Raw genomic sequence first — 55,721 nt, forward strand, 5'->3', positions numbered from 1 at the left:
CGCGAGGGTCGTGGCGACCTTCTCGGCGCCTTCCTGGCCGCCGTTGAACTCGGGCGCCAGGCTCGCCTGGTCGACGGTCGGCACGACGCCGCCCGGTGTCGCGACGACGACCTCGTGTCCGGCGGCCTTGAACGCCTCGTACGGCGCGACGGCCTCCTCGGCCCAGAAGCCGGTCGGGTGCTGGGTGCCGTCGGCCAGCGTCCAGTGATCGGCGCCGGTCACGACGAACAGAATCTTGGCCATGGTGTCTCTCCGAGGGTGGAAGCTCTGACGTTCTGTGCTCAGAACGTCAGGTGGTGCTGTCCTCGAAGGTAGGTGGGCGAACCCAACGAAATCCAATAGGATGCTCCATGTGGAAGATAGGAATTCCGATGGGTCGGCGGGAATAGGCGCGGGGGCCGCGGCGGCCGGTCCGCTCGACCTGAATCTGCTGCGTACGTTCCTGGCCGTGTACCGGTCGGGTTCCTTCACGGCCGCGGCCCGTCTCCTCGGCCTCTCGCAGCCCACCGTCACCACGCAGATCCGGGCTCTGGAGCGGCAGGTCGACCGGGAGCTGTTCGAGCGGCTGCCGCGAGGCGTGGCCCCCGCGCCGTACGCGGACGCGCTCGCCGCCCGTGTCGTCGACCCGCTCGACGCCCTCGCCGCGGTCACCGGACACGGCGGCCCCCTCGACGGCGCCCCCGCGGAGCCCGTCCAGCTGGCGGGCCCGGCGGAGATGCTCTGCCACTGCGCGCTGCCCGCACTCGCACCGCTGGTCGAGAAGGGCGTCAGGCTACGCGTGACGACAGGCCTGACCGACCGGCTCCTCGACGGGCTGCGCGCCGGCCGGCACGACCTGGTGATCGCCACGGCCCGCCCCCGCGGGCGCTCCCTGAGCTCGGTGCCCCTCGCGGACGAGGAGTTCGTCCTGGTCGCGGCCCCCTCGTGGGCCGAGCGCATCGGCGGCGACGCGCGGATCGCCGCGGACGGCCCGGGGGTGCTGCTCGGCGTCCCGCTGGTGACCTACGCCGAGGATCTGCCGATCGCCCGCCGCTACTGGCGGCACGTCTTCGGCAAGCGGCTGACCTGCGAGGCCTCCGTCACGGTCCCCGACCTGCGGGGCGTGCTCTCCGCGGTCGTCGCGGGCGCCGGATTCTCCGTGCTGCCCCGCTACCTCTGCCGCGACGCCCTGGCAGCGGGCACCCTGACCCTCCTCCACGACCCGGAGGACGCCCCGATCAACACGGGTTTCCTGGTGCAGCGCCCCGGGTCCGCGGACAACCCGCACGTCGCCCTCGTGCGCGACCACCTGATCCGGTCGGCTCGCGCCTGGTAGCCGCGCCCTTTCTAGGCGCCCGCCGCCTCCCGCGTGATCTCGTCCCACTGGGCGCCCATGGCCGCCGCGAGTGCCTGCGCGGCAGAGAGGGGGCGGACCATCACCATGAGCTCGTCGATGAGTCCCTCCTCATCGACGTGGATGAAGTCGCAGCCGGTGATCTGCCGGTCGCCGACCCGTGCCTCGAAGACGAGCGCGGAATCCCGCCCGGCGGCATCGTTGATCTCGCGTACGTACCGGAAATCCTCGAAGACCCGCGTGACGCCGCGCAGGATCGCGGCGGTCGTCGCCTTGCCCGGGTACGGGCGGAACACGACCGGGCTGGAGAAGACGACGTCCTCCGCCAGGAGCGCCTCCATCGCCGCGTGATCGTTGGCCTCGACGGCCTTGCGGAAAGCCTGCATGCCCTCACCTCGCTTGATGTTGATAGTCAATTTATTGAGTAGGTGCGATGGAGAGTAATCACATCGGTGTACGGTGTCCAGATGTCTCTCAAGTACGCGGTGCTCGCGGCGCTCCTGGAGGGCGAGTCGTCCGGCTACGACCTGGCCAAGATCTTCGACGTCTCCGTGTCGAACTTCTGGTCCGCGACTCCCCAGCAGCTCTACCGCGAGCTGGAGCGACTGGCCGCCGACGGTCTGATCGAGGCACGCGTGGTGCAGCAGGAACGCAGGCCGAACAAGCGGATGTTCACGCTCACCGGCACGGGCCTGCGGGAGCTGCACGCCTTCGCCGCCGAGCCGCCCCGGCCCATCGCCATCCGGGACGAGCTGATGGTCAAGGTGCAGGCCATGGACGGCGGCGACCCGGCAGCCACCCGCGCCCTGATCGAGGAGCGCATGGCCTGGTCGCGCGGCAAGCTGGCCCGGTACGAACGGCTGCGCCGCCACCTCCTGGGTGACCGGGAGGAAGAGGCCTACCTGCGCGACGCCGAGCGCATCGGCCCCTACCTCACGCTGATGGCGGGCAGGTCCCTGGAGGAGTCGAACCTGCGCTGGGGCGAGCAGGTCCTCGAGATCCTCGACCGACGACTGAACTACGCCGGCAAGGGCGGGACATGAGGAGGCAGCAGTGGGCGACGCGCCTGAAGCGATCGAGGCACGGCCGGACGGGTCACCGCGTGCGGTGCTCACCGACTTCGGCGGGGTGCTGACCACCAGCGTGCTCGACTCGTTCCGCGCCTGGTCCACGGGGGCCGGCGATGACCCGCTGCTGCTGGAGCGGCTGTTCCGGGAGGACACGGAGGCATCGGCGCTCCTTGTGGAGCACGAGTGCGGGCGCCTGAGCGAGGCCGGCTTCGAGCGGGGCATCGCGGGGCGGCTGCGCGAGCAGGGCGTGGTCGTGGAACCCGCGGGCCTCGTCGCCGCGATCGGCGCGGGGATGCGCCCGGACGAGACGATGCTCGCGGCCCTGCGCGAGCTGCGCGCCCAGGGCATCCCGGTGGCCATCGTGTCGAACGCGCTCGGCGACGACTGCTACCAGGGATACGACCTGGACGCCCTCGCGGACACCGTCGTGATCTCCAGCCGGATCGGCTCCCGCAAGCCGGGCCGCCGCATCTACCGGACGGCCTGCGACCGCCTCGGCGTCGAACCGTCCGACTGCGTCATGATCGACGACCTGGAACACAATCTGCGCGGCGCGGCCCGGCTTGGCATCCGAGGCATGCACCACCTGCACAGTGGCGAAACGGTGCGCGCCCTTGGCCAGTTGTTCGGCGTCGGCTCGCTCGCCGGGCCCGGTGCGCCCGGCCCGGCGTGAGCCGCTCGCCTTCCTCACCCGGCCGCGTACACGTCCTCCACGTAACGCCCCTCGGCGGTCAGCCCGTCCAGCCACCGCTCGGATTCGGCGACCGTGGCCCCCGGCGTGCGGTCCTGGTGGAGCGTGCGCAGGGCGTCCCGTACGCCCGGTGCCATGCGTGAGCCGTCGCCGCACACGTACACTCTGGCCCCGGCGGCCAGCAGTTCCCACACCTCGTCGCCCTCCGCCGCGATGCGGTGCTGGACGAATGCCGCCCCGTCGACGGGGGCGGCGCTGAAGGCGGGGCGCAGCGAGACCGCTCCCGCGGACTCCGCGGCGCGCAGTTCCTCGGCGTGCAGGAAGTCGGCCTCCGGCGCATCGCAGCCGAAGTAGCAGAGAGCAGGCGGGAGTTGGGCTCCCGTGGCCACCAACGCCGCACGGTCCGCGATGGTGCCGCGGAACGGGGCGAGGCCGGTGCCCGCGGCGACCATGATGACGGGCGCGGTGTCCGCGTGGTCGATGCGGAACACCTCGCGGCACGGCTGGACCCGTGCCAGGACGGTGTCGCCCGGCCGTACCCCGTTGAGGTGCCCGGAGCCCGTCCCACGGTACAGCCGCCCGTTGCCCGAGCGGGCCGGGGCCTCCAGGAGGGACACCATCAGATCGGCGTGTCCGGGGTGCACGCCCGGCGAGGAGGACACCGAGTAGTGGCGGGGCCGCAGAGGCGCCAGCACGTCGAGCAGCCGCGGCCACTCCAGGGCCCCGCGCAGGGCAGGGCAGGCCTCGACCAGTTCGAGCAGCGTGCGCCCGTCGGCCGCGCGCGCCTCGGCATCGGACGCGAGGGCGTCGAGTTCGGCCCGCTCCGGCGGGCAGGGATTGGCCGCGGCGAGCACGGCAAGCTGACCCGCGGTGGGCCTGTCCTGCAACTCGACGTGATGAGTGAGCAGTTGGCGCACGCTCAGCGGGCGGTCCACGGCGAGAGTGTCGCGTCGGGGACGGCTCGCGCGGATGTCGAGCACGGCGTCCGGGTCCACGCCGAGCGCGGCGGCGGCCCGGTCGACGAGCGCCGGGTCGTTGACGGGCAGCACGGCGAGATGGTCGCCGGTGCGATAGGTCATGCCGTCGGGCAGGGCGAGCCGCACGAAACGCTTCGTGCGGGGATGGCCGGGCGCGGTGAGGTCGTACGCCTCGCTGACCTTCATCGGCACGAGGCCGTGCCGCGCGGCGAGTGCGTCCAGCGGGCCACCGGTCACCTCGCGGACCTCGTACGCGTCCGCGGGAGTGGCGGAGCCCGGCCCCTCCAGCGCGTCGGGATCGCCGTACCGCTCCAGAAGGGCCGTCCGCAGCCGGGCCGTGAACTCCCTTACGGTGCCGCCGAGATCGCCCGAGGCGTCGGCCGCCGTACGCGCCAGGAGCCGGGTGCCGCCGAGCTCCGCGAGCCGCTCGTCGAAGCGCGTCGGAACGTGCTGATAGGTGGCGGCCCAGTTGCGGTCGCCCACACCGAGGACCGCGTACGTGACGTTCTCGGCGGTGGCCGCCGGGGCTCCGTCCAGCCAGGTGGCGAACACGGTGGCGTCATCGGTGGGCCGGCCGTTGTAGGAGGCGGCGGTGATGACGACCGGGCGGTCGGCGGGCAGCGCCCCCGCGTACTCGTCCAGCGGCGCGACCTCGGTGTCGCAGCCCACCGACGCCGCCTCGTCCGCGAGTTGAGCGGCGAAGTCCCGGCAGGTTCCGTAGTTGCTGCCGTGCAGGAAGAGCGCGCGGGTGCCGGGCACGACACGCGCGGGCAGGGGAGTGGCGTCGGCTTCCGCCGCTGCCGGGGCCGCTGCCACGCCCGGCAGCGCGCCGTGCACGCGGTCGGCGGCGGTGCGCGGCGTCAGCGTGAGCGTGAAGCCGTCGGGCTTGAGGGTGAGCGTCTCCTTGACGGTGAGCCGGTAGTCGGCGTGGTCGTGCAGCCGGTAGCGGTGGACCAGCATCCCGAGCAGCATGGTCGCCTCGTGCAGCGCGAACTGCCGCCCGATACAGGCCCGTTCACCGGTCCCGAACGGCTTGAACGCGTGCGGGGAACGTGCGGCCTCCGCCTCGGCGGTGAACCGCTCCGGGTCGAAGAGCTCCGGATTGTCGCCCCACACGGGCTGCCGGTGCAGCATCGGCGCGATGACGGTGACGCCCTGCCCCGCACGCAGCGGGATACGGCCGCCGAGGAGCGTGTCCTCGCGGGCGTGCCTGCCGAACGCGGCGGCCGTCGGCCACAGCCGCAGCGCCTCGTTGAGGACCTGCCGGGTGTACGTGAGCCGCCCGACCTCGTCGAACGTCGGCTCGGGGTCGGCCGTGTCGCCCCACAGGGCATCGACCTCACGCCGTACGAGGTCGAGGACGGCGGGGTGCTTGGCCAGGTAGTACATCGCGAACGACATCGCGCCGGACGTCGTCTCGTGCCCCGCGATCAGGAAGGTGATGACCTGGTTGCGGATGTTCGCGGCGTCCAGCTTCGTGCCGTCGCCCGGGTGCGCTGCGCTGAGCATGAGCCCCAGCAGGTCCTCGGCGGGCCCCGCGCCGGGCGCGCCGCCCGACCGCGCGGCGATGACCTCGTCGACCACCTGCGCCAGATAATCGGCGTCGGCCCGGAAGGCCGCGTCCGCCGCCGAGTGGTCACTGCCCGGCGTACGGCTCAGCCGCGTCATGCTCCACTCCAGACAGCGGACCATGGAGCCGATGAAGGGATGCGGCTCGGCCCGCTCGAACGAACCGAAGTCGTAGCCGAACCCGGCGAGCCCGATCGTGTCCAGGGTCATCCGGGTCATGTCCCCCGGAACGTCCACGGGGCGCCCGTCCCGCGCGCCCCGGTCCCACGATTCGATGAGCCGGTGCGCGACGCGCAGCATCATCGGGTGGTACGTACGCATCGAACCCATCGCGAACGCGGGCATCAGGATGTCGTGGGCGCGGGCCCAGTTGGGCTCGTCGTTGTACGCGGTGAACAGCCCGTCGGCGGTGAACTCGCGCACGTTCTGCAGGGCGGGACCGACGTACTTGGCGAACCGGGTCTCGTCGGCGAGCTCGGTGACGAGATCGAGATCGCTCACGAACAGCGCCTCGCGGTCGTGCAGCCGCCGCCGCACCACGGGCCCGTGGCGGCGGAGCAGTTCCATGACCTGCTGCACGGGGGCGGGCCTGGGCCCGGTGGCGGAAATGTCGATCAGCGGTACGCCGTCGACGCCGGAGCCGGCGTCCTGGGGGAGCGGTGCGGTGGTGGTGGAGGGCATGGCGTGACAACTGCCTTTCGCCGTACGGAAGTCACTGCTCACCAGCTTGGTCCTCGGCCCCCACGGGTCCGTGCCGCACCACTACATGATTGTGTAGTGGCGAACGCCACCTCACCCTTGACTGCGGCGCTCTCGACTGCGCCGGCCGGAAGGAGTCACCCCGTGGAATTCGCCGACTCCACGGACACCGTGATCTGGCGCAACCGCGCCATGAACCTGTTCGCCCGCATTCCCATGCCGATCGCGGTGTGCGACGCGAGCGGGGCGATCATCCTCGCCAACCCGGCCATGACGGCGGAGTGGGGCGAGACCTCCGGCACCCTGCGGGGGCGCAACGTGCTGGAGCTGTTCCGGCCCGACGAGGAGACACAGGTCCTCCGGATCGCCGAGGCGGTGCGGCTGGGGCGCCGCTCGCGCTATCCGGTCGCCGTGCACTGGGAGGCGGCCGACGGGACGCGGCGGCACGGCGAGCTGACGGCGGAGCCGGTGAGCGACACGGCCGACGAGGTGCCCGGCCTGCTGGTGCTGCTGCGCGTCCTGGGCGAGGAACACGCCCTCGCCCCGGAACCCGTCGAGGCCGCCACGCCGGCCGAGACCCGCATCCTGGCGCTGCTGGCCGGTGGCGCCACCACGGCTCAGGCCGCCCGTGGGACGGGCCTCACCACGGACGGCGTCACCTACCATCTGCGCCGCCTGACCGAGCGGTGGGGCGCGGCGAACCGGACGGAACTGGTGGCGCGGGCGTACGCGCTGGGGGTTCTCACTCCGGGAGTATGGCCTCCGGTCGCGTGAACCGGGCCTGTCGGCGCACGGCCCCTCCCGGGAGGGGCGGGGCTCAGCTCGGGCGGTCGCTCGACTCCGCCGACGTGCGGCGGTACTCGGCGTTTATGCGCTGTGCCTCCTCGAGCTGATCCTCCAGGATGACGATGCGGCACGCCGCCTCGACCGGGGTTCCCTGGTCCACCAGTTCGCGGGCGCGAGCCGCGATCCGCAGCTGGTAGCGGGAGTACCGCCGGTGCCCGCCTTCCGAGCGGAGCGGTGTGATCAGTCGGGCCTCACCGATGGCCCGCAGGAAACCGGGAGTGGTGCCGAGCATCTCGGCGGCCCGCCCCATGGTGTAGGCGGGGTAGTCGTCATCGTCCAGACGACCACTGAGCGGGGTATCTGCTGTCATGTCACCTCGTTATGCGAACGCGTCGAGGGGCCCTGGTGCCGTACGGCACCAGGGCCCCGAAGGAAATTCAACACCATCTGCCGGCCTTATCGCTGCGCCGACCTCTTGTTTCCGCTGTCCGGCCCTGCGAGAGGGCGGGATCGCGGGGATCGCTGATGCGTGACCGAGGACCACCTTCCGTTCCGGGGTCTTGCGGTACCCGGGCCGAATCGATCTCGGGCCGGGCGATCCTGATGGCGTCTGCTCCCTCCGTTCTTCCTCTGAGTCTGCAGCTACGAGAGAAATCCTAATCATGCGGTCACCCAATGTCTACCCTGGCCAGCATAGATTTTGTGCGCTGCCGCATGAATCCATGGGCGCGGGCGAGCGGACAACGCAAAAAGAGGGCCCTGCCGGCGTGTGCCGGCAGGGCCCTCTTCGGTGTTCTGGTGTCGTCCCGCGTGTCCCGCGTGTCCCGCTATACGGGAGTGGGGGCGCCGAGCAGGGCCGACGCCGTCTGGAGCGGGGTGAGGTCGCTCGGGGCGGCGTCCTCGGACGGGGTGCGGCAGGTGAAGCCGAGAGCCCTCATGGCGCGGGTGACCTCCCCGGCGCTGAAGTCACGCCGGTCCTGCCGGGTGATCACCGCGCCCACCTGCTTGATGGGGTAGTGGCGGCGGCCGATGATGACGGAGTCACCCGAGATGGGCTCGGGCTTGACCCCCTTCATCGTGTCCAGCACCCCGGCCTTGGTGAGGTCGAACGGGAAACGGGCGATGACGCAGCGCATGATGCCTCACAGGTGAGGAGATGGGGCGGCTGGAAGAGGTGGGGCGTTCAGCGGGTGAGGGCGAGAACGTCCCGTAGACGGATCTGGTCCGTGTAGGCATGGCTTTCGCGGACCTCGATGAGCCGGGCCCGGGTGATCAGGCCCGTGCACTGGTCGTCCTCGTCGCACAGGAACAGATGGCCGGCGCCCGCGCCGGCCATGACCGACAGGGCCAGCTCGACGGTCATGTCGTCACGGACCTGCGGTCCCACGTCCAGACTACCGGCGCACTCGGCGGATCCGGCGCTGTCGGGCATGGAGACGATGGCGGAAGCCGCCGGGCGTGGCTGTGTCTGAACCGGTGTCAAAGGTGCCTCCTGCAGGGATGGGTGAGCCTGGCGGTCGCGAAGGCCCTGGTACTAGGCCGCCGAGCTCGAGGCCGACGACGGCCCCTGAGCGGAGCGGCGCGGAGCGCGGTCGGTGCGCCGGTCCTGGGCGCTGCGGCTGCGGCGGCCCCGGGAGGAGGCGGCACTGCCGCGCCGCGGGCGCTCCGACGCGGGCATGGTGATGGTGACCGGGATGCCCGAAGGAGCCTGGGCGCCGGTGATGCGGCTCAGCTCCTCGTCGCCGGAGCGGATCTGGGCGGTCTGCGGGGTGATGCCCGCGGCGGCCATCAGACGGCTCATGTCGCGGCGCTGGTTGGGCGTCACCAGGGTGACGACGCTGCCGGACTCACCTGCGCGGGCCGTACGGCCGCCGCGGTGGAGGTAGTCCTTGTGGTCGGTGGGCGGGTCGACGTTCACGACGAGGTCGAGGTTGTCGACGTGGATCCCGCGTGCGGCGACGTTGGTCGCCACGAGCACCGTCACATGGCCGGTCTTGAACTGGGACAGGGTCCGCGTGCGCTGCGGCTGGGACTTGCCGCCGTGCAGGGCCGCGGCGCGGACGCCGCTGTTCAGGAGGTGCTCGGTCAGCCGGTCGACGGCGTGCTTGGTGTCCAGGAACATGATCACCCGGCCGTCGCGCGCCGCGATCTCGGTGGTGGCCTGGTGCTTGTCCGCGCCGTGCACGTGCAGGACGTGGTGCTCCATCGTGGTGACCGCGCCCGCGGACGGGTCGACGGAGTGGACCACCGGGTCGGAGAGGTAGCGGCGGACGAGCAGGTCGACGTTGCGGTCCAGGGTGGCCGAGAACAGCATCCGCTGGCCCTCGGGGCGCACCTGGTCGAGCAGCGCGGTGACCTGGGGCATGAAGCCCATGTCGGCCATCTGGTCGGCCTCGTCGAGGACGGTGATGCCGACCTGGTTCAGCCGGCAGTCGCCGCGGTCGATGAGGTCCTTGAGCCGGCCGGGCGTGGCGACGACGACCTCGGCGCCGGCGCGCAGCGCACCGGCCTGCTTGCCGATCGACATGCCGCCGACCACCGTGGCGAGCTTCAGCCGCAGGGCGCGGGCGTACGGCGTGAGCGCGTCGGTGACCTGCTGGGCCAGCTCACGGGTGGGGACGAGGACCAGGGCGAGCGGCTGGCGCGGCTCGGCGCGCTGGCCGTCCGTACGGGCAAGCAGCGCGAGGCCGAAGGCGAGGGTCTTGCCCGAGCCGGTGCGGCCACGGCCCAGGACGTCACGGCCCGCGAGCGAGTTGGGGAGCGTCGCGCCCTGGATCGGGAACGGCACGCTCATGCCTTCACGGCCGAGCGCGGCGAGCAGCGGCGCCGGCATCGCGAGATCGGCGAAGGCCTCGACGGCCGGGAGCGCGGGGGTGACCGTGACCGGCAGGGCGAACTCGCCCTGGGGAGCGGAGGGTCGGCGGCCGTAGCCACCGGAACGGCCGGAACCACCCGAGCGGCCGGAGGACGGGGCGCCGTAGCGGCTGCCCCCGCTCCTGCTGGAGCCCGAGCCGGAGCCGTAGCCGCCGGAGCCCGAGCGGCTGCGGGAAGAGCGGTCGTTCGTGCGTGCGCGGTTCAATGGGGAACCTTCCTCGATGCGGCACGTACCAAGGAAATTCCGCAGCGAAGAGCGCAGCGCGGAGAATCGCGAGAACGGGCCGGATGAAATGCGTGAAGCGAATCCGGCCGGCGGCGATGTTCTGCGGGCGGCGGATGCGCGGGAACGAGTGACGTTCCGGACAGGGACACGGCGAGCGCTGGACCGACGAAAAGAAATTCGAAGGGATATGTGCGCAGGAATTCATGCCCCTGGATGATGCGGAAATGCACGAGCTGGGGCCCGCACCCCAAGGTGCGGGCCCCAGCTACGAAGTACGCGTGAGCGTCAGGCGGGAACGATGTTCTCGGCCGTCGGGCCCTTCTGGCCCTGGGCGATGTCGAAGTTCACCTTCTGGCCTTCCTGGAGCTCACGGAAACCCTGGGCGGCGATGTTCGAGTAGTGGGCGAAGACGTCGGGGCCGCCGCCGTCCTGCTCGATGAAGCCGAAGCCCTTTTCCGAGTTGAACCACTTCACGGTGCCAATAGCCATGTCATATCTCCTTCGGGTGCAGTGCCCGGAGCCGCATTGTGCAGACTCCGTGTCGCCGCGATGATTTCCCCGCCGGAAATGACCGGAAATACAAAAGTGCTCCCACCGGCCGAAAAGTCGGTGAGGGCACTTGAAGTTTCTTGGGAACCACAACTGCAACTGAGATCGACAGTAGCACGGTGTGGCCTGCTCCGGGTGGGGAAAAAGTCCCTTCCGGGCGTCGCACAAGAAACCCTCAGAGGGCCTGGAACTGATTTCTCTCACGGCCGACACACATATTGGTTCGCCCGAAACGCAGCGTTTCTGCGGCCGGGGGCGGGCCCCGGGGGTCACCCCCTGTTCTGCGGGGCGATATGGCCGTGAATCCGGAACCTGCCGACCGCTTCACCACCGGCCGACCGCAGGCTGACCGCCACCGGACCCGCGAACGTATATCCCTGCTCGGCGGCGTGGCGGTGCACCTGGGCGGCGAGATAGCGGCTCAGCTCGGTGCTGGTGGTGGTGAGCCGGCGGTGGCTCTCCGGCGGCAGGTCGATGACGAACGAATTGGGTACGAGGACGCGCTCGCGCCCGAGGATCAACGCGCTGTCATCGCACTGCCTGCGCAGTATGGCGACCACTTCCCCGCGCTGCTGTCTGGGCGGAAGCAGCAGGGTCCACACGGCGGTCGTCCAACGCTCCATGGTGTGTTCGATCAGGCTGATGACTCGCATGGAGCTCCCGCTGCCCGGCGCCCGCGGCCCCACACTCCCCCGAACGGGTGGCCGCTCCGGTGGGGCGGGGACGCGTCAGCCGGCGGGCATGGGATGCTGCCCCGCCCCGACGACCAGGGCGTACGCGCCGATGCCGATGAGGCGGCTGCCGGGGACCTGCTCGCGACCGATGTGCAGATCGCCCACGCTGCCGGTGTCCGGGTCGAAGGTGACCTCGGTGAGCGTGCCGATGTCCTCGCCGTACTCGGTGAGGACCCGCTTGCCCAGCAGCCTCTTGTGCGCGCGGGAGTGCGAGCCGCCGTGACCCGTCTCCGTCGCGTCCGCGCCGCCGGTGTCGATGATCACGGCGTCCGGCCCCATGCCGCGCACCCGCGCCCAAGGGACGCTGTCGCCGCCGGTCTTGGCATCCCGCAGGTACAGCTCAGTGATCCGGCGGGTCAGCGGATCGATGCCGAGTCCCGCGACCTCCCCGGCGGGGCGCGCGTCATCGGCGCTGATGACCGGATGGCCCAGGACCTGGCTGAGCAGCATCATCGGCCGTTCCCCTTCCGGAATCCCGTCTCACCCGCGGTCCGCGTCCGCTCCCGGGCCGCGGCCAGCGCGTCGAGGTCGTCCACCGCCTGCCCGGCCAGCTCCGCCGGGATCACCAACGTGTCCCCGGTCATGGCCAGTTGACCGTGCGCGGGCAGGAAAGCCCGGCGCTCGTGCCGGCCCATCGCCTCGGTGGTCGTGATCTCGAAGCCGACCACCCGGCCGCTCGTGCCGCCCTCGACCACCGCGTCCAGTACCGCGCCCAGTTCAAGACCCGCGTCGCTCAGTACCCGGGCGCCACGCACCTGTCCCGTATCGGCCTCGCCCCTGTCCACCACCGCGTCCCTGGCCTGCAGGACCTCGATGGACGGGATCATCACCGCGTCCGGCCCCAGCGCGTGGACCCCGGACCAGGGCAGGCTCTGCTTGAGCGGACCGGACAGCAGCCCGCGGCCCGCAAGCGTGAAACCGGTGATCCGTCCGCCCGCCGCGTCGAAGACGGTGTCCTTCACCTGGGCCACCGCTTCCCCGCCGAGTGTGACCACGGGCCGCTTGGTCAGTTCGGCGGCGAGCATCAGCGTGCTCACCGGATCCTCCCGCCGCCCGTGCGGCGCCCCCGCCGGACCACGATCGCGCCGCCGCCACGGCGCCGTGCCTGGGTCCCGAGGACCGCACCGGCCAGCAGGAGCAGTGCGACCAGTACCACGGCCAGCCACATCCACCAGATCACAGCCGTCCACCTCCCGTGTCATCCCGCGGTTGACCCGAGTTCCCCGGGAGGAGCTTTCTATACGGAGAGTCAAGTCACGGGAATGTAACGGGAGATGGTGGGTAAGAGCCCGTGCACAGCGCGCTCTCGCCCGGAGGGTGCCATGTGTTTCGGGAGTGACGACGGTGGCCACGACGACCAGCAGCCCAGCACCCACGATGTCGTGCGCCGAACGACATACCGCCGACCCCGACATCAGCCGCCGCACGGCCGACCTCCGGGCCCTCTCCAAGACGCTCTTCGCCCGGCTGGACGCCGTGGAGGAAGGAACGCCCGAGCACTCCTACGTACGCAACTCGCTGGTGGAGCTGAACCTCAACCTCGTGCGGTACGCGGCGCACCGGATGCGCCCGCGCGACGAATCGTACGAAGACGTCGTCCAGGTGGGCACGATCGGTCTGATCAAGGCGATCAACCGCTTCGAGCTCGAGCGGGGCGTGGAGTTCACCACGTTCGCGCTGCCGACGATCATGGGCGAGATCAAGCGCTTCTTCCGCGACACCACCTGGGCCGTGCGCGTTCCCCGCCGGCTGCAGGAGCTCCGCATCGACCTGGTGAAGGCCACCACCGATCTCGAGCAGACGAACGGGCACACCCCGACCACGGCCGAACTCGCCGAGCACCTGGACCTGGACGAGGCCGAGATCAGCGAAGGTCTCACCGCGGCCAACGGCTACACCACGGCCTCCCTGGACTTCCCCGCCGACGGCGTCGACTCCGACGACACGCTGGCCGACCACGTCGGCTACCGCGATCCTGAGCTGGACAAGGTCGAGGACCTGCACTCCCTGAAGCCGCTCATCGCCGCGCTGCCGGAACGCGAACGCCAGATCCTCGGGATGCGCTTCGCCGCCGACATGACGCAGAGTGAGATCGGTGCGGAGCTGGGCATTTCCCAGATGCACGTCTCGCGCATCCTCAGCAGGACGCTCGGACGGCTGCGGGTCAAGCTCCTCGACAAGAGGTAGCGGCAGCGGGGCGCACGCCGCGCGGAGCTGTTCCGGGAGAGGCCACTGGGTTGATCTCGGTACGATGGCTCATGGGGGTGTGATGTCCACTGAGACCCATCGCCTGACCATCACCGAGCTCGCGAGTTGCTCCGACTCCGCGGTGCTGCGGGTCAGCGGCGAGCTGGACCAGTCGTGCGAGGAGTTCTTCCTGCGTACCCTCGGCGCTTCCGTCGAGGCCGGGCACCGGCATCTGGTCCTGGACGTGACGGCGCTGATGTTCTGCGACTCGCGCGGCCTGAACTGCCTGCTCGCCGTGCGCTGGCTGCTCGCACGCCGTGAGGGAAAACTGCTGCTCGCGGGGGCGGGGCGCCGCCTCTCGGAGATGCTGACCCTGACCGGCAGCACGGAACTGCTCCCCGGATACCGCACGGTCGGCCAGGCCCTGCAGACCCTTCCGGACGACCAGCGCCCCCTGTGGCCGCCGACGGAGGCATAGGCCCCCGCCGGCCGCACCACACGGCACTACTCCGTGCGCAGTGCCGTGGCCGTACGGGCCCTGGCCGCCCAGCCCGCGGGGAGCAGCGCGCCGAGCAGCGCGATGACGACCCCGGCGAAGCCCAGCAGGACCAGCTGCGGCGCCCCGTACACGTCCATGACCGACGGCGGCAGGCCGGTGCCCGCCGCGTGCCCCATCACCGGCAGCACGAAGCCGTGCAGCGCGAACCCGGCCGGCACGCCCACGAGGCCCCCGACCACGCCGATCCCCGCCACCGAAGCCAGCACGAGCCCCACGATCTGCCGCGGTGACATGCCGATCGCCTTGCAGACGCCCAGGTCGTGGACGCGCTCCCGGGTGTCCAGGACGACGGAGTTGAGCACGCCGAGGCCCGCCACGGAGACCAGCATCAGGGTGAGCAGCGCCGCCATCGTGTTCAGGATGAGGATCATGCCCTCCTGGTCGGACGGGTCGTTCGCCATGGCGTCGCCGCCCAGCGGTTCGAGCGTCGCGGAGAGCTTCTCGGCGTACGCGGTGGGGGAGACGCCCGCCTTCACGTCGACGAGGAACGTCTGGGGCGCCGTCCCGGGGAAGGTGCCCATGTCCGCGTGCAGATGCAGGCCGTCGTCCGAGGTGTCGAAGGCCTCGCCGACGATCCGCAGGGTCCGCTTCTGCTGCTTGAGGGTCACCCGCACGGTGTCACCGATCTCGGAGCCGGTCCGCTCCAGGAAGCGCGTGGACACCACGAGCTGGCCCGCACCGTCGATCCAGTGCCCGGCGATCATCTCGTAGCCGCCCGACCCCGTGGCGCCCTGGTAGAGGCTGGCCCGGACCGTGCCGGAGATCCCGCCCACGGTGACCTCGCTCTGCGTCAGGCCGTAGGACGAGGCGGTGCCCGCCTGGGCCTCGACGGCGGCGCGCACCTTCGCCGTGTCGGCGGCCGTGCCGTCCGCAGAGCCGTCCGTCGCGGGGGGAGGCTGTCCCGGGCCCGCGGCCCGCCCGCCGGCGACCACGGTCACAGCGGCGCGCTCCTCGGGGTCCGAGGCGGCACCGACCGCGTCCAGCGAGGCGGTGAGACCCATCGCGAAGGTCGCCGCGACCGTGCCGAAGGCCACCGCGAGCAGCATCGCGACCGCGCGGACCGGGTGCGCGAAGGGACTCGCGAGACCGTAGGTCACCGCCCGCGGCAACGGCAGCCGCCCCGCGGCCCGGTGCGCCCACCGGCCGCGTCCCGTGCGCGGCGCCCGGCCCACCGCGATGGCCTCGACCGTACGCAGCCGCCCCGCCCGCAGTGCGGGGACCAGCGCCGCGACACCGACGACGAGCAGCGCGGCGAGGGGCACCACGACATCCACCCACCAGGCCACCGAGAGCGAGGCGGTGCCGTACGCCTGCTCGGTGTCGTCGAGGAGCGGCACAGCCAGCAGGTTTCCGAGCACGACCCCCAGCGCGATGCCGATGCCCGCCGGGATCAGCGCCTGGGCCACATAGGCGCGCACGACCTCGCGCGGCGTGAAGCCCACGGCCTTGAGGATGCCGATCCTGCGCAGGCTCGTGCCGACCGCGCCGCTGACCACGCTGCCGACGATGATCACCGACATCGCGATGCCGAGCACACCGAACGCGATCAGGAACGGGACGGTCGGTGCCGCGCCCTGATCGGCGGCGCGCTTGGCGTCCAGGTAGGACTCGGTGCCGAGCAGCGCGCCGGACGGCACCGCGGCGGCGAGCTTCTTGCGGCCCTCGGCGATCTGCTCTTTCGTGCCCGCCGGTTCCAGGCGGTAGAGCATCTGGCTCGTGACCGGGGTGTCCTTCGATGCCAGCGCCCTGACCTGCGCGGGCGTCGCCCAGGCGGCGGCCGTCTTGCTCGCCGACGTGGCGAGGCCGACGACCGTGAGGGTCGCGGCGTCCGCCGCGTCCGACGTCTTCAGGGTGGAGCCGAGCCTGAACGCCGGCCCGGTGAACGACGAGTCGAGGACGACCTCGCCCGGTTTCGCCGCCCACCGGCCGGACTTCAGGTTCAGGTCGTCCACGGCGGCGTCCGGGCCGGACCGCCCGGCCAGCGTCGTGGCGGGCACATGACCGCCGTCCCGGCCCACCGGGTGGATCGTCGTGAGCGGGTACGGTCCCGCGCTCGCCGTGACGCCGTCCAGCCGCCCGGTGGCCTTGATCCGCGCCGTGCTCGCACCGGCCGGGTCGAACTGGGCGGTGATGTGCGCCCCGTGCTGCTGCGTGAAGGCGTGGTCGAAGGGGGCGTTCGCTGCGACCATGAGGGACCCGGCGACCACGGCCGAGGCCACGGCCATCATCGTGGCCACGGCGATCACCAGGGTCTGCACCCGCCGCCTGCCCACTCCGGAGCGCACGACCCGGCCGAGCGCGCCGGCGCCGATGCGGCTCATCGGAGCACCTGCGCACGGCTGTCGAGGGCGACCTGGCCGTCGACCAGGTGAATGGTGCGGCTCGCGCAGGCCTCGGCGAGCGCCAGGTCATGCGTGACGAGCACGATCGTCTGCCCGCCGCGATGCAGGTCCACGAGCAGCTCCCGTACGTCGTGGCCCGACGCGGTGTCGAGCGCACCGGTCGGCTCGTCGGCGAGGAGCAGCGCGGGGCGGTTGACCAGCGCCCTGGCGACCGCGACGCGCTGGCGTTCGCCGCCGGAGAGACGGCCCGGGTAGGCGCGGGCGTGCTTCTGGATGCGGAGGATCTCCATGAGCTCGGCGGTGCGGGCAGCCGCCTTCTTCCGTGCCGTCCCGGTGAGCTGGGCAGGGAGTTGGATGTTGTCGGCGACGGTGAGGTCGTCGAGCAGATTGAAGAACTGGAAGACCATGCCCACCTGTTCGCGGCGGAAGCGGGCGAGCGCGTGCTCGCTCAGCCGGTCGATCCGACGCCCGGCCACCGTGACCGCGCCCTCCGTCGGCTTGTCAAGACCCGCGACGAGATTCAGGAGCGTGGACTTGCCGCTGCCGGACGGGCCCGTCACCGCCAGGGCCTCGCCCTGGGCGACGCCGAGGTCCAGCGGTCCCAGTGCTGGCGCGCCCGCACTGTCGTAGCGCTTGGCCACGCCCTCCAGCTCGATCACGTGAGTCATGAGAGGTTCCGTCCCGTCGGTCGATGGCTCCTGCGGTGCCTGGCCCTGCGAACCTAGGAGCGGGCGTGGTCGGGGCGCGTCGGCCGCGGCACCGACATCCGGCCCTCCCCGCGAAGGACCCCGCCACGGGGTCATCACCGCGGCGTACTCCTTCGGGACGGCACCCCGGCCGTTCAGGCTGATGCGGGACGCGGCGGGCGGGTCGCACAATGAGCCGGTGGACAAGGGAGAGCGGCGCGGACCGCGGCAGCAACTGCGTGACGCGTTCCGGCCGGAGCCGAGGCCCGCTCCGCTGTCGCGTCGCGCGGTGCGCGGCGACGTGGCCCTCGCGGTTCTGCTGACCGTCGTCGCCCTGATCGTGGCGGCGCGTTACCCCGACAGCGGGCCGGTCACGTACGGGCCGGAGCCCCCGGCCAGGCCCGCGCCGCCGCCTCCGGGGCCCGGGATACGGGACCCCGAGATCTACGCGGCGCCCTGGCCGCTCGTCGTGCTCTCGGCGCTGCCGCTGGCGGTCCGGCGGTGGTACCCGCTGGCCGCGTTCACCGTGGTGCTGTTCGCGGCGCTCGCCATCGGCGAGCACCGGACCTCCTGGATCAACGTGCTGACCTGCGTCATCGGCGCCTACACCGCCGTCATGTACAGCCGTTACCGGATGGGGGCGATGGTGGCGCTGCTGTGCGCCGCCGTTTTTGCGGGCATCGCGTTCCGGGGCACGGAACCCGTCCTTCCCGGCTGGTCGAGCCCGGCGGTCGTCCTCCTCGTCGCGGGGGTCCTCGCCGCTCTGGTCCGGTTCTGGCGACGGCAGTTGACGGTGAGCCGGGACCGGTACGCGGAGCTGCAGCAGACGCAGGGCGAGGCCATGCGCCGGGCGGTGGACGAGGAGAGATCCCGCATAGCCGCCGAACTGCACGACGTGGTGACCCACAATGTGAGCGTGATGGTGATCCAGGCGGGCGCGGCACGCAAAGTGATGGACGCGGCGCCGGAGCGGTCGAAGGAGGCACTCCTGGCGGTCGAGGCCGGGGGGCGGGCGGCGATGGCCGAACTCCGGCATGTGATGGGCCTGTTGGCGGCTCCGGACACCGGCAGGAACGACACCCCGGCGGACGGCCTGGAGCCGCAGCCGGGCCTCGGTCAGCTCGATGCCCTGATCGAACGGGTACGTGCCGCGGGGACACCGGTCGACATCATGGTGGACCTGCCGCCGGAGCCGCTGTCGCCCGGCGTGGACCTCGCGGCGTACCGCGTCGTCCAGGAAGCGCTGACCAACACGATCAAGCACGCGCCCGGCGCCGACGCCTCCGTCACCATCGGCTGCGCGGACGGCCACCTGGAGATAGAAGTCACCGACACCGGCGCCGCGCGGGACACACCGCCCGCGGACGGCAACGGCCGCGGCCTGATGGGACTGCGCGAGCGCCTCGCGGTCTACGGCGGCGAACTCACCGCCGGGCCCACGCTCGCGGGCGGCTTCCGGATCATGGCCCTCATCCCCTGGCGCACCGCATGACCTGGCCACCGCTCCGTATCGTCATCGCCGATGACCAGGCCCTCGTGCGCACCGGTTTCGGGATGATCCTGGCCGCCGACGGCATCGAGGTGACGGCCGAGGCGGCCGACGGTGCCGAGGCGGTGGCCGCCGTCCGGCGCACCCGGCCCGACGTCGTGCTCATGGACATCCGCATGCCGCAGATGGACGGCATCGAGGCCACCCGGCGCATCCTGGGCGGCGAGGGCCCGCACGAGACCCGGGTCATCATCCTCACGACGTACGACCTGGACCACTACGTTTACGCGGCGCTCACCGCGGGCGCCAGCGGTTTCCTGCTCAAGGACGTCACCCCCGAGCATCTGGTGGCCGCCGTACGCCTGGTGCAGTCCGGGGACGCCCTGCTCGCGCCCACGATCACCCGCCGCCTCATCGAGCGCTTCGCCACCCGTGAGGAGAGCGCGGTGCCCACGCTCCACCGCGACCTGTCCGGCCTGACGCCCCGCGAGCTGGAGGTGCTCCGCCTGCTCGCGACGGGACTCAGCAACGCCGAGCTCGCGGACCGCCTGTTCCTCAGCCCGACCACGGTCAAGACGCACATCGGCCGCATCCTGTCGAAACTGGACCTCCGCGACCGTGTCCAGGCCGTCGTGCTCGCCTACGAGACCGGACTGATCGCACCGGGAGGCCGGAGCGCGGAGGCCTGAGCGGCCTCAGCGGCGCCCTCGGAACTTGCCGAGCACCCGCTTGGCCTGGGCCCGGTTCTTGGGGTCGGCCGAGGCGCGGCGGACCTGCCGGATCGTGCGCTTTCCCTCGGGGCTCCGGACGAACTGCTTTATGCGGTTGATGACTCCGGGCATGCCGACTCCTTAGTCGTGAGAACTGCCAGCCTATGACGGGGTTCTCGGGGCGTACCCCGGTCGACGGCACTTACGCCGGGAGCCGCGGACCCTGCCGCGCGCGCCACACCCTCCGGAATGATCCGTTGGCCCTCTGGTGGTACGGCATGAGGGCGGCGAGGTGGGCCAATGGCTCAGTGAATCGGGTGCGGGTTGAGCCAGCAGGGCTTCGGATGGTTCGATGTGTCCGTCGATGGCGCTGCGGATCCCCGCGGCGCCTTTTTCATGCGGGCAGGTCGAGATGTCGGGGAAAGGGGCGGGGAAGCCGTGCTGAAGAGGGTGTTCGTGGCGCCGGATCCGGGGCGGGTGCGGTTGCGGTTCGCCGCGCGGGCCGTCATCGGCATCGCGCTCGCGGTGACCGTGTGCGGTCTGGCCGGGCACTCGCTCGTCGCGGCGATCACCGGTGGGCTCGCGGCGCTGCTCGCTCTCTTCACCGTGGGCGACACGACGGTGAAGGGGCAGGCCGTCACCACGGCCCTGCTGCCCGCCGTGGGCTTTCCCGTGCTCGCACTCGCCGCGGTGCTGCACGACGTGCCCGTGGCGCGGGACGTCGCCTTCCTCGCCGTGATGGGCGCGGGCGTGTACGCGCGGCGGTGGGGGCCGCGCGGGCACTCGCTCGGGGTGTTCGCGTTCATGATGTTCTTCGCGACGCAGTTCCTGCACACGGTGCCGGGACAGCTGCCCGAGCTGTTCGCCGCCATCCTGCTGTCGCTGTGCGCCTCGTCGGCCGTACGGTTCGGGCTCTGGTGCTACGAGCGCCGCCTGCCGCCCGCGGTCGTGCCCGCACCGCCCGCAGGCAGGGGCCTGGCCAGGACGACCACCCGGCAGGCGGTCCAGGCGATGCTCGGCGGCGCCTTCGCCCTCGCGGCGGGGCAGGTCCTCTCGCACGAGCGCTGGTACTGGGCCGTGGGCGCCACCTGGTGGGTGTTCGTGAACACCGCGTCGCGCGGGGAGACGCTGGTGCGCAGCTTCCGGCGGGTGCTCGGCACGGTCATCGGCATCGGCGCGGGCTTCGTCCTCGCTGTCCCGCTGCACGGTGCGCCGGTGCCCTCGGCGATCGTCGTCGCCGTCAGCGTCTTCGGGATCTTCTACACCGCGGCGGTCTCCTACACCTGGATGATGCTCGCGGTCACCGTGATGGCCGGGGTGCTCTACGGACTGCTCGGGGTGCTGAACCCGGGGCTGCTCGCCCTGCGGGTCGCGGAGACCGGCGTCGGGGCGCTCGGTGCCGTCATCGCCGTGCTCCTCGTCCTGCCCGTCACCACGCACGCCACGACGAACGCCTGGATCGAGCGCGCCCTGCGGTGCGTGCACGCCTGCACGGAGGAGGCAGCCGCCCGGCTCGCCGGCTCCGCGAGCGCCGACCCCGCGCCGCGCGTCGCCGAACTGGAGCAGCTCCTGGGCAAGGTGCGGTTCTCGCTCGCTCCGCTGGTGCACCCGTTCAGCCCGCTGCGGGCCCGCAAGGAGCGCGCCGGTCAGGTGCTCGCGCTGCTCGACGCCTGCGCCCGGGAGGTGCGCGGGCTCGCCTCGATCGCCGCGGACCCCGAGGCCTCGCACGACGACCGGCTCGCCGCCGCCTGCTGGCGCGTGGAGGCCGCCGTGGAGGCGCTCACCGCGCCGGAGGCCGCGCACGGCCCGGCCACCGACACCCTCGCCCTGCCGCATCCCGCCACCCTCGAACCCGTACTGGCCCATCTGCACGGCCTGGAGAAGGCCCTCGTCGAGCTTGCGGTGCCGCTGCGCAGCCCGACTCGTACGCCTCTGATCGGGGCCTGAGCAGGCCCGATTCCCTCGGTGGAGCAAAGCCGGACCGGTCACATGAATCGATGACTCCGGCCGATGACACATGAGGTGGTTCATCGCGTGGTAGACGAACTCCCGCTCCTCCGGGCGCCGGGCCAAGGCGTGCGCCTCCACTCGGAGGGTGCTGCCGGACCGTGAGGCGCGCGACAGAGAGGGATGCTGACCATGACGGAGGAATCACCGTCGATCGTGCATGACGTGTCGGTCGCGGCAGCGGTCGGGCGGCGCGCGCTGCCGAACCGGCTCTGCACCGCGTTCACGCAGTCGACGGGCGCACAGCGCGCTGCCCTTTCCTGGCTGCCCCGGCTCGAACACTGGCAACTGCTGCACGCCACCGACGAACCCGCCCTGCAGGCCGAGGCCGCACAGTTCACCCGCGCCGACGGGCCCTCGGTCAGCGCGGCCCTGGGCATGCGGCCCGTGTTCGTGCCGGACCTGCGCGACTACCCGTGCCGGACGGGGCCGCCCCTGTCCGAGGAACTGCCGGGCACCCGGCGCGTGCTGGCGCTCCCGCTGCACGACGGTCACACCCCGGTCGGCGTGCTGTGTCTCTACTACACCGAGTGCACCGACGTGACGCCCGAACACATCACCCACGCGCAACGTGCCGCCTCCCTCGCGCTCGACGCGCTGCTGCGCTGGCGGCCCGTGCACGACGCGGGCACCGGCTGCCGCCGACCGGTGTGGACGACCAGTACGCGCGCGGCGCGCTGGGAGCGCATCCACCAGGCGGCCGACTACGTGGCCACCCGTCAGGAGTGCGCCGTCGCCGAGGGTCTTGCGTGGCTCCAGGAGGTGAGCGCGCGCGACGGTGTCTCGCTGCTCGACGTGGCCGACACCGTCCTGCAGCCGTCCCTCGCCCACCACGACGACGAGTCCGAAGGGAGGAGCGGCCATGAACGAGCCCGTGGAAGTGCTGCTTGACCGCGTCCGGGAACGCGGGGGTTACGCGGAGCGGCAGGAGGCCGCCGGAGCGGTGCAGAGCGTCCTGGAGATCCTGGGGGAGCACCTGGTGGGGGACGACCGCACCGACCTCGCCCGGCTGCTGCCCCGCCCGTGCGGTCCGCTGCTCACCGACGGCTCACCGGCCAGCGAGCCCCTGACACCCGCGGCCTTCGTCGCGGCGGTGGGCGCACGCGTCGGCCTCGACACGGCGCAGGCCCGCCGCGCCGTCACCGCCGTCCTCGCCACCGTCGCGGAGGTCGCCGACGACGCCCTGCTGCGCCGCATCCTCACGCAGCTTCCGCCGGGCCACGCCGGTCTGTTCGGCCGTACGGACCCCACGTGAACCGCCCGAAGCGGAAGCGGATCCATCGCGCGGGCGAGGGCAGACGGAGACACAACACCCCCTGAAGTGGAGGCTCGTGATGGCACGGACAGTTCCGCAGGGCAAGACCAGCAGGACCGCAAGGACCAGCAGGACAGCCAGGACCACCGGGGCCTCGAAGACCCCGAGGACCTCGAAGGCAGCCGGGAGCCGGAGCGCTCCCGGCTCGCCTCCGCTCTCCGGGTGGGCGCGGGCGATGGCCATGCTGCTCGCCTTCGCGGGGACGGTGGTCTTCGCGGTGCTGCTTGCCCGGCTGACGCTGGAACCCTCCGCCGCGTCCGAGTCCTTGACACACAGCAATCTCCGGCCCGGCGACTCGATCCGCGACTATCTCGCCCAGCCCGCGTTCCGCGACACCGTCAAGCAGCTCGGCGGCAACATCGTGCTGGGCCTGCCGTTCGGCATGCTGCTACCGGTGCTCGTACCTCGCGCCCGGGGGCTCATACGCGTCACGGCCGTCACGGCACTGGTGATGCTGCTGGTCGAGCTGGCCCAGGGCTTCCTCGTCACCGGACGGGCCTTCGACGTCGACGACGTGCTGCTCAACACCACGGGTGCCGTGGTCGGTTACCTGCTGATCGGCCGCAGGATGGGCCGCGCCGTGCACCCTCGCCGCCGGCACTGGTGGCACCGCTTCACGAAGCGGTCCACCGCCGCCGACTAGTCACCGCTCACACCGTGAGGCGGCCGATGTCCTGCGGGTCGAGGCCGGTCAGCCGGGCGATGCGCGGCGCGGGGATGCCCGCGGCCAGCGCCCGGTGCACCAGGGCCTCCCAGTCCTGGGTCGTCTCCCGGAAGTCCAGCAGCTCGCCCTCCATGTCCGTGACGGACTGGGGTGCGCACTCCTGCTGGACCCGCAGGGCCTCTTCCTCGCTCAGCGGGACGGGCAGGCGCTCGGCGTCCTCGGGGATCAGCGACTCCGCCTCGGCGGGCAGGATCCGGACCAGTTCGGACGAGGCCGACACGTCGTGGGCCTGCAGCCAGCCGTGGACGGCGGGGGTCTGCGCGCACTCCAGTGCGCCGACGGCGGCCAGCGCCGTCCCGAGGCGGGGGTGCCGGTCGGTCAGGAGGAAGAGGTATGCGTCGTTGGCCATCGTGGGGGAGTCGCCTTCTCGATCGGACATCAGCGGTGCACTGATGCTAACGCCCGCGAGCGGACGGAATCCCGCCTTCCACCGCGTTGCCCGGCCGGGGCCTCAGTGCGCGGTGAGCATGCCCTCGCGCAGCCGGGCCAGGGTGCGGGAGAGCAGGCGCGAGACGTGCATCTGGGAGACGCCGAGGCGTTCGCCGATCTGTGACTGGGTGAGTTCGTCGACGAACCGCAGCCGCAGGATCTGCCGGTCGCGCTCGCCGAGTTGGGCGAGCAGCGGGGACAGGGCGTGGAAATCCTCCACGAGCTCCATGGCGGGGTCCTCCGCGCCGATGAAGTCCGCGAGGGCGGCCTCGCTGTCGTCGCGGTCGCCGTGGACGGTCGCGTCCAGCGAGGTGGAGTTGTAGCCGTTGGCGGCCATACGGGCCTCGATGACCTCGTCCTCGGTGAGGTCCATCAGCTCGGCCAGTTCGCTGACCTTGGGGGAGCGGCCGAGGCGGGTGCTGAGCTCGTCGGTGGCCTTGGCGAGTTCGACGCGGGCCTCCTGGAGGCGGCGCGGAACGTGCACGGCCCAGGAGGTGTCGCGGAAGAAACGTTTGATCTCGCCGACGATGTACGGCACGGCGAACGTGGCGAACTGGACCTCGCGCGAGAGCTCGAAGCGGTCGATCGCCTTGATCAGGCCGATCGTGCCGACCTGGACGATGTCCTCCATGTCGTCGCTGCGGTGGCGGAAGCGCCCGGCGGCGTACCGGACCAGCGACATGTTCATCTCGACGAGGGTGTTGCGGGCGTACTGGTACTCGGGCGTGCCCTCTTCGAGCGTGGCGAGCCGGGTGAAGAACAGCTTCGACAGGTCACGGGCGTCCTGCGGCCCGATCTCCTGGGGAGAGGCGATCTCCGGCAGTTCCGCGAGGCGTGTGTCCGTGGATGTACCGGTGGCCGCTGTCATGATGTCCCTCCCCAGTCCGCCGGCCCTCCGTCGTCCCCCGACCGGCCGGTGAAGCGCACGTACCCGCACGGCGGCGCTTCATGCGTGTCAATCCGCAACAAGATCCGTTGTCCGCCGCGGCGTTACAGGACCCGCATTCCGGGCAAGTGGTCAGCTTGGACAGCGGCCATCCCCTATTCGGACAGAGGCCACCCTGAACGAGGAGGGCTCATGAGGACGCAAAGGACGCGACTGGACACCGGACCGGCCGAGCTGGACACCGGAGCGTCGGACGGAGCGGTTTTCGACAAGCGGCCGGAGGCCGTCGCCCACGCGCGGGACTTCGCCCGCGCCTTCGTGGACGGGCTCCACCCGCCCGTGGGCTCCCAGGACGTCGTGAGTGTCGAACTCACGGTGTCCGAACTCGTCACCAACGTCGTACGGCACGCGCGCGGGACCTCGTGTTCCCTGCGTCTGCAGGCGCAGCCGGACGGCATCGCGGTGACGGTCGGTGACGCCGACCCGCGACCGCCGCAGGAGCGGGCGCCCGATCTGGCGGGCGGCACCGGTGGATTCGGCTGGCCCATGGTCCAGCACATGGCGAAGACGGTCACCGTGACCAGGGGACCGAACGGCAAGACCATCCGGGCCGTACTGCCCCGGTGACGCAGCTGCCCGCGGTGCCGTGCGGCGGACGCCGCGTGACAGGCGTACGGCATGAGAGCGCGCGGGCGGGGCAGGAGGCACCAATGGACGACCTGTCTCAGCTACTCCAACAGACCATGCGCCGCCGTCATCTGACACCGCAGGCGATCGCTGACAAGACCGGGATCCGCACCCCACGCATCCGGGCCTTCGCGCAGGACGGCGCCGAGGGGCCCGTCCGCCCGACCGACGAGGAACTGGCCGAACTGGCCGGCGCCCTCGCCCTCCCCGCGATCAAGGACACCGCGCGGCCCACGGCCGCGGCGACCTCTCCTTGACGGCTGGACGGCCCGACCCCGCTCCCGGTCTGCGGCGCCTTGGTCTAGACCCCCTGCTAGCGTCTGCCGCACGAGTGCCCCCTGGACACGGTGCTCGGTCCAGAGTCGAGAGGGGAACGCAGTGGTCGGCAGGCACGGCGACAGTCAACGGGCGTACATCGGGTCCTTCACCGCGGCGGGCGGGGCCGGGATCCTCACCGCTGCCGTCGACCCGGACAGCGGTGCGCTGACCGTGCTCGGCGGGACGGACAGCCTCGCCGACCCCTCGTACCTCGCCCTGTCGGCGGCGGGCGACACGCTCTACGCGGTCAGTGAGACGTCCGACGGGGCCGTCGCCGCGTACCGCCTGAACGGCGACAAGCCCGAACCGGCCGGGGCGCCGGTCGCGGTCGGCGGGGACGCGCCCACGCATCTCGCCCTGCACGCCGGGCACGTCCTCACCGCCAACTACGGCTCCGGCAGCGTCACCGCCGTGCCCGTGCGCTCCGACGGGAGCCTCGCACCCGCACCGTCGGGCGTCCTCGCGCACACCGGCGCGGGACCCCATCCGCAGCGCCAGCAGCGGCCGCACGCCCATCAGGTGCTGCCCGATCCGAGCGGCCGCTGGGTGGTGAGCGTCGACCTCGGCACCGATTCCGTACGCGTCTGTGAGCTCTCGGCGGCGGGCGAGCCGATCCTGCACCGGGAGATCGCGCTGCGGCCCGGCTCGGGCCCCCGGCATCTCGTGTTCCACCCGCGCGGCGATCGCGCGTACGTCCTGAACGAGCTTGCCCCCACCCTCACGATCTGCGCCTGGGACGCCTCCGAGGGGGCGCTCAGGCCGCTCGGCGAGGCGGCCGTCCTGCCGGGCCCCGCGGACGGCGACGGCGAAGCGTTCCCCTCCGAGGCCGTCATCGCGCCCGACGGCCGCTTCCTGTGGACCGCGACCCGCGGTCAGGACGTCATCTCGGTGCTCGCCCTCGACGCGGCGGGCGACCGGCCGCGACTCACCGCCACCGTGCCGTGCGGCGGCCACTGGCCGCGTGACCTGGCCATCGACCCCTCGGGCCGGTTCCTGTACGCGGCCAACGAGCGCTCCGGCGACGTGACCTGGTTCGCCGTGGACCCGGAGACGGGCATCCCCCGGCGCGCGGGCTCGGTCGAAGCTCCCGCCGCCTCCTGCGTGATCTTCAACTGAGCCACCGGGCCCGCGTACGCCGATGGGCCCGCCCCCTGCATCAGGGGGCGGGCCCATCGGCGTGACGGCATCAGGTCTGCCGGCGCGGTGCGGTCAGTGGACCGGCGCGCCCGACGGCTGCTGCGGGGCGATCCCGAGCGCCGACGTGTACTTGGAGAGGGCGAGCTTGCCGATCGCCGGGTAGGCACCGAGCGACTCGGCGACCGCGCAGCCGGCCTCCTTGGCGGCCGCGTCGAGGAGGCTGCCGTCGATCTCGGGACCGATCAGGTACGGGGCGAGCGCCAGCTGCGTGGAGCCGGAGCCGCGCAGCTCCTCGGCGGTGTTCGCGATGGCGCCCTCCTGGTCGAGCGCGGCGGCCATCACCGGCACCGCGAGGCGGGCCGCGAGCAGCATGCCGGTGATCCCGGCGGCCTGCACGGCCTCCTCGCCGCCGACCGTGGCGAGGACGATGCCGTCCGCCGCGGTGGCCACCGTGAACAGCCGGGCGCGGTCGGCGCGGGCCAGACCGGCCTCCGACAGGCGCACGTGCAGTCCCTCGGCGAGCAGCGGGTGCGGGCCGAGGACGTCCGTCAGCTCGGCGGGGGCGCGACTGTCCATCACGGCCTGGCGCACGCGTCGCATCAGCGCGTTGTCGGGACCGGCGAGGAGGGGGACCACGACGGCCACGGGGCCGTCGGGCTCGGCGACGTCCGCACCCGCGGCGCGCGCCTGCTCGAAGCGGGCGGTGCGTTCGTTGGCGGCGTGCGCGAGCACGGAGTGCAGCGAGGGGAACTCCGGGAACGAGGTGACCGTGGCGTCCTCGGTCCCGTCGAGGTACCCGATGCGGGCGTCGAGGCCGGGGAGCTCGGAGCGGGCGATGCTCACGACCTCTTCGGCGAGGCTGCGCGTGGCGCTGCTGGGTACGCCCGGTACGGCGAGAACGAGCGCGGGCGCGTTCTCGGGAGCCGCCACGGGCTCCGGGCGGCGGTGCCGCCCGGGCTGGCGGGGTCGCGGCATTCGTACGGGCAGGCCTGATGCGGGCCCAGTGGAGGAGCTCATGGCGCCGCATGCTACTGGTTTCGGGGGCTTCGCTGTTCGGGGAGGGTACAGGTGGGCGGTATAAGTCCGCTTTTGTCTTATGAGTTACGTAGAGGACGACTGTCACATTACGGAGTGGTCATCCTGGGTGGTCAACTGTCGTATTCGGTGTGCAAGGTGAGCATGCGGGCATCGAGCGGCAGACGCAGCCGGTCCGCGCCGGTGTCGGCGGCGATGCGCAGGGCGCCGTCCAGCGGATCACCGGCGGCCGTGACCAGTCGCACATGCCGCAGGAGACCCTTCAGCTCCGCGCGCACCGGGCCCAGCAGTGCGTCGCCCATCTTGAACAGGCCTCCGGTCAGGGCGACTTCGGGCTGTTCCCCCTGACCGGCCGCGTCGGACGCCGGGCAGACGGCCGCCGCCGCTTCGGCGATGTGCCGGGCGGCCTCCCGCAGGATCGCTTCGGCCACGGGGTCGTCGGGGACGCAGTGCGCCACTTCGGGTGCGAACGAGGCGAGCATCGCGGGCCGGTCCGTACGGGGATAGAGCTCGCCGGGCAGTCCCGGCGCCGGACCGAAGAGCTCCTCGGCGCGGGCGAGCAGCGCCTTCGAGCCGCCGCGCCTTCCGTCGAACGCCCGCATCGCCGCTTCGAGGCCCGCACGGCCGATCCAGGCGCCGCCGCCGCAGTCGCCGAGCAGATGCCCCCAGCCGTCGGCGCGCTGCCAGGCCGCCAGGTCCGTGCCGATCGCGATCATGCCGGTGCCCGCGGCGACGACCGCGCCGGGGCGGTCGCCGAGCGCGCCCGCGTACGCGGTGACGGCGTCCGCGGCGAGCGCGAGGCGCCGTACGCCCAGGGCTTCGTGGAGGGCGCCCGGCAGTTGCGCGCGCAGGTCGTCGCCGAGGGTCGCCATGCCCGCCGCGCCGACGGCGACAGCGGTGACCCGCCCGGCGCCCGCCTGGGCGAGCAAACCCCGTGCCATGGGCAGGAGTTGCTCGATGAAGTGCCCGGCGTCGATCCCGCGCGCCCCCGTACGCACGGGCTCGTTCGAGCTCACCGCGGCCGGGCGGTCGGCCTTGTCCGGGAGGCCGAGGGCGACCCGCATCCCGGAGCCGCCCGAGTCGACGCCGAGGACGCACGGGGCGTCCGTCACGGAAGCCGCCAGTCCACCGGCTGCCCGCCCTGCTGGACGAGGAGGTCATTGGCCCGGCTGAAGGGGCGCGAGCCGAAGAAGCCGCGGTCCGCCGACATCGGCGACGGGTGCGAGGACTCGACCGACGGCAGCGGGCCGAGCAGCGGCCGCAGATTGCGGGCGTCACGCCCCCACAGGATGGAGACGAGGGGCCGGCCGCGGGCGGCGAGCGCCTTGATGGCCTGCTCGGTGACCTCCTCCCAGCCCTTGCCCCGGTGCGCGGCGGGGCGCCCCGGGGCCGTGGTGAGCGCCTTGTTGAGCAGCAGGACGCCCTGCTGCGTCCAGGGCGTCAGGTCGCCGTTCGACGGCTGCGGGACGCCCAGGTCGGAGCCCATCTCGCGGTAGATGTTGATGAGGCTGCCGGGCAGTGGGCGCACCTCGGGCGCGACCGAGAACGACAGTCCCACCGCGTGCCCGGGGGTCGGATAGGGGTCCTGGCCGACGATCAGCACCCGCACCTCGTCGAAGGGCTGCTGGAACGCGCGCAGGACGTTCGGCCCGGACGGGAGGTAGGTGCGTCCCGCGGCGATCTCCGCGCGCAGGAAGTCGCCCATCTCGGAGATCTTCCCGGCGACGGGTTCGAGGGCCTTCGCCCAGCCCGCCTCGACGATTTCATGCAAAGGTCGTGATGCCACGGCGTCACCCTACTGCCGTAACGGGGGCGTCGATCAACCGATGGCCGCCGCCCTGACGCACAGTACGTCGGGCAGGTGGGACGCCAACTCCCGCCAGCTGTCCCCGTCGTCCGCCGACGCGTACACCTCGCCGTTGCGATTGCCGAAGTAGATGCCCGCGGGATCCTGGCCGTCGCTGCACATCGCGTCGCGCAGCACCGTGCCGTAGTGGTCGTCGGCCGGGAGGCCCGCGCTGAGCGGCTCCCAGCTCTTGCCCGCGTCGGACGTGCGGTAGACGCGGCACCGGTGGTCGGCGGGGACGCGGTCCATGTCGGCGTTGATCGGGAAGACATAGGCCGTGTCCGCGCGGTGCGGGTGGGCGACGGCCGTGAAGCCGAAGTCGGAGGGCAGGCCCTCGCCGATGTCCGTCCAGTGCGCGCCCGAGTCGTCGCTGCGGAACACGCCCCAGTGGTTCTGCAGATACAGGCGGTCCGGGTCGACGGCGTCCCGCGCGACCTTGTGCACGCACTGGCCGAACTCCGGGTTCGGGTCCGGCAGGAAGGCCGCGGAGACGCCGTTGTTCGACGGCGCCCAGCTCCGGCCGCCGTCCAGCGTGCGGAAGACCCCGGCGGTGGAGACGGCGACCGTCACCGCGTCGGGGTCGCGGGGGTCGGTCAGGATGGTGTGCAGGCCCTCGCCGCCGCCTCCCGGCACCCACCGGTCGCGCGTGGGGTGCTCCCACAGGGGCCGCACGAGCTCGAAGGTCTCGCCCCGGTCCCGCGACTTGTACAGGGCCGCCGGTTCCGTGCCCGCGTACACGACGTCCGGTTCGGCGGCGGCCGGGTGCAGTTGCCAGACCCGCTCCAGGGACGCCCCGGTGTCCTTCGGGAACTTGACGGCCGCCTTGGGCGGCTCCGTCCAGGTCTCGCCGAGGTCGTCGGAGTGGAAGACGGACGGGCCGAAATGGGAACTGTCGCCGCCCACCAGGAGGCGGGGCGTACTGCCGCGGGTGTCGATGCCCACCGAATAGATGGCCTGGGCGTTGAAGTACGGGCTGTCGTCGAACCGCCAGGTGTTCGAGCCGCCGCGCCTGCGGCCGATGAACAGGCCCTTGCGGGTGCCTACGGTCAGGATGATCTCGGCCATCACGGCCACCTCCGGGACGTCGTTGTCTCAGGTATGGCTCAGTCTGCACCTCGGCACTGACAGTCACCCCCGGACAGGGCGTTCCCGCAGGTCGGTACGGGTGTGGCGGAGATGGCGCAGGTCCCTCGCGGCACTCCCGGATCAGCCGTTGCCGGACAGCTCCGCGGCCACCCGCGCGATCATTTCCGGCCCCACCCGGCAGCACCCCCCGACCAGCCGCGCCCCCGCGTCCCGCCAGCCGGCGACCCGGCCCGCGGTGAAGTGGGCAGGACCCCGCCACGCCCTGGCGGCCGCGTCCCACGTCTCGCCGCTGTTCGGGTACGCCACCACCGGCTTCCCCGTGATCCGCGCGGCCAGGCGCACCGCCGCGTCCGCGTCCTGGGGGTCGCAGCAGTTGACGCCGACCGCGAGGATCTCCTCGGCGTCGGCGGCCAGCGCGAAGGCCTCCGTCAAGGGCTGGCCCGCCCGTGTGTAACCGCCGGAGACGGTGTACGAGAGCCAGGCGGGCACCCCCAGGCCGCGCACCGCCCGCAGCAGGGCCCGCGCCTCGTCCGTGTCCGGCACCGTCTCCAGGGCGAGCACGTCCGGCTCCGCGGCGGCCAGGACCTCCAGGCGCGGGCGGTGGAAACGTTCGAGCTCGGCCACCGTCAGGCCGTACCGGCCCCGGTACTCGGAGCCGTCCGCGAGCATCGCCCCGTACGGGCCCGCCGACGCGGCCACCCACACCTCGCGGCCCGCGTCCGCTCCCGCGTCGCGGGCCAGCTCCACGCTCAGGCGCAGCAGTTCGGCGGTGCTCAGCGCGTCGATGCCGTGCTGCGCGAAGCCCTCGAACGTCGCCTGATAGCTCGCCGTGGTGGCGATGTCCGCGCCTGCCTCGTAGTAAGCGCGGTGCGCCGCCGCGATCGCCTCCGGCTCGTCGGCCAGCAGCCTCGCCGACCACAGGGCATCGCTCAGGTCGTGCCCGGCGGCCTCCAACTGGTTGGAGAGGCCGCCGTCGAGCACGAGCGGGCGGCGGGTCAGTGCTTCCGCGAGTTTCACACCGCCGACGCTAGCCGAGGCGCGGACAGGGGGAAGTGGCACGCGACCTGGTGTCCCGGGCCGTTCGGCGTGCTCACCCGCGGTTCCGTGGTGGCGCAGACGTCCTGGGCCGCCGGGCAGCGGGTGCGGAAGCGGCAGCCCGACGGGGGCTTCGCCGCCGACGGCGTCTCGCCCTCCAGGGGAGCCCGGTCCAGGCCGTCCGCCGCCTGCGGGTCGGGCAGGTTGACCGTGTCCAGGAGCCCCCGCGTGTACGGGTGCAGCGGCTGGGCGTACACCTGCTCGGCGGGGCCCGACTCGACCAGCTTGCCCAGGTACATCACGCCCACGGTGTCCGCGAGGTGGCGCACCACCGCCAGGTCGTGCGAGATGAACAGATACGTCAGGCCGCGCTCCCGCTGCAGCTCCCGCATCAGGTTCAGGATCTGCGCCTGCACGGAGACGTCCAGCGCGGAGACCGGCTCGTCCGCGACCACCAGATCCGGCGAGAGCGTCAACGCCCGTGCCAGGCCCAGGCGTTGACGCTGACCGCCGGAGAACTCGTGCGGGTAGCGGTGCACGGCGCCGCGCGGCAGGCCGACCGCGTCCAGGAGCTCGGCGATCAGCTTCTCCTGGTCGGCGCGGCTGCCGACCCCCTGGATAACGAGGGGCTCCCGCAGGATCTCGCCCACCCGCATCCGAGGATCCATGGCGGCCGTGGAGTCCTGGAACATCAGCTGCACGCGCCGCCGGTGTGCCCGCCGCTCGGCCCGTGACATCCGCGCCGGGTCGTGACCCTCGAACATCACCTGCCCGGCGGTCGGCTCCTCCAGGCCCGCGACGATCCGCCCGAGGGTCGTCTTGCCGCAGCCGGACTCGCCGACCATGCCGAACGTCTCACCCTTGCGGACCGTCAGGGACACCCCGCCGACCGCGCTCACCGTGCCCCGGCTGCGCGAAAAGGCGCCGCCCTTGAGGGGGAAATCCTTGACCAGGCCGTCGAGTTCGAGGAGTACGTCACCGGGCGCGCGTGGGGCGGGCACGGCCGGCGGGACCACGACCTCCTCCTCCGAAGCGTTGTCCGGCACGGGGTGGAAGCAGGCGAACCGGTGCTCGCCGCCCCGCACTTCGTCGTCCGTGAGCGGCGGCTCCGTCGTACGGCACTCGTCCGTGGCGAAGGTGCAGCGCGGCGCGAAGCGGCATGCGGTCGGGCGCACCGCCAGGTTCGGCGGAAGGCCCGGGATCGTGTGCAGCGCGGTGCCGCTGTCCGCGGCCCGCTCGGGGAGCGAGGCGAACAGGGCCTCCGTATAGCGGTGCCGGGGTCTCGCGAACAGGCCGCGCACATCGGCCTGTTCGGCGACCTTGCCCGCGTACATCACCGCGACCCGGTCGACCCGGTTGGCGATGACGCCCAGGTCGTGCGTGACCAGGATCATCGCCATGCCGAGGCGTTCGCGCAGGCCGTCGATCAGCTCCAGGATCTGGTGCTGGGTCGTCACGTCGAGGGCGGTGGTCGGCTCGTCCGCGATGAGCAGCTTCGGCTCGCAGACAAGCGCCATGGCGATCGCCACGCGCTGGCGCATCCCGCCCGAAAGCTGGTGCGGATACGCCTTCATGCGCTCGGCGGGCTGCGGCATGCCGACCAGGCGCAGCATCTCCTCGGCCCGCGCCCACGCGTCTTTCCTGCTCAGCTCGGGGCGGTGCAGGACGAGCGGCTCGGCCACCTGCGCCCCGATCGTCATCGTCGGGTTCAGCGAGGTGAGCGGGTCCTGGAAGACCATGCCGATGGTGTTGCCCCGTACGTCCTGGAGGACCGGCGCGGGGGCCGCGGCCAGGTCCCGGCCGTCGAACAGGACGCGTCCGCCGGTGACTTCGCCGCCGGGCGGCAGCAGCCCGAGGACGCTGAGCGCGGTCATCGTCTTGCCGCAGCCCGACTCGCCCACGATGCCCAGGGCCTCACCCGGGTCGAGTTCGAGGGAGATGCCGTCGAGGGCGTGGACGGTGCGCTCGCGCGAGGTGATGTCGACCCGCAGATCGTCGATCTTGAGCAGGGGCTCGGTCTTGAGCGAAGGCTCGGTCATCTTGTCGGTTCTCCCTTACTTCCGCAGCCGTACTTCGAACGCGTCCCGCAACCCGTCACCGATGAAGTTGAACGCGGCGACGACCAGGACGATCGCGATGCCCGGCGGGAAGATCAGCCACCAGTAGCCGTTCTGGGTGTAGGTGATGCCGGCCGAGAGCATCGATCCCCAGTCGGCCGACGGCGGCGGGATGCTCAGGCCCAGGAAGGCCAGATAGCTGACGTAGAGGATGGCGTCGGCGATCTGGAAGGTGCAGTTGACGATGACCGTGCCGATCGCGTTCGGCACGATGTGCTTGAACACGGCCCGCGCACCGCCGCCGCCCATCATCCGCATCGCCTGTACGTACTCGCGGTCGCGCAGCGAGAGCGCCTCGCCGCGCACCAGGCGGGCGGGGGAGAGCCAGGCGACCGACGCGATGATGACGATGAGGACGCCCTTGCTGGGCGTGATGATCGCGGCGACCACGACGAGCAGGAACATCGCGGGGATGGCGAGCGCGGCGTCCGTGATCCGCATCATGGCCGCGTCCACCCAGCCGCCGAAGTACCCGGCGACGGCGCCGTACACGGTCCCGAAGAGTGTCGCCAACAGCCCAGCCGCCAGGCCGATTTCGAGGGACGTCTGCCCGGCGACCATCAGCCGCCCGACCATGTCGTAGCCGAGGTCGGTGGTGCCCAGGAGGTGGCCGGAGCTGCCCGGAGCGAGGTTCGCCTGGGCGAGGTCGGTGTGCACCTGCTCCGTGGGGTGGAGGAGCGGTCCGAGGTAGCTGAAGGCAAGGAGAAGCACCAGGACCACCACGCCGGTCAGGGCGAGCTTGTTGCCGGTGAAGACCTGGAGCGTACGGCGGGCGAGGGAGGGCGTGGCCTGGGCCGCCGCCTCGTTGCCCGGAGCGGCCTCCGGGCTGGCAGGTGCGGTCGCGGTACTCATGCCACGCTCCGGATCCGGGGGTCGAGGACGGCGTACAGGATGTCGGTGAGCAGCGAGCCGACGACGGTGGCGATGCCGACGACGAGCGTCACGCCGAGCAGCACCGGGAAGTCGGAGCCCTGCGCCGCGTTCCAGAACAGCAGCCCCATGCCGGGGTAGTTGAACATCGACTCGACGACGAGCGCACCGCTGAAGAGCGTCGGCAGATACAGGCCGAGCAGTGTGGCGAGCGGGATCAGGGCGTTGCGCAGGACGTGCCGGACCATGATCCGGCGGCTCGACTGGCCCTTGGCCATCGCCGTACGGACGTACTCCTCGGTGAGGTTGTCGAGGACCGCCGAGCGCATGTAGCGGCTGAACATCGCCACGATGCCGAACGCCATGGTGACGACGGGAAGCACCAACCCCGTGAAGTCTCCGAGGAGTTCGCCGACGCTTTCGCCCTGAGGTGCCTCCGCCGGAAGGATCGGCATCACCTGCGCGAACAGGATGATCATGATGAGGCCGAGGAAGAACACCGGCGTCGCGTAGAGGAGGAAGGCGATGCCCGTCATCGCGTAGTCCGACGCCTTGCCGCGGCGCACGGCCTGCAGCAGGCCGAGCGGGACGGCGATGACCACGGCGAGCGCGGTGGAAAGGACCGTCAGGAGCAGGGTCTTCGGCAGCCGCTGCTTGAGCAGGTCGAAGACCGGGGAGTTGAGCTTGAAGGACTCGCCCAGGTCGCCGGTGAACAGCCGCTTCAGGTACATCATGTACTGCGCGGGCAGGGAACGGTCGTACCCCTGCTGGTGGTTGAAGGTCTCGATCTGCTGCGGGGTGCCCTTCGGGCCGAGGATGGCGCGCGCGGGGCCGCCGGGCAGCATGTGCAGCAGCGTGAAGACGATGACGGAGACCAGGAACAGCACGACCAGCGCCTGAAGGAAGCGCTTGACCAGAAAGCCGGTCACTTGTCGGCTCCCTTCTTCTTGACGTAGTACCAGTCCTGCGGCGCGAAGGTGACCGTCGGGTTCTGGCTGATGCCCCGCAAGTCGTTGCGGATCACGGAGACCTGATAGGCGGGGTTGGGCATCCACATCACCGGCAGCTGCTCGGCCAGGTACTCGCCGTACTCGTGCACGGCCTTCATGTCGGGGGAGTACTGCACGCCGCGGATGATCCGGTCGGCCCGCTTGTCGCTGTAGTTCCCGAAGTTGGCCGAGGCGCCGGTGGAGAAGAGCTGCTCACCGCTCGGGTTGAGCGGGTAGTACCAGCTGCCGGCCGTGCCGAAGAACGACATGTCCCAGTCGCAGCCGGGGTCCTTCGCCTTGCAGGGGACGGAGTTGCCGAGCACTGAGTTCAGCGGCTGCTGGCGCACGGTGAGATCGATCCCCGCCTTGGAGAGCGAGGACTTGAGCTCCTGCATCATGTTCGTGGTCTCGGTGGAGCCGGACTGGGAGAGCAGGGTCAGTTCGAGCGGGGCGTTCCTCGCGATGCCCTTGCCGCACTCGTCGGCGCCCGTCCCCGGGCGCACGCAGCGGGCGGTGCCGTCCTCGGTCCGCCAGCCGTGCGCGGTGAGGAGCCGCCGGGCCTCGCGCACGTCGAAGGGGTACTGGTTCTTCTCCATCGCCCTGGACAAGTACTGGCTCTTCGGCGTCACCGGCACCGGACCGAGCGTCGGCGTGGCGCTGCCCTGCCAGATGACGTCGCTCATCGCCTTCTGGTCGACGAGATGCTGCATCGCCCGGCGGATGTAGAGCTGGTCCATCATCGGGCCCGCGTGCGTGGAGTTGAAGTTGTAGACGATGTACGTCGCAGCCCAGCCCTCCCACGGATCGACGCGGTAGCCCTTCTCCTGGAACTTCTCCTTCTGCGCCATCACCGACGGCGGGATGTAGCCGTAGTCGACGCCTCCCGAACGCAGGACGTTGTACTCGGAGTCGGCGGTGGTGAAGGGCTTGAAGACGACCTTGTCCAGGTGCGGGCGCTGCGACTTCGGGCCGGTGTACTTCTCGTTGGGCACGATGGTGACCTGGCCGCTGTCGCGCCAGCCCGCCAGTTTCCAGGGCCCGTTGACCGTCTTCCACAGCGGATCGGAGCCGTACGATCCAAGGCTCTTGGCGTGCCGCGTGAGCCGCGCGAAGACGGTCTTGGCGCCATCCTTCGTGCGGTCCCAGTCGCCGACCTTTCCGCCCTCTGTCGTGGCGTCCCAGGCGTGCTGGGGCAGGGCCCGCAGCAGCGTGAGCTGGTTGGCGGTGAACCAGTCGGGGTTGTACGCGCGGCTCAGGTGCAGGCGCACGGTGTGGTCGTCGACGGTCTCGAACCGCTTGACGTTGTCGGGCATCGTGCCGACCGAGTAGTTGCCCCAGCTCGTCTTGTTGGCCTTGACGAGGTTGAACCAGAACTCGATGTCGCGTGAGGTGACCGGCTTTCCGTCGGACCACTTCACGCCCTCGCGCAGCGGCACGGTGACCGTCTTGTTGCCGTCGCTGAACTTCGGCTCCCGGCCCAGCGTGCTCGGGCCGTGTGTGGTCAGCGCGCCCTTCTCCTGCACGGCGTCGTACACGGGCATGAAGAGCAGTGACTGGATCCCGTAGTTGTACGAGGCGCCGTAGCCGGGGGCGCCGATCGGGAAGATCCAGTTTGGCGTAGCGGCGGGCGGCAGGGCCATCGTGGCGGTGCCGCCCTCGACCGGAGTGCCGCCGGTGGGGCCCATGTCGACGCGGCCGCCCTCCTGCGTGCAGCCGGTCACTGCCGTGAGGGCGAGGGCGGCAACGGTTGCCGCCGCGGTTATGAGCGCGCGGCGCCGAGCGCGGGGACGTGATCGCCTAGAGCGCATGGCGAAGGGCCTCCAAGGATGCGAGAGCCGGACCGTGCCGGAGATCGACGGGCGGCGCCTGAACGCTAGATCTGGCGACAAAATCAAGTCAAGAGCTTCGTTCGGCAAGAAGTCTCAAAATCGGGAGGGTCTGGCCAACTTGGTTTGAAGGGACTTAGTGTTCGTCCCGATGTCGAAAGAACTGATCGAAGCAACTGGGGGCGGCATGGCCGGAACACCGCACGGCGAACCGGGGTCGGCCCAGCACATCCTGCAGCTGGTCTCCTCGGGCGCCGCCTCCTCCCGGGCCGATCTCGTACGGGAGCTGGGGCTCGCCCCCTCCACCGTGTCGCTGCGCGTGCAGGAACTCGTCGCCGCCGGCGTGCTCACCGAATCCGGCGAGGGAGCGTCACGCGGTGGCCGCCGCCCCCGCCTCCTGCGCGTCCACGCGCAGGGCGGCGTCGCCCTCGCCGCCGACCTGGGCAGTCACCACGCGCGCATCGGCGTCGTCGACCTCGGCGGCACCGTCCTGGACGCCGTCGACCTGCCGCACGACATCACCGCGGGGCCCGAGTCAGCCGTCGACTGGCTCTGCGGGCAGGTCGCCGAACTGGGCGCCCGGCAGCGCGAGGCGGGCCGCACCGTCCGCGCCCTGGGTGTCGCCTTTCCCGGACCGGTGCAGCCCGTCGAGGGCCGCGTCCTGAGCCCGTCCCGCATGCCCGGCTGGCACCGCTACCCACTGCGCGACGTCCTCGCCGACCGCCTCGGCATCCCCGTCACCGTCGACAACGACGCCACGATGATGGCCGTCGGCGAACACCGCACCGCGCGCCCCGGACTCGACCACATGGTCGTCGTCAAGGCGGGCCGCGGCATCGGCAGCGGCGTCATCGTGGCGGGCCGCCCGCACGACGGCGCGGGCGGCTCCGCGGGCGACATCAGCCACGTGCGCATCGAGGCGGCGGGCGACCGTCCGTGCAGCTGCGGCAACATCGGCTGCCTGGAGACCGTGGCGAGCGGCGCCGCCCTCATCCGCGAACTCGCTCAGCAGGGCGTCGAGGTGGCGGACACCACCGAGCTCCTGCGGCTCGTCGCCGACGGCGACCCGCAGGCCACCACCCTCGTCCGCACCGCGGGGCGGCACATCGGCACGGTCCTCTCCGTCGTCGTGAACTTCTTCAACCCCCAGGCCGTCGCCCTCGGCGGCGTCCTCGCCACCGCCGAACCGCTCGTCGCCGCCGTACGCGGCGTCCTCTACGAGCGCTGCCTGCCCCTGGCCACCGCGGACCTGGAGATCACCACCACCGTGACCGGGCGCGACGCGGGCCTCCTCGGCGCCGGACTCACCGCCCTGCGCCAGAACCTGCCGACCACCCCGGCCCCACAGGACCCGCCGTCCCAGGAAGAGAGCGTCCACGCATGACCATCCCCGCATCGAACCAGCGCCGCCTCCGCATCGGCATCGGCGGCATCGGCATCGAGTCCTCCACCTTCTGCCCGCACCGCTCCACCACGGACGACTTCCGCCAGACCCGCGGCCAGGACCTCCTGGACCGCTACACCTGGACCCGGCCCGAATCGGACCTCGCGAACACGGTCGAATGGGTGCCGCTCCTGCACGCGACCTCGCTGCCCGGCGGCCCGGTCGAGGCCGAGTCGTACCTGACCCTCAAGGACGAACTGGTCACCCGCATACGGGAGTCGGGCCCCCTGGACGGTCTCGTCTACGACATCCACGGCGCGATGAGCGTCGTCGGCCTGACCGATGCCGAGGCCGACCTGACGGAAGCCGTCCGCGCCGCGCTCGACGCCGTCGGCACCCCCGAGGGCGGCCGCCCCATGATGTCGACCGCCATGGACCTGCACGGCAACGTCTCGCGCCGGTTCGCCGAGCCCATCGACCTGCTCACCGCCCACCGCCTCGCCCCGCACGAGGACGCCTGGGAGACCCGCGAGCGCGCCGCACGCAACCTCGTGCGCTGCCTGCGCGAGGGAGTCAGGCCGCACCGCGCCTGGGTGCAGGTGCCCGTGCTGCTGCCCGGCGAGAAGACCAGCACCCGCCTGGAGCCCGCCAGGTCCCTCTACGCCTCGCTCGCCGACATCGAGAAGCTGCCCGGCATCCTCGACGCCGCGATGTGGGTCGGCTACGCCTGGGCGGACGAACCGCGCTGCAAGGCCGCGATCGTCGTGACCGGCGACGACGCCGAACTGGCCGCCGCGCAGGCCGGGAAGCTGGCCCGCCGCTACTGGGACGCGCGTCGCGACTTCGTCTTCGTCGGCCCGACCGGCGGCGCCGAGGAGTGCGTCGCGAAGGCGGTGGCCTCGCAGAAGCGGCCTTTCCTGATCAGCGACTCCGGCGACAACCCCACGGCGGGCGGCGCGGGCGACCTCGCGTACATGCTGGGCACGCTCCTGGAGAACGACGCCATCCGCTCCGGGAAGGTCACCGCCGTCCACCCCGGCATCACCGACCCGGTCGCCGTCGCCCGCTGCTTCGAGGCCGGAGTGGGCGCCGAGGTCACCCTGAGCGTGGGCGGCAAGGTCGACGCGAACCATGGGGGGCCGTACGAACTCACCGGCACCGTCGTGGCGTTGCAGCGCGCGACCGAGCAGAAGGACCGCGCGGAGGGCGGCGCGTACGACCGGGGCGTCGACATGGCTGCGGTGCGCACCGGCGGAGTGACCGTGATCCTCGTCGAGCGGCGCAAGCCCTTCCACACCCTCGCGGACTTCATGGGCCCGGCCGACGGCGGCCTGGGCATCGACCCGCGCACCTTCGACCTCGTGGTCGTCAAGATCGGCTACCTGGAGCCCGAGCTCTACGACATGGCAGCCGACTGGCTCCTCGCCCTCACCCCGGGCGGCGTCGACCAGGACCTGCTGCGACTCGGCCACCACCGGGTGGAGCGCCCGCTCTACCCGTTCGACGAGGACGCGTACGACACCGGGGCGGGCCCGGACCTGACGGCGACCCAACTGGCGCCGCTCGCCTGATGAGAAGGGGCTTCACCGCTCAGATCGCTTCTGCGAAGGTGATCCCTTCGAGCCGCGAACCCATCCGGAGGAGCCCCCGTGAAGCGTGCCGCCACCCTGTCCGCCCTGGTCTGTCTGCTCGCCGTCACGGCTGCCGCGCCCGCGTCACCCGACACCGGGCGCGGCAAGGACCGCCACCACGGCAGCCTCCTTGACTCCGTGCCGAAGTCGGGCGTCCTGAAGGTGTGCACGACCGGCGACTACCGCCCCTTCACCCACCTCGACCCCGCCGACGGAACGTACAGCGGCGTGGACATCAAGATGGCCGAGGACCTGGCGAAGAGCCTCGACGCGAAGCCCGCGTACGTGGCGACGACCTGGGCGAACCTGACCAAGGACGTCGCGGCAGGCCGCTGCGACATCGCGGTCGGCGGCGTCTCCATCACCCTGCCCCGCGCCCGCCAGGTCTACTTCAGCGAGCCGACCCGCGAGGACGGCAAGACGCCGATCGTGCGCTGCGCCGACAAGGACGAGTTCGGCCAGGGCACGCTCAAGGACATCGACAAGCCGGGCACCACCGTCATCGTCAACCCCGGCGGAACGAACGAGCAGTTCGCGCGCGAGAACATCAAGCGGGCCACCATCAAGCTGCACCCCGAGAACACCACGATCTTCCAGGAGATCGTCGCGGGCCGCGCCGACGTGATGATGACGGACGCCAGCGAGACCCGCTACCAGTCCAAGATCCACCCCGAGCTCTGCTCGCTCCACCCCGACAAGCCCTTCACCTTCTCGGAGAAGGCCTACGCGCTGCCGCGCGGGGACGAGCCGTTCAAGGAGTACGTCGACCAGTTCACGCACCTCGCGACGCACGACGGGACGTACGCGGGGTACGAGGCCGAGTGGATGGGTGCCCCCTCGGGTTCCTAGTCAGGGATTTCCCTGAGGTGGCCCCCGATGCCGGGGCGGCGGGCGCCGCCCTACCTTCCTGGGCATGGCTTCCTTCCGTGAGCGGTGCATCCACACCCGGCAGGGTGGTCGGCTCGCCTCGACCACCACCGCCGACATCGACAAGCTCGTGGCCGGGCTCAAGGACCGGCCGCGCGTGGTGCTCCACTTCCACGGCGGACTTATCGACGACACCCTGGGCTTCGCCACCGCCCACCGGCTCACGCCGGTGTACGAGGCGGCGGGCGCCGACCCCGTCTTCTTCGTGTGGAGCAGCGGCCTCCTGGAGACCCTGCGGGGCAACCTGCCGCAGATCCTGAACGAGAGCGTCTTCCGGACGCTGCTCAACAGGGTCACTCGATACGCCACGGGCCTGGTCTTCAAGGAGCCGGGGCAGCGTGCTCTCGGGGCGGTGGCCACTCCCACCCCGAGGGCCGTCCAAGCGGAACTCGCCCAGGTGCGGGCGGGCCAGGAGCCCTACGCCCGGCTGAGCGCACCGCCGGACGTACCGCCACTGACGGAGTCCGAGGAGCGGCAGATCGCCGTCGAACTCTCGGCGGACACCGAACTGGCCGAGCGCACCCGGGAGATCGTGAACTCGGTGCTGCCGCAGGCCGGGAGCAGCACCACAGAGCCGGTCGCCGCGGCGCGAGACGTCATCGGGGGGCGTGCCGCGGCGACCACACTGATGTCACCGGAGGTCGTGGCCGACCTCGCGGCCAGGGCCGGCACGGGGGAACGGGCCCTGGTGAGCACCGCGTTGATGGTGCGCAAGACCGTGCGCGTCGTGGCGGCCGTCGTCGGCCGTTACCGGCAGCGCAACGACCACGGGCTCTACCCGACGGTCGTCGAGGAGATCCTCCGCGAGTTCTACCTCGCCAACGTGGGCGCCGCGATCTGGGACGCGATGAAGCAGCAGACCGCGGACACCTTCGCCGCCGACGGCGACGAGGTCCGCGCCGGACGCTACTTCCTGGACCGGTTCGCCGAGCTGCTCTCCACGGGCACCCGCCCCCAGGTGACCGTGGTCGGCCACAGCGCGGGCGCCGTGTTCATCGGCAACCTTCTCGACGACCTCGTGCGCAGGCGCGCCGCCGCCGACGATCCCCTTCCGGCCGACTTCCGGCTGCGGGACGTGGTGCTCCTCGCGCCGGCCTGCACGGTGGCTCAGCTCGCACCCGTGGTCCGCCGTCAGTCCGAACTCTTCGACCGGCTGCGGATGTTCACCATGACCGACAGGGCGGAGCAGGCCGACCACCTGGTGCCGTTCCTGTATCCGAGGTCGCTGCTCTACTTCATCTCCGGGGTCCTGGAACGCGGGCCGTCCTTGCGGACCGCCGTCACACCGATCGCGGGCATGCAGCACTGGTACCTCGACCCCGCCGCCACGGGACCCGACTCCGACGACCTGCGCGGCTTCCTGCGGGCGGACCCCGCGCGCACGGTGTGGTCGCCCGGTGACGGCGGCCCCGGCCTGCGCTCGGGGGCGCGGAGCCACATCGCGTTCGACGCCGACCCGCAGGTCCTCGCGAGCGTGGCGGCGATGCTCGCGGACTGACGGCACGAGGACGGAACGTAGGGGGGAGAAGTCCGATGAACGACCTGCACTACGCCGTGGTCGTCGGCATCAACCGCTATCCGGCCATCAGTGTCCTGCAGGCCGCGCGGGGTGATGCGGTCCGGTTCCGGGACTGGCTCGCTACGTCGTACGGCATGTCGAGGACCGCACCAGACACCTGCTGGTCCCGCAGCAGCCCCGGTTCGTCAAGGGGAGCGCCCCGATGGTCTTCGCCCGGGACGTGGAGGACGTCTTCGAGGTAATGACAGGCGGCCGGTGGCGGGGCGGTCCCGGGCCGTCGATCCGGTCGACCGGGTGCGGCGCTACGTGCGGGAGATCGCGAGCGTCGAGGACAAGAGCGTCGACGACGTGCTGAGCAGCATGGAGCCGAAGGACCGGTCCCGCAGGGCCGGGCTGCCGCACAAGGCGGTCGACAAGGCCATCAAGGTGCTCAGGAGTGAGTCCGCAGGGCGGGGCCGGGCGCCCACAGGACGGGCCCGCGCGCCCGCAGGGGGAATGAGCGGGGGGAACGGCGACGGCCGGGAGGCACAGTGCCTCCCGGCCGCCGCCGGGTCCGACGTCCCTGCCCCCGTTGCCGCGCTCGGCACCCCCGTGACCGTGCGTGGCGGAACGTCGGTGGCCTGCCGGCCGCGTCCCCCAACACGGCCGGCAGGGGTGGGTGGAACGACCTGCGGCCCGTGCACCCCCGAGCGCGCACGGACGGACAGGCCGACGGTGACGTGGTGGTGCGTCACCCGTTCTCGAGGAACCCCCGCGGTCCCGTTCACCATGGCTGCCCCGCCTCCCCGTCGTGCCCGTCAGGTCAGCGCGCGGCGCACCATCGTGCGGAACTGCTCCGAGGGTTCGATGCCGAGCTCCGTGCGGAGCAGCCCGCGGAACGCCTTGAAGTGCCGCACCGCCTCCGCCAGGTTGTTCTCGGCGAGGTGCACCGTCACGACCGCACGGTGCGCGCTCTCGCGCAGCGGATCGATCCGGGTGCTCTCCAGCGCGGCCTCCAGGGCGGGGGCGTACTGCTCGCGCACGACGAGCCGCGCCGAGAGGGCCTCCAGCGCGTGCAGCCGCAGCTGGTGCAGTCGCTCGCGCTCGAACACCACCCAGTCCTGGTGCCAGCCGGGCAGCAGCTCACCCATGCCCATCAGCGCGGAGCACGCGGCCCCGGTTCCCTCGGCCGGGGCCGCGAGTATGTGGTGTGCCGTGGCGGTGAAGTCCTGGATGTCGAGCCGGACGCACCGGCTGAGCGCGAGCACCCCGGGCCGAGGGGTGCCGACGGCCGAACTCGCGTCGTTCAGACGCCAGATGGCGGTACGCAGGCAGGCCCGCGCACGCTCCTCGGTGACGTCGGGCCACAAGGTCCCCGCGAGCGCCGACCGGGTCACGGGGCCGCGGAGCCCGAGGAGTGCGAGCAGCTGCTGCCCGCTGGCGGACACGTCGACCTGCCCGCCGCCGTCGCCCTCGTCGCGGCTGAGGCGAAATCCCCCAAGGAGACGCATACGCAGGGCCGGTGGCGCGTCGCCGCGTACCCCCGGACGGTCCGTGACAGCCATCTGTGCACCCCCAGTCGTGCGTCCCATCCCCTGACCAGGCAAGAAACTACGCCGGGTGCGGCAGGGGTGCCTCAGGGAACCGCCCAGGGATAACCCCGGTGTGCCGGGGCTCCGGCCAGGGGAGGGCTAGGAGGACGTGCGCCGGTCCTGGGGGGCGAAGTGGTGCACGAGCCCGATCCGCGAGGTGATGCCGAGCTTCGTGTACGTGTGGCCCAGGTGGTACTCGATGGTCTTGACGCTCAGCGCGAGCGCGGTGGCGATCTGCCGGTTGGTGAAGCCCTGCGACGCGAGACGCGCGACGGCCAGCTCCTGCGGGGTGAGCCCTTCGGCGGCGGAGTCGGCGTCCGCCGCGTCGTGCGCCGGCCGCGGCGGCGCCGCACGCCCACAGGCGTCCAACTCCCTTTCACACCGGGCGAGATAGGGCGCGGCGTCCAGTTGGCTCATCGTCGTGTACGCCGCCTGCAGCTGGGCCACGGCGACCGAGCGGCGGCCGATCCTGCGCAGGAAGGCCCCGTGGTCGAGCTGGACGCGGGCGCGGCCGAACGGGGAGGGGAGCTGCGCCGCCTGGTCGTGCGCGCGCAGGTACGACGCCTGGGCGCGGTCCGTCTCCCGGTGCGCCGCGTGCAGATTGCCGCGCACCCGTGCCGCGGTGGACAGCGCCCCGTGCTGCCCGCGGGCCTGCGCCCGCTCCTCGAAGGGCAGCAGGACGGCCTCGGCCTCGGCCAGCTCGCCGAGCTGGATCAGCGCGTCGACCAGGAGCTCACGCCAGGACACCACGCCCGGTTCGTTCACCCCGTCGTGCGTGGCGAAGTCCAGGAGCGGCCGCAGCGCTTCGACGACCCGCTCCGGCTCGGCGCGGGCCTCGGCGTAGGCCCCGTGCGCCGACGCCGCGTACGCGTACGCGAGGGCGGTCTCGTCGCAGCCCGGGGCGTCCAGGGCCAGCCGCAGGTGCGCCGACGCGCGGTCCCAGGTGCCGCGGGCCGAGAGGATCCAGCTCGCGATGGCGTGCGTGACGGGCTTCAGCCACGACTGCTCGGTGTCGTCGGCTATCGAGGCGGACGCCTCGGCGTGGATCAGCGCCTCGTCCCAGTCGCCGAGCCGGTGCAGGGTCTGGGCGAGCGCGGACGCCGAGAGCAGCCGCAACGGAACCGTTCCCTTGCGGCAGTTGGCCACCGCACCCTGCAAGTCGGCACGCGCGCCAAGGAGATCGTCCGACCAGAGCCTCAACTGACCGCGCGCAAGCAGCAGATCGATGCTCGCGGGCGGGACGAGCAGCGGATCGGGAAGGTCACCGGCGAGTTCGATGCCCTTCTTGGCGAACCCGCTCAGACCCAGCGCGAGGAGATGGTTGAAGCGCAGCATCCGGCTCGGCCCCTGGAGGGTGGAGAGCCGCTGGGCGCGCTCCGCCCACTGGGTGGCATCTGAGGAGCGCCCCCGCATCACGGCGGCATAGCTCAGCTGCTCGGCCGCCCGCGCCGCCAGCGAGGGATCGCTCTCGTGGTCGCACTGGTTCCACGCGTCGAGGAGCAGCGTCTGCGCCTGCTCCATGCGGCCCTGGACACGCGCCACATAGCCGCGTACGTAGCCGCGCAGGGCGGGGTCGGCGCCGGCCGGAAGACCCGCCGCGAGCTCGGCCGACTCGTGCACACGGCCGTCGAGCAGCAAGGCCTCGACCGCCTCGACGGCGAGCCGGTCGCGCTCCAGACCGGTCGTCGCCACCCGCGAGGCGTGCCGCAGGTGGGTGCCGGCCACCGCCCACTGCCCGGTGGTCGCCTCGCGCCGCGCGCAGGCGGCGAGGGCGGCGGCGAGATGCTCGTCGGGGCCCGTGGCGGCCAGCACGCGGTGGCGCAGGCTCGCGTAGTCGTCCTCGACCAGGGCGGCGGCCCGGGTGTGCAGATCGGCCCGGTGCGCGGGGCCGATGTCCTGGTAGACCGCGGCATGGACGAGGGGGTGCGGGAAGGCGATCTCGGGCGCGGCGCCCGGATGCGTCTCCTTCAACAGCCCTGCCTTGACGGCGCGTTCGAGCGCCGGCAGTGGCGCGGGGACACGCGCGAGAGAGGCCGCCACGCTCAGCGGGCAGGAGAGCCCGAGCACGCTGACCGCCTGGACGAGCCGCAGCGCCTGGGGCCCGCACTCCGCGAGGTTGGCGAGCACCAGCATGGCGTACGAACGCGGCGCGGGCAGCGGTGTGGTGACGTCTCGCAGGACGTGCCCGGGCACCTGGTCGATGAGCGCGCGGGCGTGCAGCGGATTGCCGTGCGTGTGGTCCCGCAGACGTACGGACGCGGAGCGCGGGAGGCGGTTGCCGCCCATCTGCGCGCTGAGGGAGCCCAGTTCGTCCGGGGTGAGCCCGTGCAGCGGGATGCGCCGGGTGCGGACGTCGGCCAGCAGCCTGCGGATACCCTCGGGCAGCTGGGGCGCCTGCGGGTCCCTCGCGGTCACGATCGCGAGGACCTTGTCGACGCGCAGCCGCCGCAGCGCGAACGTCAGCGCGTTCAGCGATGCGGAGTCGGCCCAGTGGGCGTCGTCGAGCACCAGGATGACCGGCCCCTTGTCCTGCAGCTCGCTCAGCAGGTCGAGCAGCCCGAAGCCGGCCGCGAGCGGCGGCAGGGTGCCGGGCGCCGAGCGTGGCGTGCGGACCAGGGAGCCCAGGCAGTCCGGCAGCGGGATCGGGCTCTGACCGACGAACTGGGCGAGCACCCCGCAGGGCAGCGCGCTCTCGTTCTCGTCGCCGCTCGCCTGGAGCACGCAGGCGTCGCCCGCGGTGTCCAGGAACCTGCGCACCAGTGCCGACTTGCCGATGCCGCCGGGCCCGTCGATCAGGACGAGGCGCGGCGCACCCTCGCGCGCTTGGCGGAACTCCTCCTGGAGCGCCGCGAGTTCGCGCGTACGACCGGAGAACGCCTCATGGGGCGCCGGTGCGTGGACATCGCCGTTCAGAATGTCGCCGGACGTCATCACCGCCCCCACGTGTCGGCACCCGGTACGGGTCCCACGACTGTGCCCGTGACCCGTGCCGGGCGCATGGCCCTGAACGTCCACAATGATGCCGAAACCGCTCTCGGTACAAGCCGATTCCCCACACCCGGGGAGTCGGTTCGCGCGAGACGGCATCACGCGTCACAGGAGTCGTCCCCCGCCGCGCAAGCGCGTTCTCCGGGCTCCGTGGACGCGGGGTCCGGAGGCGGTTCGAGCAGCGAGAGAAGTTCGAGCCAGCCATGAAACGGCGTCCGGTGGCCCGGGCCCCCGTCCGCTTCCGCGCAGCCCTCACCCAGCACACTGCCGTGCACGCCCCCGGGGGAGCGGAACACCTCGATGACGTAGCGCACAACGCCCTCCCGAGGGCCGGTACGGGCCCCGAACCGTGACACATCGCGACAGCGCCACGGTACGAACCCCGGCCCGGCCGTCGCTTCGGGGAGCCACCTAGGGATGACCCCAGTCCCCGACCCTTGGCCAAGGCTGCTGCGGCGAAGTGGGCCTGGGCCGTGGGGTTCAGACCATCCGGTGGTACTGCTGGGGCGTGGCGACATCGCCGCCGAGGTCGTTCGCGGCGTGGCGGGCCCACGAGGGGTTGCGCAGGAGCTCGCGGCCCAGGAGTACGGCGTCGGCCTCGCCGTTGGCGAGGATCTTGGTGGCCTGCTCGGGGTCCGTGATCATGCCGACGGCCGCCACGGGGAGCAACGTCTCCGCCTTCACCCGCGCGGCGAACGGGACCTGGTAGCCGGGGCCCGCCTCGATGCGCGCCCGCGGGGCGTTGCCGCCGGTGGAGACGTCCAGGAGGTCCACGCCGTGAGCGTGCAGTTCCTTCGCGAGCCGGACCGTGTCGTCGGCCGTCCAGCCCTCCCGGTCGTCCTCGGGGTTCTCCGTCAGCCAGTCGGTCGCGGAGATCCGGAAGAAGAGGGGCAGTTCCTCGGGCCACACGGCGCGGACGGCGTCGACGACTTCAAGGGCGAGCCGGGTGCGGTTCTCGAAGGAGCCGCCGTACTCGTCCGTGCGGTGGTTGGAGAACGGCGAGAGGAACTCGCCGATGAGGTAGCCGTGGGCGCCGTGGATCTCGACCACCTGGAAGCCGGCGTCCAGCGCGCGCCGGGCCGCGTCGGCGAACTGGCCGACGACGTCGCGGATCTCCTCCGTGCTGAGCTCGTGCGGCAGGTGGTGGCCCTCGTCGAAGGGGAGCGCGCTGGGCGCCAGCGGCTGCCAGCCGCCTTCCTCCTGGCCGACGGGTCCGCCGCCCTTCCAGGGGCGCTCGGTGGACGCCTTGCGGCCCGCGTGGGCGATCTGGATGCCCGGAGTGGTGCCCTGGGTCTTCAGGAAGCCGGTGATGCGGCGGAACGCCTCGACCTGCGTGTCGTTCCATATCCCGAGGTCCGCGGGGCTGATGCGGCCCTCAGGGCTCACGGCCGTCGCCTCGACGAGGATCAGGCCGGTGCCGCCCGTGGCGCGCGCCCCGTAGTGGGCGAAGTGCCAGTCGTTGGCCACACCCGCGTTCGGCCCGAACACCTCGGCCGAGTACTGGCACATCGGCGCCATCCACACCCGGTTGGGGACGGTCAGCGATCGCAGGGTGTAGGGCTCGAACAGCGCGCTCACGGCGGGCTCCATTCGTCATGGGCTTCGGTACGGCTCGTACGATAGACCTCGTAGTACGGCAGATGTCAAACTACGATGACTCTCGTACTATGGAGGTCTTCGAGAAGACGTGAAGCCCGGACCCGGGGCCCAGACGTGAAGCCGGACGAAGTGGAGCCGTCATGACGACCGCCGCACCGATCAGCAGCCGTGCGCTCGACCATCCGGCGCGTACGGAGATCCGGCTGGAGGGTGTGCTCCACGCGCTGTCGGACCCGATGCGCCTGCGCGTCGTGCGGCAGTTGGCCATGTGCGAGCCCGGCCTCGACGGGCTCTCCTGCTCGCAGATCGACCTGCCCGTCACGAAGTCCACGAGCACCCACCACTTCAGGGTGCTGCGGGAGAGCGGCGTGATCCAGCAGATCTACCGAGGCACGGCCAAACTGAACGGCTTGCGCCGGGAGGACCTGGACGCACTGTTCCCGGGGCTTATGGACAGCGTCCTCGCGGCGGCCACCGCACAGGCCGAGCGAACGAGCGCCCCGTAGGACGGCCCGTCAGGGGCGCGGGGAACTGCGCGCCAAGCCCCCACGGACCCGCAGACGAAGCACGTCCCAGGTCACTGCTCACCGCCCCGCGCGGCGGCAAGCAGCCCCGGCCAGTCCGGGATCTTCACCAGTCCTCGGCCCAGGGACACGCCGAGCGCCGTCTCCGCACGCTCGATCGCCTGCCAGCCCCGCCACTCGACGGGATGCAGCCCGGCGTCGCGCAAAGCGGGCAGCGGATCCTCGGGCACCCCCTTCCGTACGAGGGCGGGGGCATCCTCCAGCAGAGAAAGCGCCGTCTCCTTGGCGCACGGGCGGTTGGTCCCGATGACGCCCGTCGGCCCCCGCTTGATCCAGCCCGCCACGTACTCGCCCAGGGACGCGGCGCCCTCCCGCAGCACCCGCCCCGCCGCATGCGGCACCGTGCCGAGCGCGGGGTCGAACGGCAGTCCGTCGATGGGCACCCCGCGATAGCCGACCGAGCGCAGGACCAGCTGCCCCGCGACGTCCTCGTACCGCCCGGAACCCGTCACCCCGCCGAGGCCGTCCGGCAGCGTCCGCTCGAACCGCACCCCGCCGACGCGTCCCGACGCCTCCATCACGGCCACCGGTCGCAGGAAGAAGCGGAGCCGGATGCTGCGCGGCAGACGCAGCGGCGAGCGCTCGGCCCAGCCGCGCATCACCTCGATGTTGCGGCGGCCCGCCGCAGGCAGGCCGGAGGGGTCGGTGTACGCGGGATCGAGCGCCAACTCGGCTGGATCCACGATCACTTCGGTGTCCGGGAGCGAGCCGAGCTCGCGCAGCTCCTTCGTGGTGAAGCGGGCCTGCGAAGGGCCGCGCCGCCCCACCATGTGGACCTCGCGCACCCGGCTGCCGGCCAGCACGCCGAGCGCCGCCTGCGGCATGTCGGTGGGCCGCAGCTCGGCCGCGCCGCGTGCCAGCATCCGGGCGACGTCCACCGCGACGTTCCCGACGCCGATGACCACGGCTGACTCCACGCCGCCGATGAATCCGTCGGCCGTCGTGTCCGGGTGCGCGCTGTACCAGGACACGAACTCCGTGGCCGAATAGCTGCCCGGCAGATCCTCGCCCGGCACGCCCAGCTTGCGGTCCGCCGCCGCGCCCACGCAGTAGACCACCGCGTGGTAGAGGTCGAGCAGTCGCGCGGTGGGCAAGCCGCCGGGGCCGATCTCGATGCCGCCGAGGAAGCGGACACGGTCGTGTTCGAGGACCGTACGCAGGTTGTTCTGCAGGGACTTGATCTTCTCGTGGTCGGGTGCAACGCCGTAACGGACGAGGCCGTAGGGGCAGGGCAACCGGTCGATGACGTCGACGCGCACCCCCGGCACCTGATCCTGCTGGACGAGGGACTGCGCGGTGTAGACCCCGCTCGGGCCCGATCCGACGACGGCGACCTGCAGCACGGCGGTGCTCCTTCCGCGAGGCGGCCTCGGGGGATGCCTTCAGCATGGCACCCCCGTGCGTGAAGGGGGAGACGCCGTGAGGGGCGCGTTGACCCGGGTGTCCCGCTCCAGGGCCGGGCGCCGCGCGGGTCCTGCGTGCCGTTCGTGACCTAATGCGATCGCACGGCTACCTTTTGATTGTGCTTGAGAGCCCCTTTCTTGGCGTTTCTGATCACTATCGACCGAATGCTGCTGGCTCGCCCTCATTCTCACCACCGGTCTCACCCCCGCCCTCGTCCCTGTCCTCGCCCTCGTTCCATGTACGGCTGACCTTCGGTGACGGAGCCGCCGTCGACGCGAGGGCCGTGGTGTCCGAAGGGCGGATCACCCTGGAGGGCCTGCACGCCCGGCCGGCCCGCGCCGAGCAGACGTACACGCCCCCGCGGCTGGATCCGCTCCCGCAGAACCCGCCTCCCGTACGACGCGCACGCCCGGCATGGCCGCGCGGGCGCGAGGGGCGGCTGATGGTGGCCCAGGAGTACCGCGCGGCTCAGGCCGAGGGACGGGATCCCGTGCTCGCGGTGATGCAGGCGACCGGCCGCAGCCGCCGCAGGTCCCTGAAGCTCATCGCGTCCGCCCGGGACGCGGGCGCGCTGCCCGCACGCCACAACCGCCGCTAGGGCATCCCGGCCGCCGTGCCGCTCACCACGCCCAGGCCGGCGTCCACGTCCCGGCATGGCCGGGCCGCGTGGCGGCGAGGTGGTCGCGCAGGGCGGTGAGCGCGGGGTGCGGGTTGTCCCGGTGCCAGATCAGCGAGTGCGGGTAGACCGGCGTCGGGCCGTGCACCGCGACGCGCCGCAGGTCGTCTTCGGCGGGCCAGTTGAGGCGGGTCCGTTCGCCGACGAAGGTCGCGAGGACGGGGGACCCGGCGATCGTGTCGAGGAGCGGCTCCGTCCCGAAGTCCGGCCCGGTCGCCTCGATGCTGATCCCGAAGGCGGCGGCGAGCGCCTCGTAGTAGGCGGCCCACTCGGTACCGGCGACGAGGCCGGGCATCCAGATCCGGTGCCCGGCGAGCTGCGCGGGGGTCACCTCGGGGGCGGCCGCGAACGGGTGGGCGGGCCCGGTGAGGAGCTGCACGCGCTCGTCGAAGACCCGGGCGGCCTCGATGCCCTCGGGCAGCTCCCGCGCGGGCAGGGTGAGGGCGCGGAAGGAGGCGTCGACCGTGCCCGAGCGGACGGCGGTCAGGGCCGCGTCGGCGTCGAAGAGCGTCACGACGTCGAGCTCGGTCCCCGGATGCGCCCGGCGGAAGCCGCTCAGCAGCCCCGCGGGCGCGAGCCGCCGCCCGATCACGTCGACACGCAGCGCCCGGCGGCCGCGCCGCACCGACGCCGCCGCCCGCTCCTCGGCGCGCAGGAGATCACGGGCGTGCGGCAGGAACGCCTGCCCGTCGACGGTGAGCCGGACGCCGCGCGCGCCACGGGTGAACAGCCGCACCCCGAGATCCTTCTCCAGCGCGGCGACACGCTTGGAGACGGCCTGCTGGGTCACCCCGAGCGCACCGGCGGCCGCCTGGAACTGCCCGGCGTCCGCGACGGCGGCGAAGGTGCGCACGGCATGAAGATCCACGCAGGTCATCCTAGGAGCACAACCGATGGTTGTGGCCGCCCGGCCGCCGCGGTTGTTTGACCTGCGGACCCGCCGCCGGTTTGGATGCCGCAGGTCGATCGGGACGGTTCGAGCACGAGGCGAGGGGTGGCACCGGGCATGGAGGCCAGGAGGTCCCTCGGGCGGCCGTTCGGATGGCTGTGGGCGGCCTACACGGTCAGCACGTTCGGCACGCGGCTCGCGTTCGACGCGTTCCCCCTGATCGCGATCCTGGCCCTGGACGCCGGTCCCGCGGAGGTGTCGCTCCTCGCGGCGGCGGGCTTCGCGGTGGGCGCGGTGGTGGCGGTGCCGCTCGGGCCGTGGGTGGAGTTCCGCCGCAAGCGGCCAGTGATGATCACGATGGACCTGGTCCGGTGCGCGGCGCTGCTCAGCATCCCCGCCGCGTACGCCCTTGGTCTGCTCGGGTTCGGGCAGCTCCTGCTCGTGGCGGTCGTCGTCGGCGCGGCCGACATCGCCTTCGGCGCCGCGAGCGGTGCGAGTCTCAAGGCGCTCGTACGGCCCGACGACCTGCTCGTCGCGAACGGCCGCCTGGAGTCGACGAGTTGGACCGCCCTGATGCTCGGACCGCCGCTGGGCGGGGCCGTGATCGGCGCCTTCGGCCCGGTGATGACGGTGGTGGCCGACGCGGTCAGCTACCTGCTCTCGGCCCTGGGGCTCCGCGCGATCGGCGGCAAGGAGCCGCACCCCGTGCGCACCGGGCCGTCGGCCCGCTTCCGGGCGGGTGACCTGCTCGACGGGTGGCGTTTCATCCTGGCGGGCCCGGCGCTGCGCCCGCTGTTCTTCAACACGCTGCTGAACAACGGCCTGATCATGGCCACTTCGCCGCTCCTGATCGTCCTGATGGTCGGCGAGCTCGGCTTCGCGCCCTGGCAGTACGGACTGGCCTTCGCCGTGCCCTGCCTCGGCGGCCTGATCGGCTCGCGGCTCGCCCGGCCGCTCGTCGAACGGTGCGGGCGGCACCGGGTCCTGCTCACCGCCGGGACGCTGCGGGCGTGCTGGCTCATCGGCCTCGCCTTCATCGGCCCCGGTGTCGCCGGGCTCGTACTCGTCATGGTCGTCGAGTTCGGCCTGATCACCTGCTCCGGCGTGTTCAACCCGGTGTTCGCCACCTACCGGCTCGACCACACCCCGGCCGACCGCGTCGCCCGTACCCTGTCTGCCTGGTCGGTCACCAGCAAGCTCTCCATCGCCGCCATGACCGGCCTGTGGGGGCTGCTGGCCGGCGTCACGGGACCGCGCACCGCGGTCGGGATCGCAGGGGTCCTCATCCTCGCCACTCCGCTGCTGCTGCCACGACGCGAGCACGAGCCGCTCGAGCCGCACGACGGGCGGGACGCCACCGCCCGGGCCGGCGGCTGAGGCCCCGCGCCGCGCGCCTCACATCTTGCGCATCCGCGTGATCTCCGCCGTCTGCTGCGCGATCACGTCGTTGGCCATCTCCTCGACCTGGATGTTGTTGCCGTCGGAGAGCACGTCCGTGGCCATCGTGACCGCGCCGTTGTGGTGCGTGATCATCAGCTTCAGGAAGAGCTCGTCGAACGTCTTGCCCTTGGCGGCACGCAACTGCTTGAGCTGCCCCTCGGTCGCCATGCCCGGCATCGTCCCGTGGTCATGGCCGGGTTGCTTCTTCGCGCCGCCGTGGCTCTTCAACCAGCCCTTCATGGCGCCGATTTCGGGGCGCTGCGCGGCCGCGATGCGGTCGGCGAGACGCTTGACCTTCTCGGAATCGGCGCGCTTCGGGGCGAGTTCGGTCATCGTCAGGGCCTGGCCGTGGTGCGTGATCATCATCTGGGTGTAGCTGAAGTCCGCCGAGTTGGGGGAGTCGTCGTCGGTTCTCTTCTTGGCCGCGTCCTCGGCGGACAGGGTCGCGGCCGTCTCGCCCGGCTTGCCGGGAGCGATCACCGACGGGCCAGGCGCGGCCTTCTTGCCCGGCTCCGAACCGGCGTCGGAACCACCTGAATCACAGGCGCCGAGCGCGAGAACGGCAGCCGTGAGGAACACGGTGACGGCGGGCGTACGACGGTGGAGCACGGCTGCCTCCTGTGGCGCGCGGGGGAGTTGAGGACCGTCCTAGCACGCTTGCGCGCGGTGGTGATCAAAAACTTTCATTACAGATGCGTTGCCATCTGTTGATCTGTGCATGATGAGCACGATACTGCGGGTGTCCGTGAACCGTTCGACCATGAACGGTGACTACGGCGACTAGGGAGGACGCAGTGACCCTGTTGGACAACCCCCGAACTCGGCGCAGACGCTTCGGCGTCGGCGCGGCAGCGCTCGGTCTGATCGCGGCCCTGTTCAGCGCGGCGCCCGCCGGGGCGACGCCCGATCCGGGCGACTCGCCGGCCGCGCCCAAGAGCGTGTCGAAGAGTGACGCCGCCGACGCGAGGGCGGCCATCAAGAACGGCGAGATACCCGCGCCCGACGAGATCGTGCATTCGGACAACATCAAACACCTCGCGAACATCCCCAAGGACGCGCTGCCGGGGTTCAACACCGACCTCGCCTTCCAGGGGAAGTACGCCTTCGCGGGCAATTACGACGGCTTCCGCATCTACGACATCAGCAACCCGAAGAAGCCGCGGACCGTCTCCCAGGTCCTGTGCCCCGGCTCGCAGAACGACGTCTCCGTCTCGGGGAACCTGCTCTTCCTCTCCACCGACTCCTCGCGCAGCGACAGCTCCTGCAACAGCACCACGCAGCCCGCGACCGAGAAGTCGTCGTGGGAGGGCATGAAGGTCTT

The 55,721-nt window shown here is 71.9% G+C and carries 55 protein-coding genes (2 of these 55 running past the window's edge); 23 read left to right on the forward strand and 32 right to left on the reverse strand.

Going from position 1 to position 55,721, the window contains the following annotated elements:
• Positions 1–243, reverse strand: the start of a protein-coding gene (locus AB0E78_RS34040) for a type 1 glutamine amidotransferase domain-containing protein (RefSeq protein WP_361840938.1). Its footprint begins 453 nt before the window's first position; only the first 243 of its 696 coding nucleotides appear in the window; it begins with the start codon at positions 241–243; the stop codon falls past the left edge of the window.
• Between the two features lie 109 nt (positions 244–352).
• On the opposite strand from AB0E78_RS34040, the gene AB0E78_RS34045 reads away from it, so the two are divergent.
• On the forward strand, positions 353–1,315 hold the full coding sequence (locus AB0E78_RS34045; RefSeq protein ID WP_361840941.1) for a LysR family transcriptional regulator: 963 nt from the start codon (positions 353–355) through the stop codon (positions 1,313–1,315).
• Positions 1,316–1,326: 11 nt separating this feature from the next.
• On the opposite strand, the gene AB0E78_RS34050 is transcribed toward AB0E78_RS34045, so the two are convergent.
• Positions 1,327–1,719, reverse strand: coding sequence for a nuclear transport factor 2 family protein (locus AB0E78_RS34050; RefSeq protein WP_361840944.1), 393 nt, complete (start codon positions 1,717–1,719; stop codon positions 1,327–1,329).
• Between the two features lie 81 nt (positions 1,720–1,800).
• Between AB0E78_RS34050 and AB0E78_RS34055 the strand changes: the two genes are divergently transcribed.
• Together AB0E78_RS34055 and AB0E78_RS34060 are read left to right on the forward strand one after the other, a co-directional pair.
• On the forward strand, positions 1,801–2,376 hold the full coding sequence (locus AB0E78_RS34055; protein WP_361840946.1) for a PadR family transcriptional regulator: 576 nt from the start codon (positions 1,801–1,803) through the stop codon (positions 2,374–2,376).
• 10 nt (positions 2,377–2,386) lie between these two features.
• Positions 2,387–3,076 (forward strand): HAD family phosphatase, encoded by a 690-nt coding sequence (locus tag AB0E78_RS34060; protein ID WP_361840949.1) that lies wholly within the window; start codon positions 2,387–2,389, stop codon positions 3,074–3,076.
• A gap of 14 nt (positions 3,077–3,090) precedes the next feature.
• On the opposite strand, the gene AB0E78_RS34065 is transcribed toward AB0E78_RS34060, so the two are convergent.
• Entirely contained in the window at positions 3,091–6,321 is a 3,231-nt protein-coding gene (locus AB0E78_RS34065; RefSeq protein ID WP_361841254.1) for a cytochrome P450, read from the reverse strand.
• A gap of 210 nt (positions 6,322–6,531) precedes the next feature.
• On the opposite strand from AB0E78_RS34065, the gene AB0E78_RS34070 reads away from it, so the two are divergent.
• Positions 6,532–7,113 carry a PAS domain-containing protein gene (locus AB0E78_RS34070; protein WP_361841257.1) on the forward strand — a complete coding sequence of 194 codons (582 nt, stop codon included), beginning with the start codon at positions 6,532–6,534 and terminating at the stop codon, positions 7,111–7,113.
• A 43-nt stretch (positions 7,114–7,156) separates the two neighbouring features.
• Here the strand turns inward: AB0E78_RS34070 and AB0E78_RS34075 are convergent, their stop codons facing one another.
• The 9 genes from AB0E78_RS34075 to AB0E78_RS34115 form a co-directional block, all read right to left on the reverse strand.
• Positions 7,157–7,495, reverse strand: a complete 339-nt coding sequence (locus AB0E78_RS34075) for a MerR family transcriptional regulator (RefSeq protein WP_361840951.1) — start codon at positions 7,493–7,495, stop codon at positions 7,157–7,159.
• Between the two features lie 457 nt (positions 7,496–7,952).
• A complete protein-coding gene (locus AB0E78_RS34080) occupies positions 7,953–8,261 on the reverse strand; it encodes an SCO5918 family protein (protein WP_361840954.1) in 309 nt (102 codons plus the stop codon).
• 47 nt (positions 8,262–8,308) lie between these two features.
• Positions 8,309–8,557, reverse strand: coding sequence for a CBS domain-containing protein (locus AB0E78_RS34085; protein WP_361840957.1), 249 nt, complete (start codon positions 8,555–8,557; stop codon positions 8,309–8,311).
• Between the two features lie 102 nt (positions 8,558–8,659).
• A complete protein-coding gene (locus AB0E78_RS34090; RefSeq protein WP_361840960.1) occupies positions 8,660–10,204 on the reverse strand; it encodes a DEAD/DEAH box helicase in 1,545 nt (514 codons plus the stop codon).
• Between the two features lie 306 nt (positions 10,205–10,510).
• A complete protein-coding gene (locus tag AB0E78_RS34095; protein ID WP_361840963.1) occupies positions 10,511–10,714 on the reverse strand; it encodes a cold-shock protein in 204 nt (67 codons plus the stop codon).
• A 329-nt stretch (positions 10,715–11,043) separates the two neighbouring features.
• Positions 11,044–11,427: an FhaA domain-containing protein gene (locus AB0E78_RS34100; RefSeq protein WP_361840966.1), complete on the reverse strand. Its 384-nt coding sequence runs from the start codon at positions 11,425–11,427 to the stop codon at positions 11,044–11,046.
• Between the two features lie 75 nt (positions 11,428–11,502).
• Positions 11,503–11,961: a PRC-barrel domain-containing protein gene (locus AB0E78_RS34105; RefSeq protein WP_361840968.1), complete on the reverse strand. Its 459-nt coding sequence runs from the start codon at positions 11,959–11,961 to the stop codon at positions 11,503–11,505.
• Positions 11,958–12,545 (reverse strand): PRC-barrel domain-containing protein, encoded by a 588-nt coding sequence (locus tag AB0E78_RS34110; protein WP_361840971.1) that lies wholly within the window; start codon positions 12,543–12,545, stop codon positions 11,958–11,960. Before AB0E78_RS34110 ends, AB0E78_RS34105 begins: the two co-directional genes overlap by 4 nt.
• The gene (locus tag AB0E78_RS34115; RefSeq protein ID WP_361840974.1) at positions 12,542–12,688 is read right to left on the reverse strand and encodes a hypothetical protein; all 147 of its coding nucleotides are present in this window, start codon (positions 12,686–12,688) and stop codon (positions 12,542–12,544) included. The genes AB0E78_RS34110 and AB0E78_RS34115 overlap by 4 nt, the downstream gene beginning before the upstream one ends.
• Before the next feature lie 197 nt (positions 12,689–12,885).
• Between AB0E78_RS34115 and AB0E78_RS34120 the strand changes: the two genes are divergently transcribed.
• Together AB0E78_RS34120 and AB0E78_RS34125 are read left to right on the forward strand one after the other, a co-directional pair.
• On the forward strand, positions 12,886–13,695 hold the full coding sequence (locus AB0E78_RS34120) for an RNA polymerase sigma factor SigF (RefSeq protein ID WP_361841260.1): 810 nt from the start codon (positions 12,886–12,888) through the stop codon (positions 13,693–13,695).
• A gap of 82 nt (positions 13,696–13,777) precedes the next feature.
• Positions 13,778–14,173: an STAS domain-containing protein gene (locus AB0E78_RS34125; RefSeq protein ID WP_361840976.1), complete on the forward strand. Its 396-nt coding sequence runs from the start codon at positions 13,778–13,780 to the stop codon at positions 14,171–14,173.
• 26 nt (positions 14,174–14,199) lie between these two features.
• On the opposite strand, the gene AB0E78_RS34130 is transcribed toward AB0E78_RS34125, so the two are convergent.
• Positions 14,200–16,575, reverse strand: coding sequence for an FtsX-like permease family protein (locus AB0E78_RS34130; protein ID WP_361840979.1), 2,376 nt, complete (start codon positions 16,573–16,575; stop codon positions 14,200–14,202).
• Positions 16,572–17,264: an ABC transporter ATP-binding protein gene (locus tag AB0E78_RS34135; RefSeq protein ID WP_361840982.1), complete on the reverse strand. Its 693-nt coding sequence runs from the start codon at positions 17,262–17,264 to the stop codon at positions 16,572–16,574. The genes AB0E78_RS34130 and AB0E78_RS34135 overlap by 4 nt, the downstream gene beginning before the upstream one ends.
• Positions 17,265–17,481: 217 nt before the next feature.
• Here AB0E78_RS34135 and AB0E78_RS34140 point away from each other — a divergent pair, with 217 nt between their 5' ends.
• Both AB0E78_RS34140 and AB0E78_RS34145 read left to right on the forward strand, forming a co-directional pair.
• Positions 17,482–18,774, forward strand: a complete 1,293-nt coding sequence (locus tag AB0E78_RS34140; RefSeq protein WP_361840985.1) for a histidine kinase — start codon at positions 17,482–17,484, stop codon at positions 18,772–18,774.
• Positions 18,771–19,460 (forward strand): response regulator transcription factor, encoded by a 690-nt coding sequence (locus AB0E78_RS34145; protein ID WP_361840987.1) that lies wholly within the window; start codon positions 18,771–18,773, stop codon positions 19,458–19,460. Before AB0E78_RS34140 ends, AB0E78_RS34145 begins: the two co-directional genes overlap by 4 nt.
• Positions 19,461–19,466: 6 nt before the next feature.
• Here AB0E78_RS34145 and AB0E78_RS34150 read toward each other — a convergent pair whose 3' ends face one another.
• Complete coding sequence (locus AB0E78_RS34150; RefSeq protein ID WP_361840990.1) at positions 19,467–19,613, reverse strand: hypothetical protein; 147 nt, start codon at positions 19,611–19,613, stop codon at positions 19,467–19,469.
• Positions 19,614–19,919: 306 nt separating this feature from the next.
• Here AB0E78_RS34150 and AB0E78_RS34155 point away from each other — a divergent pair, with 306 nt between their 5' ends.
• From AB0E78_RS34155 to AB0E78_RS34170, 4 genes are all read left to right on the forward strand, one after another.
• Positions 19,920–21,428: an FUSC family protein gene (locus tag AB0E78_RS34155; RefSeq protein ID WP_361840993.1), complete on the forward strand. Its 1,509-nt coding sequence runs from the start codon at positions 19,920–19,922 to the stop codon at positions 21,426–21,428.
• 192 nt (positions 21,429–21,620) lie between these two features.
• Positions 21,621–22,379, forward strand: coding sequence for a GAF domain-containing protein (locus AB0E78_RS34160; protein ID WP_361840996.1), 759 nt, complete (start codon positions 21,621–21,623; stop codon positions 22,377–22,379).
• Entirely contained in the window at positions 22,351–22,743 is a 393-nt protein-coding gene (locus tag AB0E78_RS34165; RefSeq protein WP_361840997.1) for a DUF2267 domain-containing protein, read from the forward strand. The genes AB0E78_RS34160 and AB0E78_RS34165 overlap by 29 nt, the downstream gene beginning before the upstream one ends.
• A 79-nt stretch (positions 22,744–22,822) precedes the next feature.
• Positions 22,823–23,446, forward strand: coding sequence for a VanZ family protein (locus tag AB0E78_RS34170; protein ID WP_361841000.1), 624 nt, complete (start codon positions 22,823–22,825; stop codon positions 23,444–23,446).
• A 7-nt stretch (positions 23,447–23,453) separates the two neighbouring features.
• Here the strand turns inward: AB0E78_RS34170 and AB0E78_RS34175 are convergent, their stop codons facing one another.
• Positions 23,454–23,906, reverse strand: coding sequence for a DUF6003 family protein (locus tag AB0E78_RS34175; RefSeq protein WP_361841002.1), 453 nt, complete (start codon positions 23,904–23,906; stop codon positions 23,454–23,456).
• 72 nt (positions 23,907–23,978) lie between these two features.
• Positions 23,979–24,824, reverse strand: a complete 846-nt coding sequence (locus tag AB0E78_RS34180) for an RNA polymerase sigma factor SigF (protein WP_361841005.1) — start codon at positions 24,822–24,824, stop codon at positions 23,979–23,981.
• A 210-nt stretch (positions 24,825–25,034) separates the two neighbouring features.
• On the opposite strand from AB0E78_RS34180, the gene AB0E78_RS34185 reads away from it, so the two are divergent.
• The 3 genes from AB0E78_RS34185 (at position 25,035) to AB0E78_RS34195 (ending at position 26,963) form a co-directional block, all read left to right on the forward strand.
• Positions 25,035–25,469, forward strand: a complete 435-nt coding sequence (locus tag AB0E78_RS34185; protein WP_361841008.1) for an ATP-binding protein — start codon at positions 25,035–25,037, stop codon at positions 25,467–25,469.
• Positions 25,470–25,552: 83 nt separating this feature from the next.
• Positions 25,553–25,786, forward strand: a complete 234-nt coding sequence (locus AB0E78_RS34190) for an XRE family transcriptional regulator (RefSeq protein WP_361841010.1) — start codon at positions 25,553–25,555, stop codon at positions 25,784–25,786.
• A gap of 121 nt (positions 25,787–25,907) precedes the next feature.
• A complete protein-coding gene (locus tag AB0E78_RS34195) occupies positions 25,908–26,963 on the forward strand; it encodes a lactonase family protein (RefSeq protein ID WP_361841013.1) in 1,056 nt (351 codons plus the stop codon).
• Positions 26,964–27,056: 93 nt separating this feature from the next.
• On the opposite strand, the gene AB0E78_RS34200 is transcribed toward AB0E78_RS34195, so the two are convergent.
• The 9 genes from AB0E78_RS34200 to AB0E78_RS34240 form a co-directional block, all read right to left on the reverse strand.
• Positions 27,057–28,001 (reverse strand): hypothetical protein, encoded by a 945-nt coding sequence (locus AB0E78_RS34200; protein ID WP_361841015.1) that lies wholly within the window; start codon positions 27,999–28,001, stop codon positions 27,057–27,059.
• Positions 28,002–28,132: 131 nt separating this feature from the next.
• On the reverse strand, positions 28,133–29,131 hold the full coding sequence (locus tag AB0E78_RS34205) for a BadF/BadG/BcrA/BcrD ATPase family protein (protein WP_361841018.1): 999 nt from the start codon (positions 29,129–29,131) through the stop codon (positions 28,133–28,135).
• Positions 29,128–29,805, reverse strand: coding sequence for a uracil-DNA glycosylase (locus AB0E78_RS34210; RefSeq protein WP_361841020.1), 678 nt, complete (start codon positions 29,803–29,805; stop codon positions 29,128–29,130). Before AB0E78_RS34210 ends, AB0E78_RS34205 begins: the two co-directional genes overlap by 4 nt.
• A gap of 33 nt (positions 29,806–29,838) precedes the next feature.
• A complete protein-coding gene (locus tag AB0E78_RS34215) occupies positions 29,839–30,930 on the reverse strand; it encodes an exo-alpha-sialidase (RefSeq protein WP_361841023.1) in 1,092 nt (363 codons plus the stop codon).
• A 141-nt stretch (positions 30,931–31,071) separates the two neighbouring features.
• Entirely contained in the window at positions 31,072–31,968 is an 897-nt protein-coding gene (gene mmuM, locus AB0E78_RS34220) for a homocysteine S-methyltransferase (RefSeq protein ID WP_361841025.1), read from the reverse strand.
• Positions 31,965–34,025, reverse strand: coding sequence for an ABC transporter ATP-binding protein (locus AB0E78_RS34225; protein WP_361841028.1), 2,061 nt, complete (start codon positions 34,023–34,025; stop codon positions 31,965–31,967). Before AB0E78_RS34225 ends, mmuM begins: the two co-directional genes overlap by 4 nt.
• 15 nt (positions 34,026–34,040) lie before the next feature.
• Positions 34,041–34,955, reverse strand: coding sequence for an ABC transporter permease (locus AB0E78_RS34230; RefSeq protein ID WP_361841031.1), 915 nt, complete (start codon positions 34,953–34,955; stop codon positions 34,041–34,043).
• The gene (locus AB0E78_RS34235) at positions 34,952–35,902 is read right to left on the reverse strand and encodes an ABC transporter permease (protein WP_361841034.1); all 951 of its coding nucleotides are present in this window, start codon (positions 35,900–35,902) and stop codon (positions 34,952–34,954) included. Before AB0E78_RS34235 ends, AB0E78_RS34230 begins: the two co-directional genes overlap by 4 nt.
• On the reverse strand, positions 35,899–37,683 hold the full coding sequence (locus AB0E78_RS34240; RefSeq protein WP_361841037.1) for a peptide ABC transporter substrate-binding protein: 1,785 nt from the start codon (positions 37,681–37,683) through the stop codon (positions 35,899–35,901). Before AB0E78_RS34240 ends, AB0E78_RS34235 begins: the two co-directional genes overlap by 4 nt.
• Positions 37,684–37,939: 256 nt before the next feature.
• Here AB0E78_RS34240 and AB0E78_RS34245 point away from each other — a divergent pair, with 256 nt between their 5' ends.
• The 4 genes from AB0E78_RS34245 to AB0E78_RS34260 all read left to right on the forward strand — a co-directional run bounded on the left by AB0E78_RS34245 (position 37,940) and on the right by AB0E78_RS34260 (position 43,228).
• Entirely contained in the window at positions 37,940–39,172 is a 1,233-nt protein-coding gene (locus AB0E78_RS34245; RefSeq protein ID WP_361841039.1) for an ROK family transcriptional regulator, read from the forward strand.
• The gene (locus tag AB0E78_RS34250) at positions 39,169–40,743 is read left to right on the forward strand and encodes a M81 family metallopeptidase (protein ID WP_361841042.1); all 1,575 of its coding nucleotides are present in this window, start codon (positions 39,169–39,171) and stop codon (positions 40,741–40,743) included. Before AB0E78_RS34245 ends, AB0E78_RS34250 begins: the two co-directional genes overlap by 4 nt.
• A gap of 78 nt (positions 40,744–40,821) precedes the next feature.
• Complete coding sequence (locus tag AB0E78_RS34255) at positions 40,822–41,652, forward strand: transporter substrate-binding domain-containing protein (protein ID WP_361841044.1); 831 nt, start codon at positions 40,822–40,824, stop codon at positions 41,650–41,652.
• 64 nt (positions 41,653–41,716) lie between these two features.
• Complete coding sequence (locus tag AB0E78_RS34260; RefSeq protein ID WP_361841047.1) at positions 41,717–43,228, forward strand: hypothetical protein; 1,512 nt, start codon at positions 41,717–41,719, stop codon at positions 43,226–43,228.
• Between the two features lie 818 nt (positions 43,229–44,046).
• On the opposite strand, the gene AB0E78_RS34265 is transcribed toward AB0E78_RS34260, so the two are convergent.
• From AB0E78_RS34265 to AB0E78_RS34275, 3 genes are all read right to left on the reverse strand, one after another.
• On the reverse strand, positions 44,047–44,793 hold the full coding sequence (locus AB0E78_RS34265) for a BTAD domain-containing putative transcriptional regulator (protein ID WP_361841050.1): 747 nt from the start codon (positions 44,791–44,793) through the stop codon (positions 44,047–44,049).
• Positions 44,794–44,919: 126 nt separating this feature from the next.
• Positions 44,920–47,751 carry an AAA family ATPase gene (locus tag AB0E78_RS34270; RefSeq protein WP_361841053.1) on the reverse strand — a complete coding sequence of 944 codons (2,832 nt, stop codon included), beginning with the start codon at positions 47,749–47,751 and terminating at the stop codon, positions 44,920–44,922.
• Positions 47,752–48,288: 537 nt separating this feature from the next.
• Positions 48,289–49,386: an NADH:flavin oxidoreductase/NADH oxidase gene (locus tag AB0E78_RS34275; protein WP_361841055.1), complete on the reverse strand. Its 1,098-nt coding sequence runs from the start codon at positions 49,384–49,386 to the stop codon at positions 48,289–48,291.
• A 161-nt stretch (positions 49,387–49,547) separates the two neighbouring features.
• Between AB0E78_RS34275 and AB0E78_RS34280 the strand changes: the two genes are divergently transcribed.
• Positions 49,548–49,913, forward strand: a complete 366-nt coding sequence (locus tag AB0E78_RS34280; RefSeq protein WP_361841058.1) for a helix-turn-helix transcriptional regulator — start codon at positions 49,548–49,550, stop codon at positions 49,911–49,913.
• Between the two features lie 71 nt (positions 49,914–49,984).
• On the opposite strand, the gene AB0E78_RS34285 is transcribed toward AB0E78_RS34280, so the two are convergent.
• On the reverse strand, positions 49,985–51,334 hold the full coding sequence (locus AB0E78_RS34285) for an FAD-dependent oxidoreductase (protein WP_361841061.1): 1,350 nt from the start codon (positions 51,332–51,334) through the stop codon (positions 49,985–49,987).
• A 278-nt stretch (positions 51,335–51,612) separates the two neighbouring features.
• On the opposite strand from AB0E78_RS34285, the gene AB0E78_RS34290 reads away from it, so the two are divergent.
• Positions 51,613–51,993 carry a DUF6214 family protein gene (locus tag AB0E78_RS34290; RefSeq protein WP_361841263.1) on the forward strand — a complete coding sequence of 127 codons (381 nt, stop codon included), beginning with the start codon at positions 51,613–51,615 and terminating at the stop codon, positions 51,991–51,993.
• Between the two features lie 22 nt (positions 51,994–52,015).
• Here AB0E78_RS34290 and AB0E78_RS34295 read toward each other — a convergent pair whose 3' ends face one another.
• Positions 52,016–52,939, reverse strand: coding sequence for a LysR family transcriptional regulator (locus AB0E78_RS34295; RefSeq protein ID WP_361841064.1), 924 nt, complete (start codon positions 52,937–52,939; stop codon positions 52,016–52,018).
• Positions 52,940–53,077: 138 nt separating this feature from the next.
• Between AB0E78_RS34295 and AB0E78_RS34300 the strand changes: the two genes are divergently transcribed.
• Positions 53,078–54,337, forward strand: a complete 1,260-nt coding sequence (locus AB0E78_RS34300; RefSeq protein WP_361841067.1) for an MFS transporter — start codon at positions 53,078–53,080, stop codon at positions 54,335–54,337.
• A gap of 18 nt (positions 54,338–54,355) precedes the next feature.
• Here AB0E78_RS34300 and AB0E78_RS34305 read toward each other — a convergent pair whose 3' ends face one another.
• Complete coding sequence (locus tag AB0E78_RS34305; protein WP_361841070.1) at positions 54,356–55,009, reverse strand: DUF305 domain-containing protein; 654 nt, start codon at positions 55,007–55,009, stop codon at positions 54,356–54,358.
• Positions 55,010–55,194: 185 nt separating this feature from the next.
• Here AB0E78_RS34305 and AB0E78_RS34310 point away from each other — a divergent pair, with 185 nt between their 5' ends.
• Positions 55,195–55,721, forward strand: partial view of a hypothetical protein gene (locus AB0E78_RS34310; RefSeq protein ID WP_361841073.1) — the start only. 976 nt of this gene lie beyond the right edge of the window; only the first 527 of its 1,503 coding nucleotides appear in the window; it begins with the start codon at positions 55,195–55,197; the stop codon falls past the right edge of the window.

Origin of the sequence: Streptomyces sp. NPDC032198, from assembly GCF_040636975.1 — a bacterium.
Lineage (GTDB): Bacteria > Actinomycetota > Actinomycetes > Streptomycetales > Streptomycetaceae > Streptomyces.

Bases quoted from the DNA above. Each gene is read 5' to 3' on its own strand.
- AB0E78_RS34050 (WP_361840944.1), bottom strand. From the start codon at position 1,719: ATGCAGGCTTTCCGCAAGGCCGTCGAGGCCAACGATCACGCGGCGATG.
- AB0E78_RS34055 (WP_361840946.1), top strand. From the start codon at position 1,801: ATGTCTCTCAAGTACGCGGTGCTCGCGGCGCTCCTGGAGGGCGAGTCG.
- AB0E78_RS34065 (WP_361841254.1), bottom strand. From the start codon at position 6,321: ATGCCCTCCACCACCACCGCACCGCTCCCCCAGGACGCCGGCTCCGGC.
- AB0E78_RS34070 (WP_361841257.1), top strand. From the start codon at position 6,532: ATGAACCTGTTCGCCCGCATTCCCATGCCGATCGCGGTGTGCGACGCG.
- AB0E78_RS34075 (WP_361840951.1), bottom strand. From the start codon at position 7,495: ATGACAGCAGATACCCCGCTCAGTGGTCGTCTGGACGATGACGACTAC.
- AB0E78_RS34080 (WP_361840954.1), bottom strand. From the start codon at position 8,261: ATGCGCTGCGTCATCGCCCGTTTCCCGTTCGACCTCACCAAGGCCGGG.
- AB0E78_RS34085 (WP_361840957.1), bottom strand. From the start codon at position 8,557: ATGCCCGACAGCGCCGGATCCGCCGAGTGCGCCGGTAGTCTGGACGTG.
- AB0E78_RS34095 (WP_361840963.1), bottom strand. From the start codon at position 10,714: ATGGCTATTGGCACCGTGAAGTGGTTCAACTCGGAAAAGGGCTTCGGC.
- AB0E78_RS34100 (WP_361840966.1), bottom strand. From the start codon at position 11,427: ATGCGAGTCATCAGCCTGATCGAACACACCATGGAGCGTTGGACGACC.
- AB0E78_RS34105 (WP_361840968.1), bottom strand. From the start codon at position 11,961: ATGATGCTGCTCAGCCAGGTCCTGGGCCATCCGGTCATCAGCGCCGAT.
- AB0E78_RS34120 (WP_361841260.1), top strand. From the start codon at position 12,886: ATGTCGTGCGCCGAACGACATACCGCCGACCCCGACATCAGCCGCCGC.
- AB0E78_RS34125 (WP_361840976.1), top strand. From the start codon at position 13,778: ATGTCCACTGAGACCCATCGCCTGACCATCACCGAGCTCGCGAGTTGC.
- AB0E78_RS34130 (WP_361840979.1), bottom strand. From the start codon at position 16,575: ATGAGCCGCATCGGCGCCGGCGCGCTCGGCCGGGTCGTGCGCTCCGGA.
- AB0E78_RS34135 (WP_361840982.1), bottom strand. From the start codon at position 17,264: ATGACTCACGTGATCGAGCTGGAGGGCGTGGCCAAGCGCTACGACAGT.
- AB0E78_RS34145 (WP_361840987.1), top strand. From the start codon at position 18,771: ATGACCTGGCCACCGCTCCGTATCGTCATCGCCGATGACCAGGCCCTC.
- AB0E78_RS34150 (WP_361840990.1), bottom strand. From the start codon at position 19,613: ATGCCCGGAGTCATCAACCGCATAAAGCAGTTCGTCCGGAGCCCCGAG.
- AB0E78_RS34160 (WP_361840996.1), top strand. From the start codon at position 21,621: ATGACGGAGGAATCACCGTCGATCGTGCATGACGTGTCGGTCGCGGCA.
- AB0E78_RS34165 (WP_361840997.1), top strand. From the start codon at position 22,351: ATGAACGAGCCCGTGGAAGTGCTGCTTGACCGCGTCCGGGAACGCGGG.
- AB0E78_RS34170 (WP_361841000.1), top strand. From the start codon at position 22,823: ATGGCACGGACAGTTCCGCAGGGCAAGACCAGCAGGACCGCAAGGACC.
- AB0E78_RS34175 (WP_361841002.1), bottom strand. From the start codon at position 23,906: ATGTCCGATCGAGAAGGCGACTCCCCCACGATGGCCAACGACGCATAC.
- AB0E78_RS34180 (WP_361841005.1), bottom strand. From the start codon at position 24,824: ATGACAGCGGCCACCGGTACATCCACGGACACACGCCTCGCGGAACTG.
- AB0E78_RS34185 (WP_361841008.1), top strand. From the start codon at position 25,035: ATGAGGACGCAAAGGACGCGACTGGACACCGGACCGGCCGAGCTGGAC.
- AB0E78_RS34190 (WP_361841010.1), top strand. From the start codon at position 25,553: ATGGACGACCTGTCTCAGCTACTCCAACAGACCATGCGCCGCCGTCAT.
- AB0E78_RS34200 (WP_361841015.1), bottom strand. From the start codon at position 28,001: ATGAGCTCCTCCACTGGGCCCGCATCAGGCCTGCCCGTACGAATGCCG.
- AB0E78_RS34215 (WP_361841023.1), bottom strand. From the start codon at position 30,930: ATGGCCGAGATCATCCTGACCGTAGGCACCCGCAAGGGCCTGTTCATC.
- AB0E78_RS34225 (WP_361841028.1), bottom strand. From the start codon at position 34,025: ATGACCGAGCCTTCGCTCAAGACCGAGCCCCTGCTCAAGATCGACGAT.
- AB0E78_RS34230 (WP_361841031.1), bottom strand. From the start codon at position 34,955: ATGAGTACCGCGACCGCACCTGCCAGCCCGGAGGCCGCTCCGGGCAAC.
- AB0E78_RS34245 (WP_361841039.1), top strand. From the start codon at position 37,940: ATGTCGAAAGAACTGATCGAAGCAACTGGGGGCGGCATGGCCGGAACA.
- AB0E78_RS34250 (WP_361841042.1), top strand. From the start codon at position 39,169: ATGACCATCCCCGCATCGAACCAGCGCCGCCTCCGCATCGGCATCGGC.
- AB0E78_RS34260 (WP_361841047.1), top strand. From the start codon at position 41,717: ATGGCTTCCTTCCGTGAGCGGTGCATCCACACCCGGCAGGGTGGTCGG.
- AB0E78_RS34265 (WP_361841050.1), bottom strand. From the start codon at position 44,793: ATGGCTGTCACGGACCGTCCGGGGGTACGCGGCGACGCGCCACCGGCC.
- AB0E78_RS34270 (WP_361841053.1), bottom strand. From the start codon at position 47,751: ATGACGTCCGGCGACATTCTGAACGGCGATGTCCACGCACCGGCGCCC.
- AB0E78_RS34280 (WP_361841058.1), top strand. From the start codon at position 49,548: ATGACGACCGCCGCACCGATCAGCAGCCGTGCGCTCGACCATCCGGCG.
- AB0E78_RS34300 (WP_361841067.1), top strand. From the start codon at position 53,078: ATGGAGGCCAGGAGGTCCCTCGGGCGGCCGTTCGGATGGCTGTGGGCG.